Origin of the sequence: Geofilum rubicundum JCM 15548, from assembly GCF_000974365.1 — a bacterium.
GTDB lineage: Bacteria > Bacteroidota > Bacteroidia > Bacteroidales > Marinilabiliaceae > Geofilum > Geofilum rubicundum.
On the sequence record NZ_BAZW01000001.1, the window covers coordinates 230,686 to 286,253 of the forward strand.

General features: G+C 45.6%; 59 protein-coding genes, 2 tRNA genes and 4 pseudogenes (2 of these 65 only partly in view). 38 read left to right on the forward strand and 27 right to left on the reverse strand.

Annotated elements, in window-relative coordinates; genetic code table 11:
- Nucleotides 1-134, reverse strand: a pseudogene (locus tag JCM15548_RS26670) (type IX secretion system plug protein) (it extends 1,224 nt beyond the left edge of the window).
- A gap of 84 nt (nt 135-218) precedes the next feature.
- Here JCM15548_RS26670 and JCM15548_RS22460 point away from each other — a divergent pair.
- From JCM15548_RS22460 to JCM15548_RS00945, 10 genes and pseudogenes are all read left to right on the forward strand, one after another.
- Nucleotides 219-1,006 (forward strand): annotated as a pseudogene (locus tag JCM15548_RS22460) (hypothetical protein).
- The gene (locus tag JCM15548_RS22465) at nt 931-1,284 is read left to right on the forward strand and encodes a hypothetical protein (protein ID WP_227625275.1); all 354 of its coding nucleotides are present in this window, start codon (nt 931-933) and stop codon (nt 1,282-1,284) included. The pseudogene JCM15548_RS22460 and the gene JCM15548_RS22465 overlap by 76 nt, the downstream one beginning before the upstream one ends.
- Nucleotides 1,281-1,562 (forward strand): hypothetical protein, encoded by a 282-nt coding sequence (locus JCM15548_RS22470; RefSeq protein WP_227625276.1) that lies wholly within the window; start codon nt 1,281-1,283, stop codon nt 1,560-1,562. Before JCM15548_RS22465 ends, JCM15548_RS22470 begins: the two co-directional genes overlap by 4 nt.
- A gap of 77 nt (nt 1,563-1,639) precedes the next feature.
- A complete protein-coding gene (locus JCM15548_RS00920; protein ID WP_062122034.1) occupies nt 1,640-2,794 on the forward strand; it encodes an NADH:ubiquinone reductase (Na(+)-transporting) subunit B in 1,155 nt (384 codons plus the stop codon).
- A 16-nt stretch (nt 2,795-2,810) separates the two neighbouring features.
- Entirely contained in the window at nt 2,811-3,527 is a 717-nt protein-coding gene (gene nqrC, locus JCM15548_RS00925; RefSeq protein WP_062122035.1) for an NADH:ubiquinone reductase (Na(+)-transporting) subunit C, read from the forward strand.
- Between the two features lie 31 nt (nt 3,528-3,558).
- Entirely contained in the window at nt 3,559-4,182 is a 624-nt protein-coding gene (locus JCM15548_RS00930; protein WP_227625277.1) for an NADH:ubiquinone reductase (Na(+)-transporting) subunit D, read from the forward strand.
- A gap of 19 nt (nt 4,183-4,201) precedes the next feature.
- A complete protein-coding gene (nqrE, locus tag JCM15548_RS00935; protein ID WP_062122037.1) occupies nt 4,202-4,816 on the forward strand; it encodes an NADH:ubiquinone reductase (Na(+)-transporting) subunit E in 615 nt (204 codons plus the stop codon).
- A 205-nt stretch (nt 4,817-5,021) separates the two neighbouring features.
- Entirely contained in the window at nt 5,022-6,101 is a 1,080-nt protein-coding gene (gene nqrF, locus JCM15548_RS00940; protein ID WP_262486836.1) for an NADH:ubiquinone reductase (Na(+)-transporting) subunit F, read from the forward strand.
- Nucleotides 6,102-6,485: 384 nt separating this feature from the next.
- Nucleotides 6,486-6,776, forward strand: coding sequence for an FAD:protein FMN transferase (locus JCM15548_RS22475; protein WP_227625278.1), 291 nt, complete (start codon nt 6,486-6,488; stop codon nt 6,774-6,776).
- Nucleotides 6,777-6,820: 44 nt separating this feature from the next.
- Complete coding sequence (locus tag JCM15548_RS00945) at nt 6,821-7,498, forward strand: FAD:protein FMN transferase (protein WP_262486837.1); 678 nt, start codon at nt 6,821-6,823, stop codon at nt 7,496-7,498.
- A gap of 74 nt (nt 7,499-7,572) precedes the next feature.
- On the opposite strand, the gene JCM15548_RS21405 is transcribed toward JCM15548_RS00945, so the two are convergent.
- The 3 genes from JCM15548_RS21405 to JCM15548_RS00950 form a co-directional block, all read right to left on the reverse strand.
- A complete protein-coding gene (locus JCM15548_RS21405) occupies nt 7,573-7,752 on the reverse strand; it encodes a hypothetical protein (protein ID WP_157482297.1) in 180 nt (59 codons plus the stop codon).
- Between the two features lie 115 nt (nt 7,753-7,867).
- Complete coding sequence (locus tag JCM15548_RS26045) at nt 7,868-8,047, reverse strand: hypothetical protein (RefSeq protein WP_369403655.1); 180 nt, start codon at nt 8,045-8,047, stop codon at nt 7,868-7,870.
- Entirely contained in the window at nt 8,040-9,320 is a 1,281-nt protein-coding gene (locus tag JCM15548_RS00950) for a sodium:solute symporter (protein WP_369403656.1), read from the reverse strand. The genes JCM15548_RS26045 and JCM15548_RS00950 overlap by 8 nt, the downstream gene beginning before the upstream one ends.
- A gap of 334 nt (nt 9,321-9,654) precedes the next feature.
- Here JCM15548_RS00950 and recR point away from each other — a divergent pair, with 334 nt between their 5' ends.
- From recR to JCM15548_RS22480, 7 genes are all read left to right on the forward strand, one after another.
- Nucleotides 9,655-10,275, forward strand: a complete 621-nt coding sequence (recR, locus tag JCM15548_RS00955) for a recombination mediator RecR (protein WP_062122038.1) — start codon at nt 9,655-9,657, stop codon at nt 10,273-10,275.
- Between the two features lie 76 nt (nt 10,276-10,351).
- Nucleotides 10,352-10,819 (forward strand): hypothetical protein, encoded by a 468-nt coding sequence (locus JCM15548_RS00960; RefSeq protein WP_062122039.1) that lies wholly within the window; start codon nt 10,352-10,354, stop codon nt 10,817-10,819.
- Nucleotides 10,820-10,833: 14 nt separating this feature from the next.
- Entirely contained in the window at nt 10,834-11,283 is a 450-nt protein-coding gene (locus JCM15548_RS00965; protein WP_062122040.1) for a BT0820 family HAD-type phosphatase, read from the forward strand.
- Between the two features lie 21 nt (nt 11,284-11,304).
- Nucleotides 11,305-11,883, forward strand: coding sequence for a LemA family protein (locus tag JCM15548_RS00970; RefSeq protein ID WP_062122041.1), 579 nt, complete (start codon nt 11,305-11,307; stop codon nt 11,881-11,883).
- A gap of 13 nt (nt 11,884-11,896) precedes the next feature.
- Nucleotides 11,897-12,331: a TPM domain-containing protein gene (locus JCM15548_RS00975; protein ID WP_062122042.1), complete on the forward strand. Its 435-nt coding sequence runs from the start codon at nt 11,897-11,899 to the stop codon at nt 12,329-12,331.
- A 111-nt stretch (nt 12,332-12,442) separates the two neighbouring features.
- Nucleotides 12,443-13,105: a TPM domain-containing protein gene (locus JCM15548_RS00980; protein WP_227625279.1), complete on the forward strand. Its 663-nt coding sequence runs from the start codon at nt 12,443-12,445 to the stop codon at nt 13,103-13,105.
- Nucleotides 13,102-13,242 carry a hypothetical protein gene (locus JCM15548_RS22480; protein ID WP_227625280.1) on the forward strand — a complete coding sequence of 47 codons (141 nt, stop codon included), beginning with the start codon at nt 13,102-13,104 and terminating at the stop codon, nt 13,240-13,242. The genes JCM15548_RS00980 and JCM15548_RS22480 overlap by 4 nt, the downstream gene beginning before the upstream one ends.
- 94 nt (nt 13,243-13,336) lie before the next feature.
- Here JCM15548_RS22480 and JCM15548_RS00985 read toward each other — a convergent pair whose 3' ends face one another.
- The 4 genes from JCM15548_RS00985 to JCM15548_RS01000 form a co-directional block, all read right to left on the reverse strand.
- A complete protein-coding gene (locus tag JCM15548_RS00985) occupies nt 13,337-14,089 on the reverse strand; it encodes a zinc ribbon domain-containing protein (RefSeq protein ID WP_062122043.1) in 753 nt (250 codons plus the stop codon).
- 80 nt (nt 14,090-14,169) lie between these two features.
- A complete protein-coding gene (locus JCM15548_RS00990; protein ID WP_227625281.1) occupies nt 14,170-15,198 on the reverse strand; it encodes a Nif3-like dinuclear metal center hexameric protein in 1,029 nt (342 codons plus the stop codon).
- 61 nt (nt 15,199-15,259) lie between these two features.
- On the reverse strand, nt 15,260-15,595 hold the full coding sequence (locus tag JCM15548_RS00995; RefSeq protein WP_062122044.1) for a MerR family transcriptional regulator: 336 nt from the start codon (nt 15,593-15,595) through the stop codon (nt 15,260-15,262).
- Nucleotides 15,596-15,715: 120 nt separating this feature from the next.
- Nucleotides 15,716-16,687, reverse strand: coding sequence for a M23 family metallopeptidase (locus JCM15548_RS01000; RefSeq protein WP_062122045.1), 972 nt, complete (start codon nt 16,685-16,687; stop codon nt 15,716-15,718).
- Between the two features lie 278 nt (nt 16,688-16,965).
- On the opposite strand from JCM15548_RS01000, the gene alaS reads away from it, so the two are divergent.
- Complete coding sequence (alaS, locus tag JCM15548_RS01005; RefSeq protein WP_227625282.1) at nt 16,966-19,623, forward strand: alanine--tRNA ligase; 2,658 nt, start codon at nt 16,966-16,968, stop codon at nt 19,621-19,623.
- A 50-nt stretch (nt 19,624-19,673) separates the two neighbouring features.
- Here alaS and JCM15548_RS01010 read toward each other — a convergent pair whose 3' ends face one another.
- Complete coding sequence (locus tag JCM15548_RS01010; RefSeq protein ID WP_062122047.1) at nt 19,674-20,768, reverse strand: CapA family protein; 1,095 nt, start codon at nt 20,766-20,768, stop codon at nt 19,674-19,676.
- Between the two features lie 161 nt (nt 20,769-20,929).
- Here JCM15548_RS01010 and JCM15548_RS01015 point away from each other — a divergent pair, with 161 nt between their 5' ends.
- Nucleotides 20,930-22,747, forward strand: a complete 1,818-nt coding sequence (locus JCM15548_RS01015; RefSeq protein ID WP_062122048.1) for an AMP-dependent synthetase/ligase — start codon at nt 20,930-20,932, stop codon at nt 22,745-22,747.
- Between the two features lie 124 nt (nt 22,748-22,871).
- A complete protein-coding gene (locus JCM15548_RS01020) occupies nt 22,872-23,063 on the forward strand; it encodes a cold-shock protein (RefSeq protein WP_062122049.1) in 192 nt (63 codons plus the stop codon).
- Between the two features lie 245 nt (nt 23,064-23,308).
- Here JCM15548_RS01020 and JCM15548_RS01025 read toward each other — a convergent pair whose 3' ends face one another.
- From JCM15548_RS01025 to porU, 5 genes are read right to left on the reverse strand one after another with little or no spacing between them, the layout of a single operon-like run.
- Nucleotides 23,309-23,638, reverse strand: a complete 330-nt coding sequence (locus JCM15548_RS01025; protein WP_062122050.1) for a thioredoxin family protein — start codon at nt 23,636-23,638, stop codon at nt 23,309-23,311.
- 3 nt (nt 23,639-23,641) lie between these two features.
- Nucleotides 23,642-24,121 (reverse strand): 2-C-methyl-D-erythritol 2,4-cyclodiphosphate synthase, encoded by a 480-nt coding sequence (gene ispF, locus JCM15548_RS01030; protein ID WP_062122051.1) that lies wholly within the window; start codon nt 24,119-24,121, stop codon nt 23,642-23,644.
- A 35-nt stretch (nt 24,122-24,156) separates the two neighbouring features.
- Nucleotides 24,157-25,140: a type IX secretion system outer membrane channel protein PorV gene (gene porV / locus JCM15548_RS01035; protein WP_227625283.1), complete on the reverse strand. Its 984-nt coding sequence runs from the start codon at nt 25,138-25,140 to the stop codon at nt 24,157-24,159.
- Nucleotides 25,104-25,304 carry a hypothetical protein gene (locus JCM15548_RS22485; protein WP_227625284.1) on the reverse strand — a complete coding sequence of 67 codons (201 nt, stop codon included), beginning with the start codon at nt 25,302-25,304 and terminating at the stop codon, nt 25,104-25,106. Before JCM15548_RS22485 ends, porV begins: the two co-directional genes overlap by 37 nt.
- Before the next feature lie 45 nt (nt 25,305-25,349).
- A complete protein-coding gene (porU, locus tag JCM15548_RS01040; RefSeq protein ID WP_062122052.1) occupies nt 25,350-29,099 on the reverse strand; it encodes a type IX secretion system sortase PorU in 3,750 nt (1,249 codons plus the stop codon).
- Between the two features lie 610 nt (nt 29,100-29,709).
- Here porU and gldJ point away from each other — a divergent pair.
- Together gldJ and JCM15548_RS01050 are read left to right on the forward strand one after the other, a co-directional pair.
- On the forward strand, nt 29,710-31,191 hold the full coding sequence (gene gldJ, locus JCM15548_RS01045; protein WP_062122053.1) for a gliding motility lipoprotein GldJ: 1,482 nt from the start codon (nt 29,710-29,712) through the stop codon (nt 31,189-31,191).
- A 106-nt stretch (nt 31,192-31,297) separates the two neighbouring features.
- Nucleotides 31,298-32,596 (forward strand): UDP-N-acetylmuramoyl-tripeptide--D-alanyl-D-alanine ligase, encoded by a 1,299-nt coding sequence (locus JCM15548_RS01050; RefSeq protein WP_157482299.1) that lies wholly within the window; start codon nt 31,298-31,300, stop codon nt 32,594-32,596.
- 4 nt (nt 32,597-32,600) lie between these two features.
- Here JCM15548_RS01050 and JCM15548_RS22490 read toward each other — a convergent pair whose 3' ends face one another.
- From JCM15548_RS22490 to JCM15548_RS01070, 7 genes and pseudogenes are all read right to left on the reverse strand, one after another.
- The gene (locus tag JCM15548_RS22490; protein WP_227625285.1) at nt 32,601-33,098 is read right to left on the reverse strand and encodes a glycosyltransferase family 2 protein; all 498 of its coding nucleotides are present in this window, start codon (nt 33,096-33,098) and stop codon (nt 32,601-32,603) included.
- Complete coding sequence (locus tag JCM15548_RS22495; protein ID WP_227625286.1) at nt 33,095-33,328, reverse strand: hypothetical protein; 234 nt, start codon at nt 33,326-33,328, stop codon at nt 33,095-33,097. The genes JCM15548_RS22490 and JCM15548_RS22495 overlap by 4 nt, the downstream gene beginning before the upstream one ends.
- A gap of 8 nt (nt 33,329-33,336) precedes the next feature.
- Complete coding sequence (locus JCM15548_RS22500; RefSeq protein ID WP_227625287.1) at nt 33,337-33,636, reverse strand: glycosyltransferase family 2 protein; 300 nt, start codon at nt 33,634-33,636, stop codon at nt 33,337-33,339.
- Nucleotides 33,633-33,773: an LpxL/LpxP family acyltransferase gene (locus tag JCM15548_RS25925; protein ID WP_305047367.1), complete on the reverse strand. Its 141-nt coding sequence runs from the start codon at nt 33,771-33,773 to the stop codon at nt 33,633-33,635. Before JCM15548_RS25925 ends, JCM15548_RS22500 begins: the two co-directional genes overlap by 4 nt.
- Nucleotides 33,746-34,537, reverse strand: a complete 792-nt coding sequence (locus JCM15548_RS01060; protein ID WP_262486838.1) for a lysophospholipid acyltransferase family protein — start codon at nt 34,535-34,537, stop codon at nt 33,746-33,748. The genes JCM15548_RS25925 and JCM15548_RS01060 overlap by 28 nt, the downstream gene beginning before the upstream one ends.
- 2 nt (nt 34,538-34,539) lie before the next feature.
- Nucleotides 34,540-35,331, reverse strand: a pseudogene (locus tag JCM15548_RS01065) (inositol monophosphatase family protein).
- A 119-nt stretch (nt 35,332-35,450) separates the two neighbouring features.
- Nucleotides 35,451-36,791: a PhoH family protein gene (locus JCM15548_RS01070; RefSeq protein WP_062122054.1), complete on the reverse strand. Its 1,341-nt coding sequence runs from the start codon at nt 36,789-36,791 to the stop codon at nt 35,451-35,453.
- A gap of 86 nt (nt 36,792-36,877) precedes the next feature.
- Here JCM15548_RS01070 and JCM15548_RS01075 point away from each other — a divergent pair, with 86 nt between their 5' ends.
- From JCM15548_RS01075 to JCM15548_RS01090, 4 genes are all read left to right on the forward strand, one after another.
- Complete coding sequence (locus JCM15548_RS01075; protein WP_227625289.1) at nt 36,878-38,191, forward strand: bifunctional folylpolyglutamate synthase/dihydrofolate synthase; 1,314 nt, start codon at nt 36,878-36,880, stop codon at nt 38,189-38,191.
- Between the two features lie 69 nt (nt 38,192-38,260).
- Nucleotides 38,261-38,335: transfer RNA gene (locus JCM15548_RS01080), tRNA-Val, on the forward strand.
- Between the two features lie 38 nt (nt 38,336-38,373).
- A tRNA-Val gene (locus JCM15548_RS01085) sits at nt 38,374-38,448 on the forward strand.
- A 169-nt stretch (nt 38,449-38,617) separates the two neighbouring features.
- Nucleotides 38,618-39,295, forward strand: a complete 678-nt coding sequence (locus JCM15548_RS01090; protein WP_062122055.1) for a redox-sensing transcriptional repressor Rex — start codon at nt 38,618-38,620, stop codon at nt 39,293-39,295.
- Here the strand turns inward: JCM15548_RS01090 and JCM15548_RS01095 are convergent.
- The 5 genes and pseudogenes from JCM15548_RS01095 to JCM15548_RS01100 all read right to left on the reverse strand — a co-directional run bounded on the left by JCM15548_RS01095 (nt 39,292) and on the right by JCM15548_RS01100 (nt 42,017).
- Nucleotides 39,292-40,203: a sensor histidine kinase gene (locus JCM15548_RS01095; RefSeq protein WP_227625290.1), complete on the reverse strand. Its 912-nt coding sequence runs from the start codon at nt 40,201-40,203 to the stop codon at nt 39,292-39,294. The two genes, JCM15548_RS01090 and JCM15548_RS01095, sit on opposite strands and share 4 nt — an antisense overlap.
- Nucleotides 40,200-40,652 carry a hypothetical protein gene (locus JCM15548_RS22510; RefSeq protein WP_227625291.1) on the reverse strand — a complete coding sequence of 151 codons (453 nt, stop codon included), beginning with the start codon at nt 40,650-40,652 and terminating at the stop codon, nt 40,200-40,202. Before JCM15548_RS22510 ends, JCM15548_RS01095 begins: the two co-directional genes overlap by 4 nt.
- On the reverse strand, nt 40,642-40,863 hold the full coding sequence (locus JCM15548_RS22515; RefSeq protein ID WP_227625292.1) for a helix-turn-helix domain-containing protein: 222 nt from the start codon (nt 40,861-40,863) through the stop codon (nt 40,642-40,644). Before JCM15548_RS22515 ends, JCM15548_RS22510 begins: the two co-directional genes overlap by 11 nt.
- A gap of 3 nt (nt 40,864-40,866) precedes the next feature.
- Nucleotides 40,867-41,019: pseudogene (locus JCM15548_RS26675) on the reverse strand (AAA-type ATPase lid domain-containing protein); the annotation flags it as partial.
- Nucleotides 40,992-42,017 (reverse strand): sigma-54-dependent transcriptional regulator, encoded by a 1,026-nt coding sequence (locus tag JCM15548_RS01100; protein ID WP_227625293.1) that lies wholly within the window; start codon nt 42,015-42,017, stop codon nt 40,992-40,994. The pseudogene JCM15548_RS26675 and the gene JCM15548_RS01100, both read right to left, overlap by 28 nt.
- 321 nt (nt 42,018-42,338) lie before the next feature.
- Between JCM15548_RS01100 and JCM15548_RS01105 the strand changes: the two genes are divergently transcribed.
- The 11 genes from JCM15548_RS01105 to JCM15548_RS01145 all read left to right on the forward strand — a co-directional run bounded on the left by JCM15548_RS01105 (nt 42,339) and on the right by JCM15548_RS01145 (nt 52,464).
- On the forward strand, nt 42,339-43,022 hold the full coding sequence (locus JCM15548_RS01105; protein ID WP_062122109.1) for an ABC transporter ATP-binding protein: 684 nt from the start codon (nt 42,339-42,341) through the stop codon (nt 43,020-43,022).
- Nucleotides 43,023-43,045: 23 nt separating this feature from the next.
- A complete protein-coding gene (locus tag JCM15548_RS01110; RefSeq protein WP_062122056.1) occupies nt 43,046-45,481 on the forward strand; it encodes an ABC transporter permease in 2,436 nt (811 codons plus the stop codon).
- Nucleotides 45,482-45,577: 96 nt separating this feature from the next.
- On the forward strand, nt 45,578-45,868 hold the full coding sequence (locus JCM15548_RS22520) for a hypothetical protein (protein WP_227625294.1): 291 nt from the start codon (nt 45,578-45,580) through the stop codon (nt 45,866-45,868).
- Entirely contained in the window at nt 45,865-48,612 is a 2,748-nt protein-coding gene (gene secDF, locus JCM15548_RS01115) for a protein translocase subunit SecDF (RefSeq protein ID WP_227625295.1), read from the forward strand. The genes JCM15548_RS22520 and secDF overlap by 4 nt, the downstream gene beginning before the upstream one ends.
- Nucleotides 48,613-48,787: 175 nt before the next feature.
- Entirely contained in the window at nt 48,788-49,249 is a 462-nt protein-coding gene (locus JCM15548_RS20855) for a twin-arginine translocase TatA/TatE family subunit (RefSeq protein ID WP_083984903.1), read from the forward strand.
- Nucleotides 49,250-49,271: 22 nt separating this feature from the next.
- Complete coding sequence (locus JCM15548_RS01125; RefSeq protein ID WP_062122057.1) at nt 49,272-50,207, forward strand: calcium/sodium antiporter; 936 nt, start codon at nt 49,272-49,274, stop codon at nt 50,205-50,207.
- Nucleotides 50,208-50,291: 84 nt separating this feature from the next.
- Nucleotides 50,292-50,954, forward strand: a complete 663-nt coding sequence (locus tag JCM15548_RS01130) for an ABC transporter ATP-binding protein (RefSeq protein WP_062122058.1) — start codon at nt 50,292-50,294, stop codon at nt 50,952-50,954.
- Nucleotides 50,926-51,807: a TIGR02757 family protein gene (locus JCM15548_RS01135; protein ID WP_227625296.1), complete on the forward strand. Its 882-nt coding sequence runs from the start codon at nt 50,926-50,928 to the stop codon at nt 51,805-51,807. Before JCM15548_RS01130 ends, JCM15548_RS01135 begins: the two co-directional genes overlap by 29 nt.
- Complete coding sequence (locus JCM15548_RS22525) at nt 51,804-52,076, forward strand: hypothetical protein (RefSeq protein WP_062122059.1); 273 nt, start codon at nt 51,804-51,806, stop codon at nt 52,074-52,076. The genes JCM15548_RS01135 and JCM15548_RS22525 overlap by 4 nt, the downstream gene beginning before the upstream one ends.
- Complete coding sequence (locus JCM15548_RS26050) at nt 51,986-52,261, forward strand: hypothetical protein (RefSeq protein WP_369403662.1); 276 nt, start codon at nt 51,986-51,988, stop codon at nt 52,259-52,261. The genes JCM15548_RS22525 and JCM15548_RS26050 overlap by 91 nt, the downstream gene beginning before the upstream one ends.
- Nucleotides 52,201-52,464 carry a hypothetical protein gene (locus tag JCM15548_RS01145; protein WP_062122060.1) on the forward strand — a complete coding sequence of 88 codons (264 nt, stop codon included), beginning with the start codon at nt 52,201-52,203 and terminating at the stop codon, nt 52,462-52,464. Before JCM15548_RS26050 ends, JCM15548_RS01145 begins: the two co-directional genes overlap by 61 nt.
- Before the next feature lie 148 nt (nt 52,465-52,612).
- Here the strand turns inward: JCM15548_RS01145 and JCM15548_RS22190 are convergent, their stop codons facing one another.
- Nucleotides 52,613-52,783, reverse strand: a complete 171-nt coding sequence (locus JCM15548_RS22190; RefSeq protein ID WP_173427634.1) for a hypothetical protein — start codon at nt 52,781-52,783, stop codon at nt 52,613-52,615.
- Nucleotides 52,784-53,042: 259 nt separating this feature from the next.
- Between JCM15548_RS22190 and mutS the strand changes: the two genes are divergently transcribed.
- Nucleotides 53,043-55,568: the 5' portion of a DNA mismatch repair protein MutS gene (gene mutS, locus JCM15548_RS01150; RefSeq protein WP_227625297.1), read on the forward strand. 54 nt of this gene lie beyond the right edge of the window; 2,526 of the gene's 2,580 nt are visible here — the first part of the coding sequence; its start codon is at nt 53,043-53,045; its stop codon lies beyond the right edge, outside the window.

Consider the following 55,568-nt stretch of genomic DNA (forward strand, 5'->3'; position numbering starts at 1 on the left):
AGGCTTGAAATGTTAAAAATAGCAAAAAGAAACAGGGCCCATATCCCATTATTTAAAGATAAATTTCTGTAATGGTTCAATTTGAACCGTTTAGAGAGATTTAGGACTTTTTTGTATAAATTATTTGTGCTCATAATGAAATGGTTTCTACACTACAATAATATGGAAAACATATTATTTTATGTAATTTTGGCATCAAATTCAAATATAATTCAAGTATGTCTGAGGTGATAAAAATAAAGAAGGGGCTGGATATCCCGCTGGCGGGAAAGGCCGAAACGGTTTTCGGACAAACTCAATTGCCTGGTTTATTTGCTGTTAAGCCTATCGACTTTCATGGAATTACGCCCAAAGTGGTCGTAAAGGAAGGTGAAGCGGTAAAAATTGGGACGGTACTTTTCTACGACAAGTATCATCCCGAGGTTAAGTTTGTTTCACCGGTGAGTGGTACGCTTAAAACGGTTAACCGGGGCGAGCGTCGTCGCATTCTTGAGGTGATTGTTGAGAATGACGGAAAAGATGAATACATCGATTTTGGGAAAGCAGACCCTGCCTCCTTAGATCGGGACGCCATCGTTAATCGCCTTTTGGAAAGTGGTGCATGGCCCTATTTGCGCCAACGGCCTTATGATGTTATTGCCAATTCGCAAGAAACACCTAAGGCCATTTTTATTTCCGGATTTGACTCAGCGCCTCTGGCGCCGGATATGGATTTTGTATTAACGGGACAGGAAGCGGCTTTCAAGACGGGTATTGAAGTATTGAAAAAGCTGGCTCCGGAGGTTCATCTCGGCGTTAGTAACGATTCTGCCTCTAAGTTGTATAATAGTCTCGAAGGCGTTCAGCTACACACCTTTTCAGGGCCCCACCGGCCGGGAATGTAGGCATTCAGATTCACCACATTGCCCCCATTAATAAGGGAGAAAAAGTGTGGGTGATTCAGCTCAGGAGATCGTCTCCATCGGTTTATTGTTCTCACAGGGAAAGCATGATTTTTCCCGTGTGATTGCGGTGACCGGGTCAGAGGTGTTGAAGCCGGGCTATCTTCGCTATCGTTTAGGGGCTTCCGTTTCAGAAATTGTGGCCCAGGGATTAACAGAGGGAGATTTGCGCATCATCTCGGGCAATGTGCTCACGGGCGACCAGGTGGGATCAGACGGATATCTGGGATTTTATCATTCTCAGGTTACCGTAATTCCGGAAGGTGCCGAACATGAATTTTTGGGATGGGCCTGCCCGGGTTTGGAAAATTCAGTGTTTCCCGCACTTTCTTTAGCTGGATGAACAAGAACAAGCTATATAAACTCAATGCCAATATGCATGGGGGTGAGCGCGCCATTGTGATGTCGGGCAAATTTGAGAAGGTGCTGCCGATGGATCTTTTGCCTGAATTTTTAATTAAGGCTATTTTGGTTGACGATATTGATAAAATGGAGCAATTGGGCATCTATGAGGTGGTTGAAGAGGATATAGCTTTGTGTGAATTTGTGGATACTTCAAAAATGGAGCTACAGTCGATTCTGCGCAAGGGTATTGATCTGATGATAAAAGAACTGGGCTGATGTTGCAGCCGGCTCAGGCCGGCGCATGCTCATATAGAAGGACAAGTTAAAATCAAAGACAATCAAAATAATTTCTAATGAAGGCATTAAGAAAATTACTGGATAATATCAAACCCCATGTCTCGAAGGGGGGGAGGTTTGAAATGCTTCATTCAACTTATGATGCATTCGAAACCTTGTTGTTTGTCCCCGATAAAACCAATCAAAACGGGGTGCATGTTCGGGATGCCATTGATATGAAGCGGACCATGATCATGGTAGTGCTGGCCTTGGTACCCGCTTTGTTGTTTGGTATCTGGAACGCCGGTTATCAGCATTTTATGGTTTTGGGTCAGGAAGTTGGTTTCTGGGAGCAGGTTTTACACGGTGCGCTGAAGGTCGTGCCCATTATTGTGGTTTCCTATGGTACAGGTCTGGCCATTGAATTTGCCTTTGCGCAGATGCGCGGTCATGAGGTGAATGAAGGATTTTTGGTGTCCGGTATGCTGATTCCTTTAATATTGCCGGTGGATATTCCGCTTTGGATGGTGGCTGTAGCTACTGCATTTGCGGTTATTATTGGTAAGGAAGTGTTTGGCGGTACAGGAATGAATATCTGGAACCCGGCACTCTTGGCCAGGGCTTTTCTCTTCTTTGCCTATCCGGCAGATATGTCAGGTGACCTGGTATGGATATCCGGATTGTCGGGCATGGAAGGATTGGATGCCACTACCGGGGCTACGGCTTTGGCAGCAGCTGTTCAGGGAAATATTGAACAGTTTTCGCTTTGGGAAAGCTTTTTGGGGACCATCCCCGGTTCCATCGGTGAAACTTCTACACTGGCCATTCTTATTGGCGGGTTGATGCTTATTTTTACAGGTGTTGGCAGCTGGAAGGTTATGGTGTCCGTTTTTGCCGGTGGTTATTTAATGGGTCTGGTGTTTAATATGTTTGGGCTAAACAGCATGATGCAGGTAGATGCCCTTCACCATCTAACACTGGGCGGATTTGCTTTTGGTGCTGTATTTATGGCTACTGATCCGGTATCGGCTACCCGTACAGAAGCCGGTAAATGGATCTATGGCTTTTTGATAGGTGTTTTTGCCATACTGATTCGGGTGTTTAACCCGGCATACCCAGAGGGCATGATGCTGGCGATTCTGTTAATGAATACTTTTGCGCCCCTGATCGACCATTTTGTGGTGGACGCCCATATCAAAAGGAGACTAAATAGAGCAGTTGTTAAAGCATAAGAAAAAAGATATTACAATGGACAAACAAGGTAATTTGTACACTTTCATTTATGCCGCTGTAATGGTGATAATTGTTGCTTCGACACTGGCTTTGGTGTCGCAGGGACTTAAACCACGTCAGGTGCGTAATGAAATGGTGGCTAAAAAAACGGATATTCTTCAGTCTGTTAATATTGCTTCTACCAGCAAGGATGCGGAGGCTAAATATGAAGAGATTATTGGAGAGGCCAGTTATATCGTCAATTTTCAGGGTGAAAAAGTCGATGGGGTTGCCTTCGATGTGGACCTGGCCAAGGAGGTTCGTAAACCTCTTGAGGAACGCTTGTACCCGGTTTATGAAGCCCGTTTAGAGAGTGGAGAACTAAAATATGTTCTACAATTCAGGGGCAATGGACTTTGGGGACCTCTATGGGGGTATGTTTCGCTGAATGATGATGGTGAAACCATTTATGGAGCCACTTTTGGTCATAAGAGTGAAACACCCGGACTGGGGGCTGAAATAGCCAATGACGGTTTTCAGGCACAGTTTAAAGGTAAAGAGATTTTTAATTCTAACGGAGAGCTTGTTAGCGTGGCTGTTGTAAAAGGCGGTGCACCGGATGATGCCAAGTCGGCTGTGGATGCTGTTTCAGGAGGAACCATTACCAGTGAGGGACTCCAAAACATGCTGAGTTCCTTTTTCGAAGGTTACGAGCAATTCTTAAAAAAAATAGAAAGGGAGCGTCATGAGTAGTGAAAAAGAACCTTTATTTTCAGCTAAAAATATGAAGCTGATAACTGCACCGCTTGGTTCGCAGAACCCGATTCCTGTTCAGGTATTGGGTATCTGTTCGGCACTGGCGGTGACAGCCAAACTGGAGCCTTCCATTGTGATGGCTCTCTCAGTGGTGTTCGTATTGGTGTTTGCCAATCTCATTGTGTCTTTGATCCGGAATAGTATTCCGTCGCGGATCCGAATCATCGTTCAGCTGGTTATTGTGGCGGCCTTGGTTATTCTCGTAGATCAGATTCTTAAGGCCTACGCCTATGACGTGAGTCAGCAGTTGTCTGTGTTTGTGGGACTGATTATTACCAACTGTATTATCATGGGACGTCTGGAGGCTTTTGCTTTGGGCAATAAACCATGGCCTTCTATTTTGGACGGTATTGGTAATGCGGCCGGATACGGATTGATTCTGATCATCGTGGGTTTTGTGCGTGAACTGTTTGGTTCCGGTACTTTGTCCTTTCCCGGTATAGGAACCCTGAATGTGATTCCTGCAGCCTTCTACGAATGGGGGTATGTGAACAATGGTTTCATGATTTTACCACCCATGGCCTTGATTGTGGTCGGTATCATTATCTGGGTTCAACGTTCAAGAGATAAATCATTGGTAGAATCCAACTAATCTTATAAGAAATTAAGAAATGGAATATATTAATATATTTGTCAAGTCGATCTTTATTGATAACATGGTTTTTGCCTACTTCCTGGGAATGTGTTCCTATCTGGCAGTATCAAAAACGGTCAAGACTTCTTTCGGACTTGGTATGGCAGTTGTTTTTGTACTGGGTATTACTGTGCCGGTGAACTATTTGCTCGAGAATTATGTGTTGCAGGAAGGCGCTTTGTCCTGGCTGGGCGCCGGATTTGAAGAAGTCGACCTGAGTTTCCTGAGTTTTATCCTCTTTATTGCCGTGATTGCATCCATGGTGCAGCTGGTGGAGATGATCGTTGAAAAATTTTCTCCGACGCTTTACACCTCGCTGGGTATTTTCCTGCCGCTGATCGCTGTTAACTGTGCCATTCTTGGTGGTTCTTTGTTTATGCAGGAACGGGCTTATGCCAATATCGGAGAAGCAACGGTTTTTGGCCTGGGTTCCGGTGTAGGTTGGTTGTTGGCCATTGTGGGTATTGCCGCCATTCGTGAAAAAATCAGGTATTCCAATGTGCCTCCTGCTTTGCGTGGACTGGGTATTACTTTTATTGTGACCGGGCTTATGGGCATTGCTTTCATGAGCTTCATGGGAATTAAACTGTAACCGTATCTGAAAAAATATTTATAATGAACGTTATTCTTGCTATACAAGGTTCTGTCATTGCCTCCAGTATTGTTGTTTTCCTTCTGCTGGTGCTTCTTTTGGTGTCTGTGCTGCTCTACGCCAAAAAGAAACTGACACCTTCCGGAACCGTCACCCTCGATATTAATGAAGGTGAAAAGAAATTGACAGTAGAGCGGGGCAAACATTGCTGTCTGCCCTCGGTAGTAATAAAATTTTCCTCCCATCCGCTTGTGGTGGAGGTGGTACCTGTGCCATGTGCCGTTGTCAGGTACACGATGGTGCTGGATCCATTTTGCCGACGGAAACGGGTTATTTTACCCGTAAGGAACAGAGCTCCGATTGGCGTCTGGCCTGTCAGGTGAAGGTTCGGGAAGATATTCAGATGGAAATCCCCCAGGAAATTTTGGGGATTCAGAAATGGGAGTGTACCGTTTCTTCCAACCACAACGTGGCGACTTTTATAAAGGAATTTGTAGTGAAGTTGCCAGAGGGCGAAACACTGGACTTTAAATCGGGTGGTTATATTCAGATTGATGTGCCTAAAATTGATGTGGACTTCAAGGACATGGATGTGGATGAGAAGTTCCGGGATGAATGGGTGAAATTCAAGATGTTTGACCTTAAGATGAAAAATCCGGAACCGACTTTCCGAGCCTATTCCATGGCCAGTCACCCTGCTGAGAACAACATTATCATGTTGAATATTCGTATTGCCACCCCGCCTTTCGATCGGGTCAATGGTGGATTTATGAATGTGAATCCGGGCGTGTGTTCTTCTTTTATCTTTTCACGGAAGCCGGGTGATAAGGTGACCATCTCCGGACCTTATGGGGAGTTCTTTCTGAAAGAGACCGAGCGGGAAATGATGTTCATTGGTGGTGGAGCCGGTATGGCGCCGATGCGCTCTCATTTGTTTCATCTGTTCCATACCCTGAAAACCGGACGCAAAGTGACTTTCTGGTATGGTGCCCGTTCCAAAAAAGAGATTTTCTACGAGGAGCATTTCCGCGCCATTGAAAAGGAGTTTCCTAACTTTACGTTTTCGATTGCGCTTTCTGAACCGCTTCCTGAAGATAATTGGGAGGGACCGGTTGGGTTTATTCACCAGGTGATTTACGATCGCTACCTGATTAAACATGAGGAGCCTGAGGATATTGAATTCTATATCTGCGGACCCCCGATGATGAATTCCGCTGTCACCAAGATGCTCTACGATTTAGGTGTACCCGATGAAATGGTGGCCTTTGACGATTTTGGGTCGTAGGTTGTTAGGTTGTTAGGTCGTTAGGTCGATAGGTTGAGAGGTCGATAGGTCAATAGGTTGATAGGTCAATAGGTTGAGAGGTTGAGAGGTTGATAGGTCGATAGGTTGATAGGTTGATAGGTCAATGGGTTGAGAGGTAAATGGGGGCTTATGTGGATGGGTGGAAATAGATCCTTGATAGCCGGTAAGTTTTGTTTGTGCAACCATTGATTGTATGCCTCTTAAAGTCAAAGATTTACGAGCTGTTTACGAGTCGTTGGCGAGCTATTGGCAGATAAAAATAAATAAACATTTCACAATGAACAGATAACCTTCTTCAGGCGATGAACGGGTGTCTGTTCATTGTTGTTTTTGGTCGCAAGGTTTTCATTAAATATTTATAGGATGAGAGAAGCTTTTTTGAAGGGCCGCTGGGGATTATATTTCTTTTTAGGCCTTTTATTGGTTTTGGGGGGATGCCAGCCTCCCTTAAAGTATGTTGTGAATGAGGGCTTGGTTTTCGGCACCAGTTACCGAATGGTGTACGAGGGGCGGGAAGATCATCATTTGGCCATTAAAGAGGTGCTGAACGACTTTAACAGCTCTCTCTCGACCTATGACAGCCTCTCGGTTATCAGTCGCATCAACAATAACGATTCAACGGTGCGGGCCGACGCTATATCAAGCAATTACTAAGGACCGGTCGGCGGATCACCCATGAAACGGATGGGGCCTTTGATATGACGGTGGGACCTTTGGTAAATGCCTGGGGTTTTGGTTTTCAAAACCGTTCAGATATATCGGATGAATTGATCGACCGGCTTTTGTTGCTGGTAGGGATGGATCAAGTTTGGCTGGAAGGTGAACGCGTGCTTAAAAAGCAACCGGGTGTAATGCTGGATGGGGCTGCCATTGCCAAAGGTTACGGCGTTGATGTAGTGGCTGACTTTTTGGCCCAAAAGGGCATTACCAATTATTTGGTTGAAATTGGCGGTGAAGTGGTGACGGCCGGTATTAATTCAAGGGGAATTGCCTGGCGGATTGGCATCGATAAGCCGGTAGATGATACCACAGCATCACAAAGGGAGTTTCAAATGATTATTGAGGTTTCGGGCAGGGCTTTGGCGACAAGTGGTAATTACCGCAATTTTTATATGGAAGATGGAAAGAAGTATGCCCATACCATTGACCCGAGAACGGGGTATCCGGTGGAACACTCTTTACTGAGTGCATCCATTATTGCCCCCAGTTGTATGGAGGCTGATGCCTACGCAACGGCTTGCATGGTGATGGGTCTGGAGGCTTCCAAGGATTTGATAAATCGTTTGCCTGATGTTGAAGCCTGCTTTATTTACCATACAGATGTTGGTGATGAGGTGTTTTTAACGGAAGGCTTTGAGACGATGGTGGTGGAATAGATCTTCCTTTGGCATAAAAAAATGGTTGCCCTTTTTGAAAAAGGCAACCATTTTATTGGATAGCAGTGTGTTTCTTAATCTGTGCTTGCACATGAAGACGCTTGCGTACCACAACCGCAGCCTTCTCCTGAACCACCTCCGCTACAGGTTGTCAGTTGACTGCCTTTTTTGAAGAAAGTCTTTACTGCCAAACCTAAAAACGCCAGACATAAGAAAAAGATAGATAATGCGAGAATAATTAAAAACTGTGTCATAATGCGTTTCCTTTTTAACTGAGCAATCAATCATACCTTAAGAAGCTGCTTAAGCTTAATTTTAATCAGCTTCCGTTGACAAAGATAAGTTCTGTTCAAACAGGATGCAAATATCCTAAATGGTTTTTTCCTGTTTTTTTCGCATCAGCCATAACATGAAGAAGGTGATGGCCCCGTTGAGCATGAGTTTTTCATAGCCCAGATGGAAGCCGAACCAATTATTGGCGTTGAAATCCAGAAGTCCTGTCACTAAGGGGGGGATAATGGCTACAAAGGGTACCAATTGGTCATGCACCTGATATTTGGTGAATAGCCCAAAGGCATAGAGACCCAGTAAGTCCGTAAGTATATCCTGCCAGGGTGTAAATGGTGTCTATGATGCTGTCCTGGTTTAAAATTCTAAAGACCAATATGACCAGCGCCGTGAGGACGGTAAAACCGATATGGGTAAGGACGCGGGTCCTCTTCGCTTTGGTTTCTGACATTTTATCAATTTCCATAATGTCCAGTGAAAAAGAGGTGGTCAGCGAGGTCAGTGCAGAATCGGCACTCGAATAGGCAGCGGCTACCAATCCCAAAATAAATAAGATGCCCACGATGGGGGGGAGGTAGCCACCCATGGCCAGCATGGGGTAGAGATCGTCGGCCCGCTCGGGGGCGACGATGCCGTTTTGCGCAATGAAGGAAAACAGCAGAACACCCAGACTCATAAAAAGGATGTTCACGGGCAAAAAGGCGATGCCGTACCAGTACATGTTTTTTTGCGCATCCTTCAGATTTTTGCAAGAGAGGTTCTTTTGCATCATGTCCTGGTCAAGACCGGTCATTACGATGGTAATAAATGCACCTGAGAAAAACTGCTTCACAAAATGGCGGGAAGATCCCCAGTCGTCCCACACAAAAACACGCGATAAATCGCTTTCGATGATGGTTTGAGCCATGCCTTTCAGGCCCAGATTCATGGATGCTCCAATATAGTAAATGGTGATGCCCACGGCGGATAGCATCAATAGGGTTTGTAAAGTGTCCGTCCAAATAATGGTTTTGATACCTCCCCTGAAGGTGTACAACCAGATGAGCGAAATAGCGATGATCACTGTCTGGTAAAAGGGGACACCCAGGGCATCAAAAATGGCCAGTTGCAGAACGCTGGCCATGAGATACAGTCGGGCAGCCGACCCCACTGTGCGGGAAGCTAAAAACAGCAAGGAACCTGATTTGTAGCTAAAGTAGCCAAAGCGTTGGTTCAGGTAACTATAGATGGAGGTGAGGTTGAGCCGGTAGTAGAGCGGTAAAAGGATGTTGGCAATCACTATATAGCCCAGCACAAAACCCCCAACCATTTGCAGATAGGTGAATTGTTGCGTTTGTACCCAGCCGGGAACGGAGATGAAAGTGACGCCAGAGAGGGATGAACCAATCATGCCAATAGACACGATGTACCAGGGTGAGCGTCTGTTTCCAAGGAAAAAGGTGGCGTTGTCCGACTTCCGGCCGGTTGTCCAGGCAATTAATAGCAATATCAGGAAGTAGCCGCCTATGATGGAGCCGATTAATAAAGGGGTCATCTTTTTTTTGACAAAGAAAAGCTTTTTAAGTTTTTCAACCAAAAGGTGTTTTATCCACGAATTCCACGAATTTTAAATTTTATTAAGTTGATCTTTATTTTTCAATTGGTTAAACCGGTCTGCAATTGACTTCGTCAATCTTCGAATCTTTGCGCGCCCCGTTCCCATTCATTATGATTTTGTGAAGTCAAAAAGCGGAATGGCCGACCGCGCGAAATTAGTAGACTCCTTTAATTTTCCATTTTGGCAGTCACCGCTTTTGAGTCGTGCGCTACTTATCAGAAGCGTTCTTTTTTTACTACCTTTGTGGTTCATTTAACGTCTTGTTTTGGTCATGAATACATCGCAATATCCTTCCGTTCTTCTTGAAAATGCGGTCAATGAGTTGGCCCGTTTGCCTGGCATTGGCCGAAAAACGGCCATGCGGCTCGCCCTGTTTGTGCTTAAAGAGGACAAGGCGGATGTGCTGCGGTTTGCCGATACCATCAAGATTTTACGGGAGGAAATTCAGTATTGTAAAAGTTGTTTTAATATTTCTGATGCTGAAGTTTGTGACATTTGTGCCAGTCCGAAGCGCGACCATTCTTTGGTGTGTGTGGTTGAAAGTATCCGGGATGTAATGGCCATAGAAAACACGCAGCAATTTAAAGGCATCTACCACGTTTTGGGAGGGGTGATTTCCCCCATGGAAGGCATCGGACCAGATGATTTAACCATTCAGCCATTGGTAGAAAGGGTTAAGGCTGGTGAAATCAAGGAGGTGGTTTTTGCTTTAAGTGCTACCATGGAAGGCGATACAACCAATTTTTATATTTACAGGAAGATTTCAGAGGATGCAGTGAATGTGACCACCATAGCCCGGGGGGTGGCCATTGGGGATGAGTTGGAGTATGCCGATGAAGTGACGCTGGGACGTTCTTTGGTGAACCGACTGCCCTTTGAAAAATCGCTCTAATGCCTTCCAATAAGTCGTTTCGCCTGCATAGAAGGCCGTCCGTCATACATCAGAAAAAATTTAATAAAAATAAAAAATGAAGGATAAAAGTGTACAGGCCCTGCAATTAATTTACTGGGCCATATTTGCCGCCATGGTGCTTTTCACCATTGTGGCCGTTGCTTTAGCTCCCCGCTTTGCGGGAGTTGCTGCCCTGGCACCGCATCAAATAGAAACGCTCAAGTCGGTGATCATCCTATTGGCACTGGCAGGAATACCCTCGGGTTTTGTATTTCACAACCGTAAAGTCAGGCGCATTCCTGCGGATATGGATTGGAAAGGTAAGATGAAACTTTATAGAAATAGTTTTATCTTTAAAGTGGCTTTGCTCGAGTCACTGGCCTTATTGTCACTCATTGGCTTTTTGCTTTCGGTCAATATGTCATTTTTATACATCACCTTACTGTTGCTGGTGGCCTATTTGCTGAATGTTCCTACCAAAGAAAAGATTGCTCTTGAGCTGGATCCACTGGGGTCAATGGATGAATTTAAAGAGGAAGAATAAAACCAATATTGATTATGATTATTGCTGTAGATTTTGATGGCACTATTGTTGAGCATCGCTATCCGTCCATTGGTAAAGAAAAATTCTTTGCCTTTGAAACGCTCAGGGCGCTTCAGAAGGACGGTCACCAGTTGGTTTTGTGGACCTACAGAGATGGGCATTTGTTGGAGGAAGCTGTGGAATATTGCCGCAGTAAAGGTGTGGAATTTTATGCCGTTAATAGTAGTTATCCCAATGAAGAGTTGGAACCGGGTCAAAGTAGAAAAATACATGCAGATTTGTTCATCGATGACCGCATTGTCTTTGGATTCCCTGGTTGGGGCGAGATTTATCAAAGCATCAATCCGGACGCTTCCTCTCATGGGGCCATGGATTACCAAAAGCAGTATGAAAGGGCTCAAAGCAAGTCTCTAAACGGATTATGGAGTCGATTCTTGATTTGGACCGGTCTGAAAGAGAAATAAGTCATTTAAATTAATTCAAATATGAAGCGGTTAAGATTTTTTATTCTGGCACTTATGGCCGTGCCATTTCTGGGTAGCTGTGGCTACAATACCATGGTCGAACTCAATGAGGGCGTGGATGCCCAATGGGCACAAGTCGAGAATGTCTATCAGCGCAGAGCTGATTTGATTCCCAATTTGGTGAATACGGTTAAAGGGTATGCAGCCCATGAGCAGGAAACTTTGGAGGGAGTTATTGAGGCCAGGAGTAAGGCCACCGGAATTAATTTGAATACCGATAATATGGATGCGGCTTCTTTGCAACAGTTCCAGCAGGCCCAGGAGGGGTTAAGCTCTGCTTTGTCGCGCCTGATGGTGGTCGTGGAACGTTATCCTGACCTTAAAGCCAATCAGAATTTTCTGGACTTGCAGGCCCAATTGGAGGGGACAGAGAACCGGATAGCGACAGAGCGAATGCGATTCAATGAAGAAACCCGGAAGTACAATACTTACATCACCAAGTTTCCGCAACGATTTATTGCATCGATGTTTGATTTTGAACGAAAACCCTATTTTGAAGCGGATCAGGGTGCCCAAACAGCACCGGAAGTAACGTTTTAAATAATATTTTTTTATGGCTGCTAAATTGTTTACAGAACAGGAAAAGGAAAGCATTGTCAAAGCTGTTAAAACGGCTGAATTGAATACCTCAGGCGAAATTCGTGTGCATGTGGAACGCACTTGTCCGGAAGATGTATTGGATCGGGCGGCCTTTGTCTTTGAGAAACTTAAAATGCATCAAACCGAACTCCGGAATGGCGTGTTGTTTTATTTGACGGTGGACGACCATCAAATGGCTGTTTTGGGGGATGCCGGTATCAATGCGAAGGTTCCTGAGGGTTTTTGGGATGAAATAAAGGAAACCATGCTGGGTCTTTTCAAGCAGGGGGATTTGGCCGGGGGGCTGGAGAAAGGTATTCTGATGGCCGGTGAACAGTTAAAAGCGTTTTTCCCCCATCAATCGGATGATGTGAATGAGTTGTCCGACGAGATATCATTTGGTAAATAGTTTTTGACGCTTTAGCTGCGCTCCCCGATTTTTCGGGATTAAAAGATTTTCAATTCTTGCCAAAGACTGAAGGATCAATTTTTTTCTTATTGACAAAATAAAGAAATTAAAATGATGAAAATTACAAGTGCCTTTATATTTGTTTTGTTTTGCTGGATGGAAGTGGCGGGAAATCCCTTTCCTGAGAAGCCCAATCCTCCCCGGTTGGTGAATGATTTTGCCGGGGTTTTGAATGCAGAAGCCCGGGAACAACTGGAAGCCCACTTGGTGGGTTTTGCCCGGGAGACAAGTACGCAAATTGTGATTGTAACGGTGTCTGACCTGGAGGGTTACGAGGTGGCTGACTACACGGTTCGTCTGGGACACGACTGGGGGGTTGGACAGGCGGCGGACGACAATGGTTTGGTTATATTGGTTAAGCCGCGTTACAACAATGAAAAGGGGCAAGCCTATCTGGCGCCCGGTTATGGTCTCGAAGGGGCTGTGCCGGATGCAACGGCGCGGCGTATTGTTGACAATGAAATGATCCCCCACTTTAGAAATGACGATTATTATTCGGGCTTATTGGCCGCCGTGAATGTGGTCATGGAGCTCACCCGTGGGGAGTATACGGCGGATGCATATTTGAACCGGACCGGGAGTGAGCAATCTACTTTTGGTGCCGTGTTTGTGCTTGTATTTGCGATTATTATGATTACCGTTTTTTCTAAATCAAAGCGGGCCCGGGAATCATCTATCGGACACAGCTTGCCTTTCTGGGCCATGATGGCATGATGGGCTCTGGATCCAGACGTCATAGCGGGCACTTCGGGAGTTTTTCTTCCGGAAGTGGTTCCTTTGGCGGTGGGGGTGGTTTCGGTGGATTTGGTGGTGGCGGCTTTGGTGGCGGGGGCGCCGGAGGTAGCTGGTAGCTGAATCCTGATGTCAGTGATTTAGGCAAAGCCTATAAAAAAAGCGCAGATTTCTCTGCGCTTTTTTGTTGCTGTAAAATCTTTGTTCTTCAGATTAAAGTTGATCGTCCACTAATACACGACCACAATATTCACAAACAATAATCTTCTTTCTAAGCTGAATGTCTAACTGGCGCTGAGGCGGAATTTTGTTGAAGCATCCACCACAGGCATCACGGGCTACCGTAACAACGGCCAGACCATTGCGGGCATTTTTGCGGATGCGCTTAAAGGCCGTCAAAAGGCGGTCATCAATTCGGGCTTCAATCTCTTTGATTTTGTCCTTCATGCGATCCTCTTCCGTTTGGGTTTCTGAAACGATCTCATCCAACTCGGCTTTTTTCGCGCTCAGGTCGCCCCGGCGCTCCTCGATTTGTTTTTTGGATGTTTCCATCACTTCTGACTTGCTCTTCATTTCAGCCGTGAACTCCCGGATACGCTTCTCGCAAAGTTCAATTTCCAGTGTCTGGAATTCAATTTCTTTGGTGAGGGAATCGTATTCACGATTGTTACGGACATTGGACTGCTGGGCTTCATATTTTTTTATGAGCAGGCCGGCCTCCTTAATTTCATTCTTTTTGCTGAGAATGTCGTCGTTGAGTTTCTTTATTTCTGCTTCCAGATTGGTTAAACGGGTGTCCAATCCTTCTATTTCATCTTCCAGATCCTGAACTTCCAGGGGCAATTCGCCTCTTAGCGTCCGGATCTTGTCAATTTCAGAAACTACCTTTTGCAGGTCATATAGGGCACGAAGTCTGTCTTCAACAGTTACTTCATTGGTGCTTGCTTTGGAATCCATTGTTGCCATTCTGCTATAAATATTTAATTGGATTGCTATTCACATTTGATAAACGGACTGCAAAATTAGGGAATTTTTTTGTAAGTAGCTTAAAAAAAAAGTTCTTTAGTGAATTGTTCACTCTCATAATGCCCGATATCCGCTATTATAATTTTATTTTCACCCTCAAAAAACTGATGGTACTTAAAATCCCCGGTCACAAATACGTCTGCCTGTTGCCGGATGGCCTGTTTTAACAGAAAACTGCCACTGCCACCACAAACCGCAATTTTTTGAACCTTACTTTTGGTGGTTGTTGTGTAACGCACGCATCCGGTATGGGTGTTGTTTTTTAATTGCTGTAAAAAAGGCTGCACTTCCATGGGCTGCGGTAAGTCTCCAATAACGCCAAAGCCCGCCTGGTCCCATTGGTTTTGAAGGGCAAAAAGGTCATAGGCCGGCTCCTCATATGGATGGGCGGTTTTCAGGGTCTGAATGACCTTGTTTTGAAGATGCTGGGGCAGGACGGTTTCAATGCGTACCTCTGGTTCGGTATGCATGCGGCCTTTTTGTCCGACAAAGGGACGGGTGCTTTCACCCCCCCTGAAAGTGCCTTCTCCCTGGATGTTGTAACTGCACTGATCGTAATCGCCTATCTGGCCGGCCCCTGCATTAAAGAGTGCTTCCCGTACCTGTTGGGCTTGCTGGTGTGGCACAAAAGTGACCAGTTTTATCAGAAGTTGACTTCTGGGCTCTAATATCCTTTGATTCATCAGGCCGATTTTGTCGGCTAAAACCGAGCTGACACCTCCTCTTACGCTGTCAAGGTTGGTATGAGCGGCATAGATGGCCAGGTCGTTTTTGACGGCAGCTATGAGAATTCTTTCTGCTGCTGATTGCCCGGTGAGCCTTTTAAATCCGGATAAGGTGAGCGGATGGTGTGCCATTATTAAATTGCACTGTTGGGCGATGGCTTCTTCAATAACCGCTTCCGTGACGTCCAGTGTTATCAGGATCCCTTTGATCACCATGGCAGTTTGCCCTGTTTGCAAACCGCTGTTATCATAACTTTCCTGCAGGGAAGGTGGTGCAAGGGATTCTATTTCTGAAATGATTTCATGAAGTTGAAGCGTGGCCATGTCCCTTTTATAAATGGTTGTTCTAAAAAGAATAGATCGTTAGGTCGATAGGTTATTTGGTTTACATACTCTCTTTAATCTCAACAAGTGTTTCCCTGATTTCTTTGAGCCGTTTGATCACCTCGAAATTTTCGATGGTATCTTTCCGGTTTTCCTTCAGTTTTTTTTCCGCCCCTTTTAATGTCATGCCTTTTTCCTTGACCAAATGATAGATGAGATGGAAGTTGTCGATGTCCTGTGGGGTAAAAAGCCGGTTTCCTTTTTTGTTTTTATGGGGCTTTATGATATCAAACTCCTTCTCCCAAAACCGAATGAGGGAAGTGTTCACATCAAACATTTTGGACACTTCGCCGATGGTGTAATAGAGTTTCTCTATTTTTGGCTCTTTGTATGGCATAAGGCAAACATGTTAGAAGATCGTTAATACAATTTTAGCCTTTTTTTTTGATGCACACAAATCCGGCCGTATAGCAAAGTGCCAAAAAGGTACGGAAAGATAAGAAAAAATGTTCGCAGGTTAATCAAATGTCCGGTTACTGTTGGATGATATGCGAATCATCTCTTCGTATTGTTCGGTGGTTAAATCCTGGAAGAAGTAGTGCGCGGGATCTACGGCCCGGTTTTTTATTCTGACTTCATAGTGCAGGTGAGGAGCCGTTGATTTTCCGGTGTCGCCGACATATCCGATGACATCACCCCTTTGGACTTTTTGTCCGACTTTAACATTGAAATCATGCATGTGGGCGTAAAGGGTTTCATAGCCAAACCCATGATCGATGACAACGTTTTTACCATAGCCAATGGCTGATGTCCTGACCGATTTAACAACCCCGTCGCCGGTCGCGTATATTTCTGTGCCGGTAGGCGCCGAAAAGTCGAGTCCCTCATGAAATCTCCTGGTTTTGTAAATCGGGTCAATGCGCCAACCCCAACCGGAAGCGGTGCGACGTAAATCTTTGTTGGAGACCGGTTGTATGGCCGGGATGCAGCGGAGCATTTCTTCTTTGCGCAGGGTTAAATCAATGATTTCATCAAAGGATTTGGATTGCACGTAGAGTTGCTTCATGATGCCATCCAGTTTTTTCGCGGTGTTCACCACCAGTTTGGCATTGTCGAGGTCCTCCAGATAGCGGTAACGGTTGACACCGCCAAAACCGGCTCTTCGAATGGAGTTGGGGATGGAATCCGCCTGAAAAATAACCCGGTAAACATTTTCATCGCGCTGCTGTATGTCGTCCAAAACCAGTTGTACCTGTTGCAATTTGTTGGACATGATCTCGTATTGCGAAACCAGTCGGGAATTTTCTCTTTCCAGTTTTATTTCTCTCGGGCTGTCAATCAGGTAAACGTATCCAAAAAAGAAGACAAATCCCATTAAAGCGCTGAACAAAGTATAGGTGAAAATCCGGGACAGATAAAACCGCAGACCGGTTTCAATTCTATCGTAACTAAGTGTTTCGGGATTATATCTGTATTTGACTTTTGACATACGGTAATAAATTTGACGCTAAAATAGAAAAAAATGTTATTAACATGCAAAAATCACCTGATTAATCTATTTTTGCACATCAATTTTGTGATAAAAAGAGACGGCCATAGTTAATGTGCGAATGTTTTTGCATTTTTGTTATCATCAGCCACTCGCTTTAGGTGAATGTCACTTGCATAAAGAGCAATTGTGTAAACCGATCATACACAACACATCCGTGTTGATCATTTTACGCATTTGTTGTTTGAAAGTTTCGTTCTTTTGATAAACAATAAAATTTGGATAGAGATTTATATATGACAGCTTCTGAAATTAGAAAGAGTTTTCTGGATTTTTTTGAGTCCAAACAACACCGGATTGTGGCTTCTGCTCCCATGGTGATTAAGGATGATCCTACATTGATGTTTACCAATGCAGGGATGAACCAATTTAAAGATGTGTTTTTGGGGAACGGAAAACCTTTAGCCAATCGGGTGGCCAATACCCAAAAGTGTCTTCGGGTATCGGGTAAGCACAACGATTTGGAAGAGGTGGGGCATGACTCCTATCACCATACCATGTTCGAGATGCTGGGCAACTGGTCCTTTGGCGACTACTTTAAAGAGGAAGCCATAAACTGGGCCTGGGAATACCTGGTGCATGTGCTCAAAATAGATAAAGATTGTATTTATGCCTCCATTTTTGAAGGCGATGCTGCCGATGGTGTGGCCCGTGATACGGAAGCTTATGATTTGTGGCGGACGCATTTGCCTGCCCATCGTATTATCAATGGGAATAAAAAGGATAATTTTTGGGAAATGGGGGAATCGGGGCCCTGTGGCCCTTGTTCCGAGGTGCATGTCGACTTGCGGGATGCTGCCGAAAAAGCTGCAGTGCCCGGTGAGACACTGGTGAACAAGGATCATCCGGAGGTGATTGAGATCTGGAATCTGGTTTTTATACAATACAACCGCTTAGCGGATGGTTCGCTGGTGTCGCTTCCCCATCGCCACGTGGATACCGGTATGGGGTTTGAGCGTCTTTGCCGGGTGATTCAGCAAAAGAAGTCCAATTACGACACCGATGTGTTTCAACCCATTATTCTAAAAATATCGGAGCTGACGGGCGTCAGGTATGGTGCTGCTGAATCATCAGACATTGCCATGCGGGTGGTGGCCGATCATTTTCGAACCATTGCTTTTGCTATTTGTGACGGACAGCTTCCTTCCAATAATAAGGCGGGCTATGTGATTCGACGAATTTTACGAAGAGCGGTACGGTATTCCTATACCTTTCTGGATAAGAAGGAGCCTTTTATGGGGCAATTGATGGATGCCCTGAGGAGCACCATGGATGCGGCGTTTCCGGAGCTGGCTGCACGGCAGGATTTGATTCAGAAGGTGGTGCGGGAAGAGGAGGAGTCTTTTCTTCGGACATTGGCCACCGGTATTGTTTTACTGGACAAGATCATTCAGGAAACGAAATCGGGAGAATATCAGGTGGTTGAAGGTCGTCTGGCTTTTGAATTGTATGATACTTTTGGTTTTCCGCTGGACTTAACGGAATTGATTTTGAAGGAAAACGGGCTGGTGGTGAACCGAAAAGAATTTGAGCAGGAGATGGCGGCTCAAAAAGCCCGTGCCCGGAATGCTGCAGCTGTTGAAACGGACGACTGGGTGGTTTTGCAGGAAGATGATAAGGAAGAGTTCATTGGATATGATTTCCTCGAGGCGGATGTGCAATTGGTCAAGTACCGCAAGGTCAAGGCCAAAAACAGTGAACTTTTTCAATTGGTTTTTAATGTGACCCCGTTTTATGCGGAGGGGGGTGGACAGGTGGGTGACAGCGGATATATTGAAGCCGGCAGAAAAAAATACGCCATTATTGATACCAAGCGGGAGAACAACCTGATTATTCACCTGAGTCGCCAACTCCCCGAGGATTTGGCTGCCACCTTTAAAGCGGTGGTAGATGGGGATAAAAGAAGAATGGTGGCCAGCCACCACACGGCCACTCATTTGTTGCACAAGGCATTGAGAAGTGTTTTGGGGGATCATGTGGAGCAAAAGGGTTCTTTGGTGCATCCGGATTATTTGCGATTTGACTTTTCGCATTTTCAGAAGTTGACCGATGAAGAAATTCGTGCTGTGGAACATGCGGTGAACCGGGAAATCAGAATGAATCTGCCGGTGAATGAACACCGGGAGTTGCCGATTTCCAAAGCCAAAGAGATGGGGGCCATGGCACTTTTTGGTGAAAAGTACGGGGATGTGGTCCGGGCCATACGTTTTGGTGAATCGGTGGAGCTTTGCGGCGGTACGCATGTTTTGGCTACCGGACAAATTGGACTTTTCAGAATAATTAGTGAAGCTTCCGTGGCTGCAGGCATTCGTCGGATAGAAGCCGTGGTGGCCGATAAGGCTGAAGCGCTTTTTGATGCACAAACAGATCTCCTCAAGGAGCTGGGACAAATGTTCAGGAACCAGAGCAGTTTGCGCAAAAACGTGGAAGGTTTGCTGAATGAGAACAGCGCACTGGCCAAGCAAATGGATACCTTGCGCCAAAGTGTGATGCAAATAGAAAAACGCAGTATCAGTGATGCGGCGAAAACGGTCAAGGGGGTTGTGCTTATGCAGGCGGTGGTTAAACCGTCTTTAGTCGGAAATATGAAGGATTTGGCCTTTCAGCTGCGTGGAGAGTGTGACCATGAGATGGTGGCCGTTCTGGGAGGAGATGTGGATGGCAAGGCCCAGCTTTCGGTTATTGTTTCTGATTCCCTGGCAGAGGCCGGCGTGTTGAACGCTGTGGAGATCATCAGAGCCGTATCTCCCGCCATTCAGGGTGGTGGTGGCGGTCAGAAGTTTTTTGCGACGGCCGGTGGCAAAAATCCTTCCGGTCTCCAGAAGGCGATTGATGCGGCGCTGGTTCTCATAGAGGAGGCCCTTCAGGAAAAATAGTTCATGGGGAATGCCTTGAATAAAAAAGCCGGCTCAGCCGGCTTTTTTTGTTACAATAAGGGCCATTCTTCCCTGGCTTCCGGAATGTTGGTGTTGTTTTTCATCACTTCCCTTGCCTTTAGAAGGTAGCTGTTCATGCCCTCCCAGCCATGGGGCACAAAGTCGGGAACCCCCTGCTGAGAATATATGGAGGCAGGTAGAATATAATATTTTTTCTTTCCAGCCTCTATAGGGGTGTGCACCCAGGTCAACATGTGCTCGGCTTTGGTAATGCGGGTGGTGTCAGCCGCTTTGGAAAGTTCAATACGCACCATGGCACCGCCGTCGGTATAGGCTTTGCGTTGATTGGAGACAAAATTACCCAGGGAATAAACCACCAATTGCTCTTTTCCTTCCGCATTGACCGTGAGGTGCATGGGCTGAACCACATGCGGGTGAGAGCCAATGATGATGTCGGCTCCCTGGTCAAACAGAAAGGCAGCGGTCTCTTGCTGCATGAGGTCGGGTACGGTTTGGTACTCCTTACCCCAATGAATAAATACGATGATTTTATCAGGGTTCAGTGCTTGGGCCTTATGGATGTGTTCCGTGATTTCTGACTTATTAATGTGGTTGACAAGGTTGGGCTGTTGAACACGGATGCCATTGGTGCCATAGGTATAGTTCAACAGGGCCAGACGGATCCCTTCAATATGGATGAGTTTAGGGTTGTGCAGATGGAAATCTGCACTGTCCTTGAAGGTGCCTGTGCGCACAAAATAAAGCTCTTCCAGGATGTCGATGGTACGCTCCATTCCGCGTCGGCCTTTGTCGTACGAATGGTTGTTGGCGGTCACCAATGTATTGACCCCTGCTTCTTTCAGGGCCTGGCCCAGTTCGTCCGGAGAGGTGAAGGCCGGATATCCGGCATACGGCGGGCCGGCCAGGGTGACCTCCAGATTGCCGGTCACGATATGGGCCGATCGAAAGGTGGGTTCAATATACCGGAAACAGGAACTGTAGTCATAGGAATCATCCGCTTGTCGGGCACTTTCTATTTGTGCCCCATGGCCCATAATGTCCCCAAAAAACAGCAAGGAAACGTCCTGGGGCCGCAAGTGGCCAGAACCGGCAAAGAGAATAAATATTAAGAGTACGGTACGCATATCATGGTTTTAAAGATAAGAGGTCATACGGATTTTTCCCGGTTTTGTTGTCTGTTTAAAAAATTTTGTCTTTTTTCACACGCTTTTTTATCTTTAGTGTAAATGGTAGAAAGGTGAGCAGAAGGAAGGGATAATCAGTAAATATAATATAATTTGCGCGTATGACTATTGAAAGGACTTTTGATTTGCTTGAGAATCTGAGGCAGAATCATAACAGGCCGGATGTGTTGGTGGCCAAGCGGGAGGGACAATGGATCAAATTCAGTGCAGAGGATTACAGTCGCACGGCCAAACGGTTTAGTTATGGCCTGATGTCCAAAGGATTTAAAAAAGGCGATAAGATTGCAACCATATCGAATAACCGGCCTGAATGGAACATGGTGGATATGGGCATGTCGATGTTGGGGGTGGTGCATGTGCCCATTTACCCCACTTTGGGGGAAGAAGAATTCAAATACATCCTTCAGCATTCGGATGCCCGAATGCTCCTGGTCTCGGATAAAGCACTGTATAACAAGTTAAAGCCCATTGTGGATGAACTCGAGAATTTGACGTTTATCTTCACCTTTAATTTTTATGAGGATATACCCCATTGGGGAGAAATCACCAGAATTGGTGAAAATGCCCGGGTTAAGTGCAAGGATGAATTGAAGGCCATACGCGATCAGATCAGTCCGGATGACCTGGTGTCCATTATTTATACCTCGGGAACCACCGGCATGCCCAAAGGGGTGATGCTGAGTCACCGGAACTTTATAAGCAATGTGATGGCGACATCCAGTCTTTATCCTTTGAATCCGGGCGATCGTATTTTAAGTTTTTTGCCACTTTGTCATGTTTTTGAAAGAATGGTGAATTACCTCTTTCAGTATAAAGGGTGCAGTGTTCATTACGCAGAAAGCATTGGTACGCTTTCGCAAAATATGGTAGAAATTCAGGCGAATGCTTTCGCAACGGTTCCAAGGGTTATTGAGCGTATCTATGACCGCATTGTCTCTAAGGGGGAAGATTTAACCGGACTGAAGCGCCTTATTTTCTTTCAGGCGTTGAAGTTGGGTGAAAAGTACCGGGTAAATGGGAAACATCATTTTTGGTACGGCTTTAGATTGAAATTGGCGCGTAAACTGGTCTTCTCCAAATGGCAGAAGGCCTTTGGAGGTCAACTAAGATTCGTGGTGTCCGGAGGAGCTGCATTGCAGCCTCGTTTAAGCCGCCTGTTTTTTGCTGCGGGTATTCCCTTGCTCGAAGGGTACGGCCTCACCGAAACTTCTCCTGTAATTGCCGTGAACCACTTAAGTAAGCCTGATAGCCTCTATATTGGCACAGTTGGCCCCGTATTAAACAATGTGGAAGTGAAAATTGATGAGGACGGGGAGATTTTGGTAAAAGGCCCCAATGTCATGCTGGGCTATTACAAGGCCCCCGAAGCGACAGAAGAAGTGATTGATAAGGACGGATGGTTTCATACGGGGGATATAGGCCGGTTCGTAAAAGACAAATTTCTTAAGATAACGGATCGAAAAAAGGAGATGTTTAAAACATCCAGTGGTAAATACATTGCTCCTCAAATGATTGAGAACATGCTTAAGGAGTCTTTTTTTATTGAGCAGGTGATGGTGGTGGGTGAAAATGAAAAGTTTGCCAGTGCTCTGTTACTGCCTAATTTTGAATACCTGCACGGGTGGGCCCACGACCACAGGATTCATTTTCGCGATAACCGGGAGTTAATTACGCTTCCCAAAGTGTTGAAGAAGTTTCAGAAAGAGGTAGATACTTACAACAGACAGTTGGGAAAACATGAGCAGATAAAGCGCTTTAGGCTGGTTTTTGAAGATTGGACTGCAAATACCGGTGAACTTTCACCTACATTGAAGTTGCGAAGACGTACACTTTATAAGAAATATGCCCATGTGTTAAGGGAGATTTATGCCTACTCTGAAGGCGAAGAGAACAGGGGGAAACATAAATTTGAGGAATAGAATTAAGGGGGATAGCATTGTTTTTCAGGATGTTTTTAAAGGCGGGTTATTTTTTTAAGATTTTTTATTGCTTTCTTGAAAATTATTTTACCTTTGAAGTATCTAATTATTTTATTACAAAGTTATGAACAAAGGAATCGTAAAATTTTTTAATGACACCAAAGGATTCGGTTTTATTAAAGATGAAGAATCAGGAGAAGAATACTTCGTACATGTGTCTGGTTTGGTAGACAAAATCAGAGAAAACGATGAAGTAACGTATGACCTTCAGGAAGGCAGAAAAGGTCTTAACGCGGTAAATGTTAAACTGGCTTAGTTATAATCAATTATAACTTCCGAGATTTAAAGAGCTGTTTCCAATGGAGATGGCTCTTTTTTGATGGTGTAAAAGAGTGTTTTTCTGACGAGCATAACGCCGTATTTGTCGGTTTATAACTATTTTTGATAATAAAGCGACAAAGACAAGGCTTGCGAAGTCAGAAAAGACGGAGTTTAACTTGTATAAATGAGTATTTTTCTGACGAGCATAACGCCGTATTTGTCGGTTTATTTCAAAAAATATTAGTCGAAAAAGAGGTGGTAAGGCCGCGACAAGGCTCCTTCCAATTCCTGAAGCCCGATGTTGCGACTGAAACGGTAGGTTTCTTTTCCTTCAAACCAAACAATGATGGTGGGGACCGCAAAAACCGACTGAGAGGCTGCTATTTCAGGGGCGTTTTTGGTATCGCAGTAGAGGGCTTTTATTTTGGGAAATTGGTCGGCCAGTAATGCTTCGACCTTTGGTTTCAGAACCTTGCAAACGTTGCACTGCTCGTGCGAGAAATAGGCCAGCACGGCGGCTTCCTGCCGGATGATGGCTTCAAACCTTTCCGTTGATGCTACGTTTTCCATGATTCAAACTTTGTAAATGAGTACCGTTGCGTAGGCGGATATGCCCTCTCCCGTGCCGACAAAGCCCATTTTTTCGGTGGTGGTGGCTTTAATGGATATTTGTGAGAGGTCCAGTTTCATGACCCCTGACAGGGCGGTCTGCATGTTTGGGATGAAGGGGTTTATTTTGGGCAATTGGAGGCAGATGGTGCTGTCAATGTTGCCGACTTCATAAGCATGACTGCGTAACAAGGCCATGGTTTTTTCCAAAAGGATTTTGCTGTCAATGCCTTTCAGCGAAGGGTCTGTATCGGGAAAGTGGTAGCCAATATCCCTTAAATTGGCCGCCCCCAAAAGGGCGTCGCAAATGGCATGAATCAAAACGTCCCCGTCAGAATGGCCCACAGAACCTTTTTCGAAGGGAATCTCAATACCCCCTACCCATAAACGGTAACCAGAAGCGAGTTGGTGGACATCATAGCCCATGCCAACCCGCCAATTCATATCTTTTGTCATTCAATACAATCAATAAAGGATAATTAATCCAGGTCAATGCCTAAGGTGAAGCGAATGGTATTGGCCAGTGGATTGTTTTGGACCACCGGAATGATGTAAGAAGCATCCAGCGTCATCATGTTGAATTTTAATCCCAGACCGGCTGTGAAATGCTTTCGGTTACCTTTGTTTTCATGTTCATGAAAATACCCGGCCCTTAACGCAAATTGACCATCGTACCAGTATTCGGCTCCCAATGCATAGCTGATTTCCTGCAGCTCTTCTTCCATGCCCCCCGGGGCATCTGAAAAAGAACGGAACATGGCTTTGGTCACCGACATGTCCTGATATTCTCTGGCATAATCATCGGCTGTGCCATCTTCCGGTGAAAATCCGGGTGTTGGTACCAGCAGTTTGTTCAAGTCCAGATTGAAACTGACTTTGTTATAGGCGTCCAGTTCTGAGTCGAGCGAAACGCCCAGACGCATATTGGTGGGGATGAACTGGTTGTTGACACCATCGTAGGATATCTTGTTACCTATATTGGAAACATTGATACCAGCAGCCAGCTGCGAGCTTTCTCCCATGATATTGGTGGGTGTGCGAAAATAAAAGGCCAAATCGGCGGCAAAGGAATTCCCGGGATTCATATCTTCCTGCATGGTATTAAGGTCCGAACGAATGTACCGGAAGGCCACGGAGCCGGAAAACCGTTCGGAAAGCAAACGGCTGTAGGCCAAATCTAAGGCGAATTCATTGGGCTTAACCTGAAAGCCAGTCTCTTCGGCAGTCGTTCGGTAGGTAATTTCACCCAAGGTGAAATAGCGAACAGAGGCGCTCAACACCTGCATCTCATCCAAACGCATAAAACCGGTGAGGTAATACATATTGATATCGTTCACCAATTTACGCAGCCAGGGGGTGTAGGACATGGAGGCGCCCATGTCGTATTCGATGAAGGCAAATTTGGCCGGGTTCCAGTGCTGAGAATTCATGTCGGGAGTAGAAGCCACACCGGCATTACCCATGGCACCCGCCTTGAATCGGGTGTTATGCCTATGAAAGGCACCGCTGTGTTGATAATATTGACCTGTCCGCTCAATTCTGAATAATCCACCTGACCGAAACTGCCTGTTGAAAAAGTTAGGAATAGAATCATTATCGCAGAGAACTGCTTCAAAAATAACTTCATGAGTTTTTTATTAGTTGGTGATACAATCGTTTTATTGTTTCTGTTTTAAGGTCTTACCATTATTTTTTGAACCATCTGTGTTTCTTTGCCATTGTTGGCTTTGATCTGGAAACGAATGAAATAGATGCCGGATGATCCTATGCCAAGGCTTTGCAAAGATAAGGGAATCGGTTGAACAAAATTACCTTCGGCCACTGTTTCCATTTTTTGTTGGCCCAGCGTGGCCCCGCCCGAAGAAATGGCTTCAGCTACGATGGATAAAGCCACTGCGGGATCATCCGTTTGAAAAGAGAAGTAGCCGGTTGAGTTGCCGGTAATGGGATTGGGATACCATTTGAAGTCGCGAATGGACAAATCGGTCCCCGTGCCCACTACGAAATGTGAAAACTCGGTAGAGGAGTTGTTGAAGGTGTCCCATGCTTTTACGGTAATATCGTATCGGCCCGGTTCCAGCTGCGGCATTTGAAAAATGACCATGCCTTCCCTGAAATCATCGGGCTTGGCCTCGAAGTATTCATTCAAAACGATGGGGTTGTTTGTGTTGTCATTGATAATAAGGGTGATGTCGTGTCCAATACCATTGCCAGAGGTGTTGATGCCGGATTCGTCAAAAATGGACGCGTACAATAAGGGTCTTGCGCCTGTTAAATCTCCGGCCTTAAAATCGGGATGATTGAGGTAGAGATTTATTTCGGGACCTTGTGTGTCTTCCGTCGCATTCATATCAAATCCCCCTACAATGAAATCTTTAAAGGACCCGAAGGCTTCACCTGACGATTCGGAACGGGCGTAGTAGCTGATTTTTCCGGGGGCATAGTTGTACCGGATGTCATAGGGTACCATGAATTCCAGTTCAAACGCTCCATTACTAACCGTAGCGGTACCCTTAAAAAGAATGTTGGCGTATTGGCTGTACTGGAAGGGGGTGGCAGTGGCATTTCCCAGAGTGGATAGTTCCAGTAATTTATCGTATACCACCACGTCTATCTCGCCATTAAAGGTGTCCATTTTTAAGCCATTGTTGTCAATGATCTCTCCCTGAATGTGAGGTTTGGAGAGCGCCCTGAGGGTATCGGATTCTTGTTCCACCGGCTTGTGGTTGATGGCAGTGGTTTTTACGCCGGCGTGGGGGTAAATCATTTTAAGCGCAGGGTCACCCAACAGAGAGAAGTTGAGTTTGTTCACACTGCTTCCGGCGTTGTTTTTGGTGTTCATGATGATGTTTCCAAGGGAGGATCTTTCTCCCTGCTCGTTGGTTTCAAAAACCCGGTTGAAGAAGGAATTGTTAAGCTGGAAGTTGAGACTTGAATACACCACCCTTGTCGTTGTCAACAAGGCGATGCCTCCTCCTTTACTATTTAGAAAGAGCTTTTCTCCGGCGGATACCTCTACGGGGTGGTCATACCTGCTAAATTCACAGGTCGCAGTGACAAACAGGGGGAGCTTCCGGTTGTTGGTCCAGTTGCTTACCGAGGTGGCTGTAATGACTTGCTCAGCTGTTAAGCTGTTGGTGCTTCCATGCCCCACATAATTAAACAGCAAGGTGCCTTCACTGACGGTTCGCTCGACCAGGTCTTCTGCCTCCGGTGAGCGATCTCCCGAAGTGCTGCTGGTTTTAGGATAACTGTCTAGGTAGATTTTCCGGGTGTTAAAGGGGTAATTGGTTTCTACCTTCTCGGCCAAAAAATCCGCATCCCTCATGTGGATGTTGTAGTCGCCATCATCGGCCAGAAATGTAATTAATTTCCGCCAGTCTCCCGTATCCTGGTTTTCCAGGTAGCGGCGCACTTTTTCGACAGCAACGGTGGCCTGTTCCTTATTTCTGACGGGGAAACGACCTATGCCAATATCCAGACGGTCATATCTGTCATCAGCTCCCTCCGATGCATCCAGAAAGCCAAAATAGTCGTCCGTCACATAACTGTTGGTAACATGGATGGAGTTTTCTGATTGGTAGGTGATGATAAGTGATTTTCTCCTGGGATCTTCGGTCCGTGAATCGTAGGATCCATGGCCAAACAATAACAGATAGCGCGGGATTTGGTCACTGTTGGTCCCGTTTTTTTCGTAGAGCATGCGCATGAAAGATCGAATGGCGGTCGGGTCGGTATGTCCCCATGAAAACTCGTTGTAGATCTGCTCCGGCGATACAATGACGCTGTTGAGGTTGTTGTGCGTTTGGTGAAGACCGGCCAGTTCCTGAGCCTGGGGCCAGAATTCTTCGGGGGCTACAATGACATAGTGGGCCTGGTCGATGGCATGAAGGTTTTGATTGGTGAGTGTTTCGACCCTGCTGGGAACCGGGAAGGATCCCTCCGGATTAAAGGCCACATATTCTCGTATTTCCTGCGTTTTTGCTTTAAATGTAAGGGCATTGTTTGCATAGTTGACCTGTGCCCTTTTGGGGTTTGTCAGATTGGTGACGTCCCATACCACTGTTGTTTCTTTTGCGTTGGCAAGAGTGAATTGGGTGATTTGATCGGCACCAACCGATCGTGAATCCCGAAAATGAAGTTCATGACCGCTCAATTTCAGGGAGTTTCTGCTGTTAATGGTCAGGTAGTCGAGCCAGCCTTTGGAATTGGAGTCCTGATCCATATAGCGCACTTTTATTTCCAGATCGTTGCCGTCCATTAAAAAGCTGCTGTATCCCGATTGCTCCTGGGCATAAAAACTTTCGTAGCTGCCCATATTCACGGGTGGAACATTCAGGGTCAGGGAGGGGGAACTTTGGTTATTGACCAGAAACCGGAAAGTATTGACAGTGGCAGATCTGCCAGCAACTGCGGCAAATAGGCTAACAGGGGATGATTGATCTCGGTCGGGCGACGGAAACGAAAAGGTATGTTCTGGAGTGCCGGACTGAAAAGATTCGCCGAACCATTTTCTTCCGGATTTGATCAGGTTTTCCTTCTCGTTTTCATGGTAAGCCCGGAAATCATATTGGTAGACGTTTTGGGTAGCTTCCTGAGTGACGGTTTCCAATGGCTCAATGTTATTTGTTGAGCCCTGTGAGTCGGTTATAAAATAATAGGCCTGATTGGACCATATATGGATTTGGTGTAAAAACAGGGACTTGTCCGCATTCCAGTGCCAGGAGGCGGGACCGTGACCATAGAAGTAAACGGCGTTGTTGTGGTGCCAGACGCCTACCTGCGGAAGGTCGTCGTGCCTGGATGCAGCATTCTCTCTCGGAACCATTTGGCCACCATACCCGAAAACGGAAACATTGGATGGCTGACTGAAACCCCATGATTGTAAGGTTGAATAGGGGATTTTATAAATGCCTGTTTGGGAGATGGCTATTTTTGTCCACTGACCCGAAGAGAGGACGGATTGATCGGTATAGTTGGCACTGCTGGTTGATTTTTTTGGGTTGGTCTGGTAACTGACCTTTAAACTGACCTCCTTTATTCTTTCGCTTACACCCTCCTTTTTTCTTATCGGACTTAATGCGATTTCCAGAATGTTGCGTTTTTGTATGACGGTCAATGCATGTGAAAGGATGGGTTGAGAACTTATTCTTTCATCAGATTGAAAAAGCGGATACGCCTCCCAGGTCGCCTCCTCAATGGCCACTTCTATGCTGCCTGGTATAACATTGGCTGGCAAAGGGGTGCTGAAAAGATGCACGGGAAGTCCGTTTTTCCAATACCCTTCACCTTCGAAAGGCAGCATGGTCGAAGATTCCTTTTCAGTCCAACGGATGGAATGGGTCACACGGACGGAATCTTTTTGGGCATGAACCGCATTCAAGCAGAAAAGAATTACAATAAGGGCATATAATTTACGCATCAATCTACACTTTAAGTTCTTTCTATTAAACGGAAAAACGGGGCTCCGGTTTTGATTTGTCGATGAAAACTTTTCCCCATTTTGCCAAACGGGGGATGAACCATTGATTCAGCCACAAATTTAATGCAAATTATTTATCTGACGGTCCTTTGTTTCATTTGGCTGATTTTTCAAAGCCGCCTTTAATGATATTTTATTTTTAAACGCAGGTAAGAAAGAAAAATTGTTAGACCATTCGTTAATGACTGGTTAATGGGTGCCGAACCATACATACAATGGGAATGTTTATTTCTGAAAGTTGAGTGACCTGTTTTTATTGGATTGGAAATAAGCAGTTTAATAAATTGGCGGAGCATTATTAAAAAAAACGATCCATTCATGTACCAAAAATAAAATCATTGCGTTTAAACAAGCAGTGATGGGCAATTTTGTGTGGTCGTTCGACAGCTATTTATTATTCACAAAAAAAGTGAGTAGAAAGGAGAAATTGCTATAACCTTTTTTTATTTTTGCAGTATAAAGCAAAAGACTGAGGGTTGAACCAGCAGTCAAAATATCAGTTTATTCGTTTAGTTTTAACCGAGCAATTCAGAATTCAAGAACATAAGCTATGAGATTTAAATCCAGTTTGTTACTAATCACTTTGGCAGCAGCAATGGTGCTGGGTTCTTGTGGAAACAGCAAGAAGAGTGTTTCTTCCACTACCGGATGGGCTTACAACAGTCCCGATCACGGTGGTTTTGAGTACCGCGCAGGATACGAACAGGAAACCGGACCTGGTCTGGTTTTTATCGAGGGTGGTACTTTCATTATGGGACAGGTTGAAGAAGATGTCATGCGTGAATGGAACAATGTGCCCCGACGTGTGACGGTGCCTTCCTTTTACATGGATGAAAGTGAAGTCCGCAACGTGGACTACCGCGAATACCTTTATTGGATCAACCGGGTTTTTGCCGATTATCCGGAGGTTTATCGTAAAGCCTTGCCAGACACTTTAGTATGGCGTCGTCCAATGGCCTACAATGAGCCTTTGGTGGAGAATTATTTTCGTCACCCTGCCTACAGTGAATATCCTGTAGTTGGCGTTAATTGGTTGCAGGCCAATGATTTCTGTTCCTGGCGTACCGACCGCGTGAATGAGTTAATTCTTGTGGACGCCGGCGTTTTGGAATTGGATGTGAACCAGCAAAATGAAAATAATTTTGATACCGAAGCCTACCTCTTAGGGCAGTATGATGGTATAGAGGGGCGTCGTCCGATGCGTGATTTGGATCCCAATAAAGACACCCGTCGGGTGAGGGCTGATGATGGCATGCTTTTGCCACGTTACCGACTGCCGACTGAAGCCGAGTGGGAATATGCAGCCCTGGGCCTGGTTGGGAACTCTTATGAGGAACGTTTGACCAACCGTCGTATTTATCCATGGGACGGACATATTGTTCGAAATGCCAGTAAAGATGAACGGGGTAATATGATGGCCAACTTCGTACGCGGATCAGGTGATTATATGGGTATGGCCGGGTCTTTAAACGATGGCGGCGATGTAACGGTGCCGGTTAAGTCATACTATCCCAATGATTATGGCTTGTATTGCATGGCCGGGAACGTTAATGAGTGGGTAGCCGATGTTTACCGTCCCCTTTCGTTTGCTGACACAGAGGAGTTTAGTCCTTTCCGTGGGAATGTTTTTGAGACCAAAGTCCTGGATGAAGAGGGAATGGTTGTAGACAAAGATGAGTTTGGAGAAATTCGCTACCGCGAAGAGACAGATGAGGATATTTTAGACAGACCCAATTATCGGTCAGCCGATAATCGTAATTTCAGAGATGGCGATGCTGTATCCAATATTGCTTCTGGTGAAGGATGGACAGAAGCTGATACCAATACAGGAACCATGTACGCAGGAAGCACCGGTCCCATGGGCAGCTTGATTTCAGACCGTTCAAGGGTATATAAAGGTGGCGGTTGGAGAGACAGAGCCTTTTGGTTGAGTCCCGGAAACCGTCGTTACCTGGATGAGCGCGAAGCGCGTGATGATTTAGGTTTCAGATGTGCGATGACACGTGTAGGTCCTCCTCAGGCTGCAAGATAATGTGGGAACGAGAGTAAAAATTTAAAAAAAGCCGGTTGTAAACCGGCTTTTTTTATGCATTTTTGTGTGTGGCAGGACCAATGAGGAAAAAGTAATATTGAGTGTGATGGAACAAATATATCAGCAGTACTTATTGAGTAGAAAGGTGACCACCGACAGTCGCAACTGTCCCCCGGGGTCCATTTATTTTTCTTTAAAAGGGGAGCGCTTTGATGGCAATGAGTTTGCCCTTGAAGCACTTTCTAAAGGTTGTGAAATGGCTGTTGTGGATGATGTTCGCCTGAAAAATGAAAAGGGATGTATTTGGGTGTCTGATGCTCTGGAGGCTTTGCAGTCCCTGGCACGTCACCACCGGCAAGCCTCAGGCGTTAAGGTGATTGGTATAACAGGGTCCAACGGAAAGACAACCACCAAAGAGTTGATGGCACAGGTTTTATCCAGGAAGTATAAAGTTTGGTTTACTCAGGGGAATTTAAATAACCACATCGGTGTGCCTTTAACCCTTTTGTCAATGCCTGAAGCCACTGAAATGGTCGTTTTGGAAATGGGGGCGAATCATCAGGGTGAAATTGCCCGCTTATGTGAAATCGGTCGCCCCGATTTCGGGTTAATTACCAATGTGGGAAAAGCACACATCGAGGGGTTTGGCTCTTTTGAAGGGATTAAAATCGGAAAGGGGGAGTTGTATCGCTTTCTTAAGCGGGAGGGGCGACCTGTGTTTATTAACCGGGAGAATGCCCATCTTAAGGAGATGCTGGGGACCGGGTTTGAGGATGCTTTTCAATATGGAACCGGGGATGCCTGTGATGTAAAGGGGAGTGGTGCGCGTGTCAACCCTTTTCTGAGTTTTTTTTGGCAAAGAAAGGGAGTCAGCGAACCCTTTGAACAACAGACGCAGTTAACGGGTATATATAATTTGGAAAATGCGCTGGCAGCTATTGCAGTGGGCATATTCTTCGGCGTTTCTGACGCGGATATTCATGCGGCTATTGCCGCTTATCAGCCGGCCAACCAGCGTTCTCAAGTGGTTAAAACCGGGACGAATAAGATCATTATGGATGCCTACAATGCCAATCCTTCCAGCATGGCGGTGGCTCTGGAGAATTTCAGATCGATTCCGGCCGAAAAACGGGTGGTCGTTTTAGGTGGAATGAAGGAGTTGGGAATAGAAAGTTCGGCGGAGCATCAAATATTGATGGATCAACTTAAAGCAATGGCTCCGGATCTTGCTTTTTTAGTGGGGCCTGAGTTTAAAGAGTTGGTTCCGAAGACAAAGGGGTATTTTTGGTTTGAGTCCGGTGAAGCGCTCATTCGTCATTTAACATCCCATCCGGTAGAGAATGCCCTGGTTCTGGTAAAAGGAAGTCGGGCCAATCAACTTGAAAAGGCTTTGTCTGTTTTGTAAGAGGTTACACAGTTCGTCGTGGATTAAAGCGGAGCTGTGAAAACCGGGTTTTTCCTTTGGCAAAGAAATCCCACACGACTGATCCTTGATAGGTTTCAGGGTGTTCTTTTTGAACCACCAAGGGCATTAATCGTTTTCGTTTCAGATAGTATCTTCTTAATTGGAGGAAAAACTGTCTGTGGGCGCGTGAAACGGCCAGGGCGTTTTTCCATTCTTTATTTGCTGCAAAGTTGAGCAGGGCCAGAAAGTCGAGCAGAAAACGAAAGGCAATGGTTAAATAAGCCCCATGGCCTGGCTGGTTTTTCAGGATGAGAAACAGATTGTTTCTGAAGTTCAGATAAGTTTTATGGGGGTTTTGATAACTCAGGGTGCCTCCGCCCATGTGAAATATTTGACTTTCCGGCACATAGAGAATTTGGTGCCCCTGGTTTTTGACCCGCCAGCACCAATCGATTTCTTCCATATGGGCAAAAAAATCGGTGTCGAGTCCGCCGGATGTCACAAACAAACGGGTTCTGACGACCAAAGCAGCCCCGCTGCCCCAGAAAATGGAACCGGGTTGGTGATATTGCCCGCTGTCTTCTTCGGCCTGACTGAACAGGCGCCCTCTGCAAAAAGGGTATCCAAATTGATCAATGAAGCCTCCGGCAGCGCTGCATATTCAAAAAAGTCGGGTTGACTGTAATCTTTGATGGTTGGTACACAGGCAGCCGCCTGTGGGTTTTGTTCCATGGCGGCTATCAGGGGAGGCAACCAATTGGGGCAGGGGCAGCATCTGAGTTGAGTAATACGGACAAGTCGCTATTAATTAAAGATAAAGCCTTATTGTATCCACCGGCAAAACCCAGGTTTTGGCCCAATTCAATGACCCGGACTTCCGGATGGTTGGCTTTTATCCATGCCACGGAATGGTCAGTAGAGCCATTGTCGGCCACAACCACCTGAACGTCCGGACCCTCTGAGTTTTTTACCACTATGGGTAAGAATTGTTGAATGAGGGCACAGGTGTTCCAGTTGAGAATAACGACCGATATCTTCATTGGGGATTGTTTTTGTATAGATGTTGGTATTTCCACCTTTTGTGTGACCAAAGCCAGTACTCCGGTTGCTCAATGATTTGCTGTTCCAGCAGCCGGACCTGCCACTCGGTTATGGCAAATTCCGGAGCGGTTGCCACGTCGCTTCATAGGGGATGAAGGTGATTTGGTAGTGGCCCCTTTTGCGTTTTTCCATTTTCCAGTAAACGATTTTGGCTTTGGCCAGTTTGGCCATTTTTTCAGGTCCCAGAATGATGGGGGTGTTTTGATTTAAGAAGGTGGTCCAATAGTGCAATTCATGCTTGGACGGACTTTGGTCGGAGATGAGTCCCAGAATAAATCGTTGTTGACGGCGTTTGTATTGGATGATTTCCCTTGCTGTGGCTTTTAAGGGGATGTTTCGGGATCCGAAAATCCCTCTCAGTCTAAGCATGAAGCGATCGAAATACACATTTTTTAGCGGCCGGTAAACGGATAGTCCTGCGGCATCCAGGGAAAGACTGGTAACCGGTATCCATTCCCAATTGCCATAATGGCCCAACACGGCAACAATATCGTGCCCTTCTTTCAGGAGGGATTGGAGTATTTCCAGATTGACCAGTTTTACACGCTTTTTAATCTTTTGGGCTGAGACGTGTTGCAGGACCAGAGTTTCCACAAAGAGGTCGCAAAAATGCCGATAAAAGCGCAGACGTATTTTCTGTATGTCCTTGTCGCTTTTTTCCGGAAAGGAATTTTTCAGATTGCCGGTGATGACTTTTCGCCGGTAGCCGATGGCTGCCACAATGAGGAAAAATAGATCGGATACGCCATAGAGCAACCATAAAGGCAACCATCCCACTAACCATAAAAAGGGATAGCCCATATAAAAGCCGATGGCATTACGGAGGGAGGATTTGGCCATGGCTATTTTAAAAACTTACTGACCTTGGTAAGGAATTCATCAAAAACCAGGCTGTTGGACGCAATGATTTCCCGACCATACAGGTAGTTGTTGCCTCCGTGAAAATCGCTGATTTTTCCGCCTGCTTCCTGAATTATCAAAGCCCCGGCTGCCACATCCCAGGGTTTCAGGTCATATTCATAAAAAGCATCCATCGCCCACACGCGACATAAGCCAGATCAGCAGCTGCAGAGCCTAATCGGCGCATGCCGTGACTGTTTTCATGAAAAATGGAGCGACTCAATAAACTGATCCATTAAACTGAAATTGGTATAGGGAAACCCGGTGGCAATGAGGCTGTCGGCAATGGCAGGCCGGTTCGATACAGCGATTTTCTCCTGATTGAGAAAGGCCCCTCCGTTTTTCCAGGCGTAAAAGCATTCATCCAGACCGGCTTCATAAACCACACCTACGACCATCTCTTCATTTTCCATCAGGGCTATGCTAATGCACCAGGGATATAGTCCGTGAATAAAATTGGTGGTGCCATCAATCGGGTCGATGATCCAGTTGTGCGTGGCGCCCTTTTTATCGGAGGTGTTTTCTTCAGCAATAAAGCCCGAATCGGGCAGTAGTTGCGACAAAGCAGTAATTAGCCTGGCTTCTGTGTCTTTGTCAAATTGGGTGACAAAATCGTTTTTGCCCTTGCTCTCCGCTTCAGGCGTTTGTTGGTTGCGAAGTGCTTTTAGGTTTCTGCCGGTTTCCTGGCTCAATTCCGCGACTTTAAGGCAGATGTCTTTATAATCCATACTCATTTTGAACTTGTTTTTTGGCCATGATAGAAACACAAATATAGGAAAAAGGAATCAATGGGGGAGGAAGAAACAGGGCCGGTATGCCAACCGGCCCTGTTGATATTTCTGTTTTTTGTTTTTTACAGCAGATTGGAGGCCAGCTCAGCCAGATAGCTGCGTTCTCCTTTAATCAGATTCACATGGGCAAAGATGTCCTGTCCTTTCATTTTGTCCGTGAGATAGGCCAATCCATTCGATTGCATATCCAAATACGGAGAATCGATTTGGTGGACATCTCCTGTAAAAATGATCTTAGTCCCTTCTCCTGCCCGGGTAATGATGGTTTTTACCTCGTGCGGGGTGAGGTTTTGTGCTTCATCCACTATAAAGAAGGCGTCTGAAAGGCTGCGGCCCCGGATGTAGGCCAAAGGAGTAATGAGCAGTTCATCGCGTTTCTGCATATCTTCTATAACGTTGATTTCTTTGCTTTGAGCGCCAAATCGGTTTTTTATAACGGATAGATTGTCAAACAAAGGCAACATATAGGGGCCGATTTTTTCTTTGACATCGCCCGGCAAAAAGCCAATGTCGCGGTTGGATAACGGAACAATGGGGCGGGCCAACAATATCTGCTTATACATTTTGTTCTGCTGAAGGGCCGCAGCCAGCGCCAAAAGTGTTTTGCCGGTTCCGGCTTTACCTGATAAAGACACCAGTTTGATGTCGGGATTTAAGAGCGCATTGAGAGAAAAGGTTTGTTCCGCATTGCGCGGCTCAATGCCAAAGGCGGTGTGTTTTTCCACCCTTCGGATGGTATCGGTGAAGTGGTCACACCAAATCAGCACACTTTGGTTGTTGTTGCGCAGAATAAAATACTGGTTGGCCGGTGTATCCGCCGGATTCATGGGGAACTTGGCACGCGGTATGGCGCCGGTTTTATAGAGCAGGTCAATCACCTCCGGATCAAAATCATCGAAGGTCTCTACCCCTTTGTACAATATTTCAATGTTTTTGACTTTGTCGTTTTCATAGTCCTCGGTTTTCAGGCCAAGTGATTTGGCTTTCATTCTGAGGTTGATGTCTTTTGATATCAGGATGACCGTACGCTCTTTAAATTTTTCGTGAATGAAAAGCGCAATGGACAGAATGCGGTGATCCGGTGTTTTGTCAGAAAACGATTCTTCCATCACGGTTGGGAAAGGTTTGCCGGTGGCAATAAACAGCCGGCCTTTGTCTTTACCTAGGGGTACGCCTTCAGAGAAGAGTTGTTCCCCGGCCAGTTTGTCCATAATGCGGACAAATTCGCGTGCCTGAAAATTGATTTGATCGCTCCCCTTTTTAAACTTGTCCAATTCTTCGAGGACCGTAATCGGCAGGATGAGGTCGTTGTCCTCAAAGTTATCGAGGCATTTGTGGTCGTGGAGTATGACATTGGTGTCGAGAATGAAGATTTTTGCTGTGCTTTTTTTTCTGGCGGTCATAGATGTAGGTTTTAAGTGTTTATTAAGGTTAATGCCAAGCATATTTATCATTTAAATATATTAATTATCCGGCTTATTTCTCATTTTTGCACGGAAATAAGTTGCAGGAAATTATGACCTATTCAGAAGCGATCGATTTTTTATTTACCCGTTTACCCATGTATCAACGAAGCGGTTCGGCTGCTTATAAGGATAATCTGGACAATACCTGGCGGTTGGATGAGTGGTTTGGGCATCCGCACAGAGCTTTTAAAAGTATTCATGTGGCCGGAACAAATGGGAAAGGGTCCGTGTCGCACATGCTGGCTTCTGTGTTACAGTCGGCCGGATACCGGACAGGCCTCTACACTTCTCCGCATCTGGTCGATTTCAGAGAGCGCATTCGGATAGACGGTGGGATGATTCCACAAGAGAAGGTGGTTGATTTTGTGATGCAAAATCAAGCGGTGATCACAGAAATAGCACCCTCTTTTTTTGAGATGACCGTGGCTATGGCCTTTGATTATTTTTCCCGTGAAAGGGTGGAGGTGGCAGTGATTGAGACCGGCCTGGGCGGCCGATTGGATTCTACCAATATTGTGGACCCTGTTTTAAGTATCATTACCAATATTGGTCTGGATCATACGGCTTTGCTGGGCCCCACTTTGCCATTGATTGCTGCTGAAAAGGCGGGTATTATTAAAAAGGACACACCCGTAGTGATAGGCAGGCGCCAGCAGGAAACACGACCGGTTTTTGAGGAAAAAGCCCGGGCAATGAAAGCCCCTCTCTTGATGGCAGATGAAGCGCTTTCGGTCCTTTTGATGAATCAGGGTGCCCATGCTCTTTCGGTGCGGGTTTTGAAAAATGGTCATGTTTTTATGGATGATTTGGTGCTGCCTTTGCCGGGAAACTATCAACTTGAAAATCTGCGGACCGTTTTGGCATCCGTGGAAGAATTGGTAAGGCAGGGATTTGAAATCAGCGAGATGCATCTGAGATCCGGGATGGCCGGAGTTGTCGCCAATACGGGGCTCCGGGGCAGGTGGCAGATTTTGTCATCACAGCCTCTAACCATATGCGATACAGGCCATAATGAAGATGGTATGCGGATGATTGTTGAGCAGATTAAAGCCCTGGAATTTAATTGCTTGCATTTTGTTTTGGGGATGGTCAGCGACAAAGAGGTCGACCCGATTTTGGCCTTATTGCCGACGCATGCCCGGTACTATTTTACCAGGGCCAATATCCCACGTAGTCTGGACCCCGAATTATTACAAAAAAAGGCCCTTGTTCATGGTTTATCCGGCCAAATATTTGCCAATGTGCCGGAGGCCTGGCGGGCCGCACAAAAAAATGCCGGAGATAATGATTTGATATTCATAGGGGGAAGCACTTTTGTAGTGGCAGAGGTGGTTTAATTGTGAGAAAATATTTGGCTGTTGTCCAAAACTCTTCTATATTTGCATCGCTTTTGAGAAAAGCAATCAGGGCGCTTAGCTCAGTTGGTTCAGAGCATCTGGTTTACACCCAGAGGGTCAGCGGTTCGAATCCGTTAGCGCCCACCTGATAAGAGAATAGACAATAATTGCCGAAGTATTAAGGGCGCTTAGCTCAGTTGGTTCAGAGCATCTGGTTTACACCCAGAGGGTCAGCGGTTCGAATCCGTTAGCGCCCACCTTAACGAAAGACCACCGCTGGTGGTCTTTTTTTTTAGCTCTATGTCATATCAGTTTTAAACTGAGAAAAATACCTCAAGAAGTTGGACAATGTAATTAAAGAATGGTTTCTTTAATTAAAATTCTTATTATTTTTGTGTTAATTGGTTATTAAACCCAACAGAAAACATGGAGGCAGGTAACAACATTAAAAAGAAAAGTACGCTTGTTCCGGAGCCGGCCCTGCGTCGGATGCCGTGTTATTTGGCTTACCTTAAACTGGAACACCATAAAGGGAGCCAGTATGTCTCTTCTACATTGATTGCCCGTGATAATGGGGTGGATCCAACGCAGGTGACCAAGGATTTGTCCTACACCGGCATTACAGGTAAGACCCGTGTCGGCTATGAAGTGGAGCCCCTGATCAATGCTTTGGAAGATTTTCTGGGGTTCCGGGTTATGGATGAAGCCTACTTGTTTGGTGCGGGTAGTCTGGGTACGGCTTTACTACACGATCACGGATTGGTGCAATATGGCTTAAAAATTGTTTCTGCTTTTGATGTGAATCCACCGGTAATCGGACACTCCATTGGTGGCGTTTCCATAGCCCATGTGGATGAGTTTCTGAAGAAGCAGGAACATGGTACACGTATTGGTATTTTAACCGTTCCGGCTGCCAACGCTCAGGAAGTGGCGCATATGATGATTGCCAATGGTATAAAAGCCATCTGGAACTTTACCCCCGTTCGCATAGCCGTACCCGAGGGCATTGTTGTACAAAACACCTCTCTGTATGCGCATCTGGCTGTGATGTTCAATCGTTTGAATAGTTTGGAGGCCCCTGCTCCGGCCGAAGATGCAGACTAGAAAGTCAGAACAAATTTGGTTTCCTTTTCAGCTTCTGAGAAGGCATTGATGTTGCCATCATGCAGTCTGAGAATTTGTCGGGACAAGCTCAGTCCAATGCCGGATCCCTGTGGTTTTGTAGAAAAGAAAGGGATAAATATTTTATCCAATACTTCCGGCAGAATACCCGGACCATTGTCGGTCACCTGAATGGTGATCTTCCCTCTTTTATTTAAGAATGCTTTTAAGCTTATGACACCTTTGGTGCGGTTTTCAAGGGCGTGAATGGCATTTTTGATCAGGTTAATCAGCACCTGCTCGATCAACTGTTCGTCGGCCGATAATTCCAGAGAGGCCGGTTCAACAGAAACTTCACAGCGAATGTTTTTGGCATCCATTTCACTCTGGTGCAATTCGCAAACATTCTTAAGTAGGCGAATGACCGGGAAGATGGTAAAATTCGGGGTGGGGATGCGTGTAAGATTGCGATAGGTATTGACAAAATGGATGAGTCCCTCTGTCCGTTTATGGATCGTTTTTAAGGCACTGCTAATCTCCTGTAAATCTTCCATTTCATGATGGCAACCCTCTTTTTCATTCAGCGACGAAACAATGTCATCCATCAGCAGATTTACCGTGGAAGATAAAGACGAAATGGGGGTTATGGAATTCATTATTTCATGGGTCAACACGCGAATCAGTTTTTGCCACGATTCCATCTCTTTTTCATCCAATTCATGCTGAATGTTTTTTATGGAAACCAGCATGATGTTGCGGTTATGAATTTTGAATTCAGTGCCATAAATGGATAGCTGCAGCAAATCGTCTTTCTCTCTTATTTTAACCAACACATTTTCGCCATGTTTGATGGTCAGTAATTTTTGAACAAGGTCCGGACTATATTCGGTAAGCACCTGGACATTGTTCATGTTCCTGATTTGAAAAGCTTTTTGGTGGCATTGTTGATCAGTTCCACGGATCCGTCCCGCTGGTAGGCTATTAATGCAATGCCGATGTGCTGAATGACCGTCTGTAGATAATGGTAGCTTTCCTCCTTTTCCGCCCGCACCGTCTGGAAGTCCTGGATGACCTCATTGAGCGTTGTTTTTAGTTTGTTGAGAGACGAGTCGGTGCTTTCCACCTGAAAGGTGCGGGAGAAGTCCGAATAGCGAATGGATTGCACAAAACTGTTAAGCAAGCGGTTGGTTTTGTCCACATGCTTTACCAGTAATATGATTTGAACCAGGGCCAAAGCCGCCAGAAGCACCATCGTAAAGGCCAGCTGTGTGTTGACCAGCAAATAAACAAAGACAAACAGCGTGGTTGTCAAAAGAAGGATTCTGACAATAAGATTGAATCGAAAACTGTTAAAGGCCATGTTTTTCAAGTCTTCTGTAGAGAGATGTTCTGGTAAGGCCTAGTTCAGAGGCCGCCTTTGATACATTGCCCCGGTTATTTTTCAATACCTTTTCAATAATGATTCTTTCCACTTCATCCAGATTGTAAGTGTCCAGGTCAAAGCCATCGTTCATTTGTCCCTGGGCGCTCAACTGAAAATCGTGCTCTGAAAGCGTAGAGCTGTCGCTCATGATGATGGTTCTTTCAATGACATGCTGAAATTCTCTGACGTTTCCCGGCCATGGGTAGGTCGTTAGTTTTTTGATAACCGAAGGACTCAGTTTTGATACCTGGCTGTTGTATTTTTTTGCATAAATCTTCAGAAAGTGTTGGGCCAGTAAGGGTATGTCTTCACGGTCTTTCCCGCAAGAGGAATGTCAATTTCTACGGTGTTGATGCGGTACAGAAGGTCTTGTCTGAACCCGCCTTCGGCAGCCATTTGCTTAATGCCCATATTGGTGGCACTTATCAGACGTATGTCAATAGGGGTGGGTTTGTTGGCCCCTACCCGTGTGACTTCCCGTCGCTCAAGAACGGTCAACAGTTTGGCTTGTAAGGGTAGGGAGAGATTGCCAATTTCATCCAGAAACAGGGTGCCACCGGAGGCGAGCTCAAAGCGTCCCGGACGATCGGCTTTGGCATCTGTAAAAGCCCCTTTCATGTGTCCAAATAATTCGCTTTCAAACAGCGATTCACTGAGTGCACCCAAATCCACACTGATAAAGGTTTCGTCTTTGCGCAGCGAATAGCGGTGCAGAGCGCGGGCTACCAATTCTTTCCCGGTCCCGTTTTCTCCCAGAATCAGTACATTGGCATCGGTTCCGGCTACTTTTTGAATGGTTTTGAAGACCCTTTGCATGCCGGGGCTAACACCAATGAAATCGGCAAAAGGCTGATCCATTATGGTATTGATCTCCTTTTGTCTTTCGCGCAAACTGGATACTTCCTTTTGAGATTTTTTTAATTTCATGGCCGACCAAATAGTGGCCAACAACTTTTCGTTTTGCCAGGGTTTAATGATAAAATCGGTGGCACCGGCCTTGATGGCTCTGACCGATTTTTCAACATCGCCATAGGCGGTTATAAAGAGGACAATCGCCCCGGGATCAATCTCCAGAATTTTATCCAACCAGTTAAAACCTTCCTTTCCACTGATGGCATCCTTATTAAAATTCATGTCCAACAGAATGACATCAAAATCTTCTTCGGACATATGTTGAGGTATACGTTCGGGATTGGTTTCTGTCCGGATGACCTCAAAGTGTGGTTTTAATAGCATCTTTAATGCAAAAAGGATGTCCGCATTGTCATCCACTGCCAGAATTCGTCCATTTTTTTCCGCCATAATTCGGTCTCTTTTTTTCAAATTTACAAAAAAATATAGTTTTTTTGACAAAATACTGTTCGATGACGTACAGTGTTTTATAATGGGCTATAAACCAGAGCTGTGTGTTGGGTGGCATGGTTTCTGATTTCAATTTAGGCATAAATCAGGCCGTAAATGATTATTATGCCTGCCCGATGGAGTGGTATTTGTTCTTAAGGTATTGATAATCGTCCGGATATATTTATTTTTGAAAATGAATGCGAACAAGGGAAAGGCCCTAAGTTGATGAAAAATATGTCCGGAAACGGACATAAGGTGTACGATTTTGAACATTTTCATATGATTCATACCAGGAATTTAGTAAAAGGCTACAGGAGTCATGAGGTGGAAACACCGGTGCTTATCAACGTCAATATTGATATTGGCGATGGGGAATATGTGGCCATAGCAGGTCCTTCAGGAAGCGGAAAATCTACACTCTTTAATATTTTGGGCCTGCTGGAACAGCCGGACCAGGGAGAATTGTTTTTCAGAGGGAGAGAGGTAAGCGTATTAAGTGACAGATACCGGATTAAGCTTAGACGCGGACATATCGGATACGTATTCAGGCAGTTTAATTTGGTGGATGAATTAACGGTGGCCGAAAATGTTGAACTGCCCTTGCTGTATATGAGTTTATCGCGTAAACAGAGAAAGGAGATGGTTATGGAATCCTTGTTCCGCTTTAAACTGGATCATATTCGCAAAAGTTTTCCCAGGCAACTGACCGGACTCCAGCAACAGGTGACAGCCCTGGCCAGAGCCACGGTTTTTAATCCATCTTTATTGCTGGCGGACGAACCTACCGGGAATTTAAATTCCACTGGCGGGAATGAGATTCTGGAATTATTGTCTGCTGTCAATGAAACCGGGACCACGGTGGTGATTTTTACCAACTCCATGCAGGATGCCCAAAAAACACAACGGATTATTCAGTTGTTTGATGGTCATGTGGTGACGGATATGGGGCAGAAAGGAAATTGAGAAGAATGTAACGGATAAAGCTCATGCGATTTTTGAATTTCATTAAAACATTTTTCAGGACCATTCTTTTACACAGTGGTTTCTCTTTACTGACGCTTTTGGGATTGTCCATAGGGATCGCCATGAGTTTGTTGGTGTTGATATATGTTTACTATGAAGCCAATTATGATCGTCACTGGGAGAATTCAGAAAGCATATACCGGGTGTATTCTTATGGTGAAATCGGTGAAGATAAAATACGAAGTGCCGTAACACCACTCCCCTTAAGTGATGTTTTAAGGGAGCAGGAAGGGGTGGCGACTGCTACACGGCTGGTACCCGGTAATCGTAAATTGGTATCCAGCGACTATCTTAAATCCCTGGAATCTTATTTCTTTTATGCCGATACGGATTTTTTTGACATTTTTGAGATGCCCTTTCTTCTGGGAGAGCCGGAGAATGCTTTGAAGGATAGTAATTCGGTGGTCATCACTTTTTCTGCTGCCCAAAGGTTATTTGGGCAGCGCAATCCCCTTGGGGAGAAGCTGACACTGGAAAATGGTCTGGAATACATAGTTACGGCCATGGTGGAGGACGTTCCGGCCAATTCTCATATGAGATTTGATTTTATTGGAAACTGGCTTCAGGTTGAAAACCGGATGCGTAAGGATCGTACCTTGCCGCAGGCCGGTATGTTGGACAACTGGTTATACCTTAACTCCTACACCTATTTCAAATCCAGGGATACGGCGGCTCCTTCTGAGGTGCTCCATCAGTTGTCCATAGACGCCGTTCAAAAGGTAGATGCACAAATTGTAGCCTCTTTCAAGGAGGCAGACCAGTCTCCCGGACGCATCTACTTAAATTTTGGCATTCAGCCCATTCATGACATCCATCTGTATTCTCAGGTCGATAATGAGATGGGGCCGGTGGCCAATCCGGACTATATTGCCTTCTTTACAGCCATTGCTTTTTTTATTTTGCTTATAACGGCCATCAATTTTATGAATCTGACGACAGCCAAAGCCTCCCGAAGGTTTAAGGAGGTGGCGGTCAGGAAGTATTTTGGAGCCGGTCGTCGTTTTTTGGTTTATCAGTTTCTGACAGAGGCCGTGGTGTATTCTTTCGTTGCCTTGTTTGTGGCCCTGGTGTTGGTGGAATTGTTACTGCCTGGTTTTAACACTGTGTTTGGCATTGGAATGACCTCTACCGGATTTATTCAGCAGCCCGATACTATTTGGATATTGGTTATCACCATGCTGCTGGGTGTTTTATCAGGGAGTTATCCGGCACTGTTTTTTAGCGGACTAAAGCCGCATCTGGCCATTAATGGGGTGATGAAAGTGAAGAAATGGGGGGTTGTTATGCGGGGACTGCTTGTCTCCTTTCAGGTGATTCTTTCCATAAGTTTGATTGTTTTAAGTCTGGGGATGTATGGGCAATGGCGATTTTTGGAAGATGCCCCCCATGGTTTTGATGATCAGGATGCGGTGGTTTTGGAATGGGGATCCATGGATCGTGAAGGATTGCGGAATGTCAAGTCTGAGCTGAAATCCAGCGAGCATGTAAATGCCATAGGAATGGCTGAGTATGCACCCGGGGATGATCCCAGTGTTATTTCTTTCAGGTCTTCCGGTGATAGTTCACAGGTGGTTTTATTGGCCGTCAATTATGTGGATTCCGGATATTTTGATGCGATGGATGTGACGTTTGTTAAAGGCGGGGTTTGGGAGGCTGAAACCGATTCAGATAAGGCCCAGGTGGTTATCAATGCTGCGGCAGCCCGGTTTCTGGGTTACGATAAAAATGAACAACTGACACTGGAATTGGTGGGGGGGCGCAGTACCGAGGAACCGTACATGTATACTGTGGCCGGGGTTATAGAGGATCTCGCTTTTGCCGGGGTTAAGGAAGCGGTGCGCCCCATGATATTTCTCCAGGAATCTGCTTCCAACAGGGCTGAACACCTTATCGTTGGTTTTAATTCCGGAACCTTGGAAAAGGGCGTTGAAGAATTAAACAGGGTTTGGAAGAATGAGGTCCCCGATCGGGCCATTAAATTAAAATACTTGTCAGAAATAAAAGCTGATTTTTATTCTGAAGAGAGAAGGTTTGCCAACATCGCTACCATGTTTTCCCTGCTGGCCCTTGTATTAACCATATTTGGGAAAATTGGCATGGCGGCCTTTGTGGTTCAATATCATCAAAAACATATTTTTATCCGCTCCTTAATGGCGGCTCCCTTTATCCATTTGCTGGAATATGGTTTGCGCGGATATTGGGTGTACATTCTTTTTGGGATGGCGGTGGGCTTGCCTGTATCCTCTTTCTTACTCCATGTGTGGTTGTCAGGCTTTGAACTGGCCTATGTTCCTGACTGGACCACCTATCTCTTACCGATCCTTGTTTTGTGCCTCACATCTGCATTGGTGGCATATTTTGCAGGAGGGCGGGAAATTAAAAAGGAAGCTTATTCTTAGTGCCTGTCAGATAGGATTTAGAAAAAAAATCAATATATTTGCGCGATTGTGAAAACCATCGAAATAAAGATTTTGAATAGATAAAAGAATAATCAAATGCAAAACAAAGGAGCGATCAGACTATTTGCCATCCTTTTGGCACTAGTGAGTTTATACCAGTTGATTTTTACCTATTACACCCATAAGGTAGAAAATCGTGCCACTGAGTATGCGGAAATGCGTGCCGGATCAGAAGCTGCACCCGAAGAAATTCGTCAGTATGAAGTGCAGTATCTGGATTCCATGGCCCATGAGCCGGTGTATAATTTTTTTGGGTTGAGAAAGTATACTTACATGGATTGTAAGAACCGGGAGATCAATTTTGGTCTTGACCTGAAGGGGGGATGAACCTTATTCTGGAAGTGAAAGTTTCTGATATTGTAGAGGCGCTTTCCAACTACAACCAGGATGAGAATTTTCAGAGCGCACTTGCATTGGCAGAGGAGCGTGAAAAGACTTCTACCCGTGATTTTGTAAGTCTCTTTGGTGAAGCATTTGAAGAAGTGGCTCCCAATGGCAGTCTCGCTGCTGTTTTTAATACCGTAGAGTTACGCGAGAAAGTGATGTACGATTCTTCCAACGAGGAAGTATTGGATGTTTTGCGGGAAGAGTCACGATCGGCCATTGATAATGCCTTCAATATTATTCGTACACGTATCGACCGCTTTGGAGTGGTTCAGCCCAATGTTCAGCGTTTGCAGAAAGATGGTCAGGTACTGATTGAGCTTCCGGGCGTTACCGAACCGGAGCGTGTCAGAAATCTTTTGAAAGGTTCTGCCAGCCTCGAGTTCTGGGAAACCTATAACAATGAAGAGGTCTTTAATTCATTGGCCCAGGCCAACGAAATTATTACCCGCATTGAACAAGGTCAAAGGCCTGCTGAAGCAGCTTCTGAAGTTTCTGAAGCGGCCGAAGAAATTGCTGAAACAGCAGAAGCGGCTCTGGAAGAAGATGATTTGGGATTACTGGATGAAATTGAAGGAGACACGGCCGATGTAGCGGATGAGGATACACGTTCCTTATTTACCTTGTTGCAACCCTCTGGCAGGGCAGAAGGTCCCGTAGTTGGGATCGCTGCCGGAAGACATATGGCACAAATTGATGCCTGGTTGGAAAGGGATCAGGTACGCGCTGTGTTACCACGTGACTTGCGTTTAAAATGGACGGTTAAGCCCATTCCTGCTGAAAATTTACAGTATTATGGTGTCCCGGAAACACGTGAGAGTTATTACGAGTTAGTTGCCATTAGGTCGACCAGTCACGATGGCCGCCCTCCTTTGGAAGGAGACGCTATCTCCAATGCCAGTGACCGTGTCAGTCAAAATGGATCCTTCGAGATTGAAATGTCGATGAGTAGTGAGGGGGCAAAGACCTGGGCCCGACTGACCAAAGCCAATGTGGGTAAATCCATCGCCATTGTGTTGGATGGTTATGTATATAGTTTTCCCACTGTTCAGAATGAAATAAGGGGAGGACAGAGCTCCATCACCGGAGATTTTAGTCCCGAAGAGGCGAAAGATTTGGCTACCATTCTTAATTCAGGTAAGTTGCCGGCTCCTGCGCGCATTGTTGAAGATACCGTTGTAGGTCCTTCTTTGGGGCAGGAGGCTGTAGATGCCGGTTTACGTTCATTTATCTGGGCATTTGTCGTCGTCCTTCTTTATATGATCATATACTATGGCATGAAAGCCGGTATTGTGGCTGATATCGCCCTTATTTCGAATATGTTCTTTGTAATGGGTGTGCTGGCGGCCTTCAATGCCGTTTTAACCTTGCCTGGTATTGCCGGTATTGTTTTAACCATTGGTATGTCGGTGGATGCCAACGTACTTATTTATGAAAGGATAAGGGAGGAATTGCGTGCCGGAAAGGGCTTGCGATTGGCAATCTCTGACGGTTATAAAAATGCCTTCTCGGCCATTATTGATGCCAACGTTACCACCTTTTTGACCGGTTTGATTCTGTTCCTGTTCGGAACAGGACCTATTAAAGGTTTTGCCACTACCCTGATGATTGGTATTGCCACTTCCTTCTTTTCGGCCATATTTATTACCCGTCTTATTTATGAAGCATTACTGAATTCTAAAGTGGATATTACTTTCGGATCTAAATGGACCGAGAAGTTATTTACCAATTTAAGAATCGGATTCCTGGAGAAGCGCAAAACATTTTTCATTGTTTCTTTGGTCTTTATCGTGGTAGCTATTGGTTCATTGGCCACGCGTGGTCTGAAGCAAGGTATTGACTTTACCGGAGGACGTACCTATGTGGTGCGTTTTGAAGAACCGGTGAACGCCACGGATGTATTTGCTTCCATGTCAGAGGCCTTTGAAGGGGCCAACACCGAGGTGAAGACTTTTGGAACAGCCAATCAGATTCGAATTGCGACCAACTATTTGGTGGATGATACGGAAGATGCCGCTGATGCCATGGTGGAAGATGCCCTTTTCGAGGGTATTCAACCCTTCTTGCCTGAAGGTACCACCAAAGATACTTATTTGTCAGATTATCAAATGAGTTCTCAGAAGGTGGGGCCAACTGTGGCCACCGATATCCGGAACAAAGCCGGTTATGCCTTATTTTTCTCGTTATTGGTTATTTTCCTTTACATACTGATTCGTTTCCAGACATGGCAATTGGGATTAGGTGCCATTGGCGCCGTGATTCATGATGTTCTGGTGGTTTTGGGGATTTTCTCACTTCTGTATAGTATTATGCCATTCGCCATGGAAATTGACCAGGCATTTATTGCTGCCATACTTACAGTTATTGGATATTCGATCAACGATACCGTGGTGGTCTTTGACCGTATTCGTGAATACCGCGTGTTATATCCGAAACGGAAGACCATTGAAGTATTTAACCTGGCCATTAATTCAACGATTAGCCGTACCATAAATACCTCTATGACGACCTTGGTGGTGTTGCTGGTGATTTTCATCTTTGGTAGTGAAGTCATTCGTGGGTTTGTGTTTGCGTTGATCGTTGGTGTATTTGTAGGTACCTACTCATCCATCTTCATCGCCTCTCCCATTGCCTTTAACTTTATGAAGAAGAAGGAAGCATTGAGCGATGCTAAGTCCGGAAAATAGTTTTTAATAGAATATAATTAGTATTTCACAAAGGGGTTGTCTGCAAAGACAATCCCTTTGTTTTTTGAGACATCAGGGATGTTAACGGAACTTCCGATGATATTTTATCTATTTAAATGGCTCGTTTGAAAATTAATCCCGTCGGCTTTTATATCTTTGCGTAAAAGTGGATAATATGGTGCTTTTTCTTTTTGGTATTTCAATGGGCGAGATTGTGCTCTTGTTCCTGGTGGTTTTGATGCTGTTCGGATCCAAAAAAATTCCCGATTTGGCCAGAGGATTGGGTCGGGGTATGAATGAATTTCGTAGAGCCGCAGATGATATTAAACGTGAGTTTTCACAAAGTGCAGAGGAGATTCGTGAAGACTTGTCAGAAATGGAGAACAATATCCGTCAAAACAGTCATGAAATTCGGGATATGGCCAAAGATGTCTATCAGGAAGCAGATGATGTGACCTCCGAAGCTGTTGCGGATGTCTATAAATTGGATCAACCGGAAGTTTCTTTTGAGGATGAGGATTTGTCTTCGGACAAATCCCCGGACCCCACAACTACAGAGAAGGCCGATGCTGATTCAGAGGATGCCGAAAGCTCCTCGCAGAAAGATCTGAAAAAGGGTTCTGATACGCCTGATTAATTTTAAAAATAAGAAATTTTTAATGGCAATTGTTTGGTTGATAGCTGGTTTTATTCTTCTTTTTTTCAGTGGAGACTGGCTCGTTAAAGGTAGCGTAGCACTATCGCGACATTTTAAGATTAGCACACTGGTCATTGGCCTCACGGTGGTGGCCTTTGGTACTTCTGCCCCTGAGCTGTTTGTCAGCGTAAAAGCGGCGTTTAACGGGGTTCCGGATTTGGCCATAGGCAATGTGGTGGGTTCCAATATTGCGAACATCGGACTGATTTTGGGCCTGGTGGCCATGATTATGCCTATCCCAACGCGCAACCGCACCGTTTGGTTTGATTGGACCATCATGATAGTCGCCACCGTTTTATTAATGTTTTTCGCCTACAATGGCACCATTGGTTTTTTGGAGGGCATTGTGTTTCTGGTTTCTTTGGGATTATACCTTATCTGGTCTGTTTTTAAGGCCCGCAGAAAGTCGCAAAGTAGTGAGGAGGTCTTTTTATCAGCCGATATTTCCATCTGGAAAGCCCTTTTTTGGGTGCTGGTTTCTGTGGTAGGGCTTTACTATGGTGCGGAGTGGTTGGTTAGGGGGGCCACTACTTTGGCGCTGAGTTGGGGCGTTAGTGATCGTATTATAGGTATTTCTGTGGTGGCTTTTGGTACGAGTGTGCCTGAGCTGGCTACTTCCATGATGGCGCTCTACAGAAAAGAGAATGATATTTCGGTGGGCAACATCATTGGGTCCAATATTTTTAATATTTGGGCCGTGCTTGGGGTTACAGCTGTCATTAGTCCTTTACAGGTCAATGACAAGGAGATGCTGTCGCAGGATTTGTTGATAAGTATTGGGTTCGCGGTCTTGTTGCTATTGTTTATGCTGCCTTTGTCACGGGGCGTTTTATCCCGTTGGAAGGGGGCGATTCTGTTTCTGCTGTATATTCTGTATATTTATATTTTGTTTGCTTAGGGATTCTGATAAAAGGTAAACTGCAGTTTGGAAGTGGCCCACTGTAGTTTCGAAAGGATGAATGCCACTTGATATTTTGTAAAAATGGTTGAAGGTAAAGGCATACATAAATCTTTTGGAGATCTGGAAGTCCTTAAAGGGATTGATGTAACCATAGAGTCGGGCGAAATTGTTTCCATTTTAGGTGCCAGTGGTGCCGGAAAAACCACGCTCCTTCAAATTCTGGGGTCGCTGGATAAGCCTACTCAGGGTGAAGTTTATATGGATGGCAAAGCCATTCATAAACTCTCGGAAAACCAACTGGCGCGCTTCAGAAATAAACACATTGGTTTTGTTTTTCAGTTTCACCAGCTTTTGCCGGAATTTACGGCGATGGAAAATTGTTTGCTGCCTGCTTACATCGGAGGTGTTTCCAAACGGGAGGCCGATAAGAAGGCGACGGAGCTTTTGGGGTTTTTGGGCTTGTCTCACCGACTGGAACACAAGCCAGCTGAATTGAGTGGGGGAGAGAAACAGCGGGTGGCCGTAGCCAGAGCACTGATCAATGACCCTTTGGTAATTTTTGCCGATGAACCATCCGGGAATCTGGATTCCAAAAATCAGGAGGAGCTGATGGGCTTGTTTGTGTCTTTGCGCGATCAGTTTCACCAAACCTTTGTCATTGTGACCCACGATGAACATCTGGCCCTTAAGTCGGATCGAACCATACAGATGGTGGATGGGGTCATTGTTTCTAATGATTTATAGGGTGGTGGACAATCGGTTAAAGGATTTACTTGACGAAAAAGCAGCCCATTACAACCAAGCGTGGTTTATCGAAAAAGATCCGGTGTCTGTTCCGCACATGTTTTCGCGCAAGGAAGATTGTGAAATAAGCGGCTTTTTGACGGCTACCCTGGCGTGGGGACAAAGAGGCATGATTCTGAAGAAGGCGCGTTTGTTGATGGAATGGATGGATCTGCAACCCTATGCCTTTGTGACCGGTGCAGGGGATAGGGAGCTACAACAACTGTCGCAATTTGTTTACCGTACTTTTAATGGCATCGATTGTCAGTATTTTGTCAGTGCCCTTCGTGAAATTTATCTGCATCATGGCGGACTCGAAACCGTTTTTTCCAATGCTTTCCTAAAGGGGAATAGTGTATTTTCTGCCTTGTCCGCTTTCAGGGAATTGTTTTTATCCTTCCGACCGATGGACCGAACCGGAAAGCATGTGGCCAACGTAATGAAGGGTTCTTCGGGGAAGCGGCTCAATATGTTTTTGCGGTGGATGGTACGTAAGGATGGTGTGGTTGATTTGGGCTTATGGCCGCAGATGGATGCGGCGAAATTAATGATGCCACTGGATGTGCATGTGGGACGTGTGGCGCGAAATTTGGGGTTGCTCAATCGCCAACAGGATGACTGGAAGGCGGTGGAGGAATTGACCCTGCAATTGAGATCTTTCCGTCCTGAGGACCCTGTATTTTATGATTATGCCCTTTTTGGATGGGTGTTTTTGAAAAAGACCTGCCCAAATAGAGATCAAATTCATCAAGAATGGCCAACGCTTATTTTCAATTCAAACAGTTTAGCATTTTTCAGGATAGGTGTGCCATGAAGGTGGGGACCGATGGCGTGCTCCTGGGGGCCTGGACGCCGGTTGATGGGGCTCAAACGATTCTGGATGTGGGAAGTGGGACCGGTCTGCTTGCTTTAATGCTGGCACAAAGGGCGCCGGAAGCCTTATTACGGGTGTTGAGCTGGATTCGGATGCCTGCCTGCAATCCAGAGAGAATATTCAACGCTCACCCTGGCCCGGTCGGCTGGAAATGGTGGAGAGCGATTTCAGGCCGTTTTCTCAGCAGTCCCATCGACGCTTTGATTTGATCGTGAGCAATCCGCCCTATTTTATTGATTCTAAGCCTGCAGCTGTTGCGTCCCGAAGTGTGGCCCGACATACCTCTCATCTGAGCTATACGGACCTCATTGAGGCGTCCTGCGCCTGCTTGCGGTGGAGGGCCAATTTTCTGTTATTCTTCCGGCCCAAAATCACCTGCTCTTTTCACAGTTAGCCCTGGATAGGGGATTGTTTGAAGGGAGTCGTTTGCTGATTCATCCCACTCCCCATAAACCCGTTTCACGCATCCTGTCTGTTTGGGATTTAAAGGGGTACCGCGAAACCAAAGAAGAAAAGATGGTATTGGAAGTAAAGGGAAGACATCATTATTCGGCAGAATACTTGTCGCTCACACGTGACTTTTACCTAAAGGCCTGAAAAAGGCAGGAGCCGTCAAAACAGAAGGGATTAAACTTTTGTGGATTTGACGGCTACCTGCAGGGAGGATCTTGAATGTCGTTAAAAATGTTGTTCACCTATATGTGTTAAACCGGCGCTTTTGGGGTCGACAAGTATTTAGAATGTCTCAATCAAATATCCTGTTGAAAAGAATGTAAAGCGCCAGACCACCCACTAATAGCAGGGCTGCAATTATTAGAAACAGGTTACTGATCATGCTGGCGAAAGCATAAAAACCCAAAACAACAACGCCTGCGAGTATCAGGAACAGGCCCAAATATTTTAACAGTTCTTTCATAGGAATATGGTTTTGATGTTCATCATTTGTCCTAAAAGTACGAAGCAGTTATGATTTTTCAAACTTTTTATCGTTAAAAGTCCGTTCGGAGTAGATTGTTAAAGCAAAATTTTCTAATCTGTGATTTGGCTTTATCTTTGCATACCAGGGTGCTTTATCCATAAAATGGTCTTTTGGCTTTTGGAGGCAGAGGCTCCTTTCAATCCTATTATCCTTTTTAAAAATGGGTTCACAAGATACAATAGTGCAAACTCCCCTAATGAAGCAGTACTTCGGGATAAAGAATAAATATCCGGATGCCATATTGTTGTTCCGGGTGGGGGATTTTTACGAAACTTTTTCAAATGATGCCATTAAGGTGTCCGGTATTTTAGGAATTACACTCACCAAGCGGGCCAATGGTGCAGCGCAATCGGTTGAGCTGGCAGGGTTTCCTCATCACGCTTTGGATACTTATTTGCCTAAATTGGTTCGTGCCGGTGAAAGAGTGGCTGTATGCGATCAGTTGGAAGATCCCAAGGCTACCAAAAATATCGTCAAGAGAGGTGTTACCGAACTGGTAACACCAGGGGTGTCTATCAATGACAACATCCTGGAGCACCGGGAAAATAATTTTTTAGCCGCCGTGCATTTGGAAGCCAAGTACGGGGGTATTGCTTTTCTGGATCTTTCTACCGGGGAGTTTTTAACCGCGGAGGGTTCTTTTGAACATCTCGATAAATTGTTGTCCGGTTTTAAGCCCAAGGAAGTCTTGTATGAAAAGACCAAGCGCCAGCAGTTTCAGGAAATATTTGGTACGCGTCATTACAGCTACCCTCTGGAGGATTGGGTTTTTACCGAAGATTCGGCCAAAGACCGTTTGTTGAAGCATTTTGATACCAAATCCCTGAAAGGATTTGGTGTTCAAAACCTGAAGAGGGGCATTATCGCCTCAGGTGCCATTTTGCAGTACCTGGATTTGACGCAGCATCATCAGAATGCACATATCACCAGTCTGTCCCGAATAGAGGAAGAAAAATATGTGTGGCTCGATAAATTCACCATCCGAAATCTGGAGCTGTTTCAATCGGTGAATGAAGGGGGGCGATCGTTCATTGATGTGATAGACCGGTCGGTAACACCCATGGGAAGTCGCCTGCTGAAGCGCTGGATGTCGCTGCCTTTGAAAGATGTGCAGCCCATTAAGGAGCGCCAAACGGCGGTGGAATGTTTTTTCAGGGAGCCGGATTTAAAGGATGCCCTGGAAATGCATCTTCGTCCTGTAGGTGATTTAGAGCGTTTGGTATCAAAAGTGGCAGCAGGTCGCTTGTCGCCGCGCGAAATGATGCAGCTCCGAAATGCGCTGAATAATATTGGACCCATTAAGCATTACTGCGAGGAGGCCGATAATGAAGTGCTGAATCATTTGGGGGAGCAACTCAATGCCTGTCCGTCGATACACGACCGCATAGAGCGGGAAATAGAGCCGGATCCGCCGGCTCAATTGAGTAAAGGCGGGGTTATTCGCCCGGGTGTTTCCACGGAGTTGGATGAGTTACGTGAAATCGCTTTCTCCGGGAAGGATTATTTGAATAATTTGCAAAAGCGGGAGAGTGAACGGACGGGGATTTCCTCCTTAAAAATCGCCTTTAACAACGTTTTTGGCTATTACATAGAAGTACGCAATACGCACAAGGAAAAAGTGCCCGAAAACTGGATTCGCAAGCAGACCCTGGTTAGCGCAGAGCGGTACATCACCGAGGAACTGAAGGAGTATGAAACCAAAATTTTGGGCGCTGAAGAGCGTATTTTAAGCATTGAAACGGAGTTGTATCAGCAGTTGATGAGTGCGGTGGCGGCATTTATTCCAGCCATTCAGTTGAATGCGATGTTGTTGGCGCGACTGGATTGTCTGATTGGGTTCTCAGTGCTGGCCCGTGAGAATAATTATGTGCGACCGGTGGTGGACGACAGCGATGTGATCGATATCAAGTCGGGCCGCCACGTAGTGATAGAAAAGCAATTGCCTCCCGGAGAATCTTACATTCCCAATGATGTTTACCTGGATAACAGCAGTCAGCAGATCATCATCATAACAGGTCCCAACATGGCCGGTAAGAGTGCCTTGCTCAGGCAAACGGCCTTGATCGTATTATTGGCTCAGATGGGTAGTTTTGTGCCGGCAGAATCGGCCCGCATAGGCGTGGTGGATAAAATTTTCACACGGGTGGGAGCGTCGGACAATATCTCACAGGGAGAATCCACCTTTATGGTAGAGATGAATGAAGCGGCCAGCATTCTGAATAATATTTCGGACCGCAGTCTGGTCCTTTTTGATGAGCTGGGAAGGGGAACCAGTACCTATGATGGCATTTCCATTGCCTGGAGCATTGTGGAGTACATTCACGAAAATAAGAAGGGGCTGGCCAAAACCCTTTTTGCCACACATTACCATGAGTTGAATGAGATGGCCAAAAGCTACAAGCGCTGCAAAAATTATAATGTATCGGTTAAAGAGGTGGAGAATAAAGTGATTTTTCTGCGTAAACTGGTCGAAGGAGGCAGCAACCATAGTTTTGGTATTCATGTGGCGCGCATGGCCGGTATGCCAAAAAGTGTGGTTAAAAGGGCGGATGACATCCTCAAAGAACTCGAGGATACCCACCGTAAGGGGCAGCTTTCTAAGCCTGTTGGGGACCTGGCCCAACACCGGGAAGGTTTTCAGTTGAGCTTTTTTCAGTTGGACGATCCGGTTCTTAAGCAGATTCGCGATCGGATAGCCGGTTTGGACATCAATAATCTGACG

Bases quoted from the DNA above. Each gene is read 5' to 3' on its own strand.
- JCM15548_RS01090 (WP_062122055.1), top strand. From the start codon at position 38,618: ATGGAGGCAGGTAACAACATTAAAAAGAAAAGTACGCTTGTTCCGGAG.
- JCM15548_RS22495 (WP_227625286.1), bottom strand. From the start codon at position 33,328: ATGGAACAAAACCCACAGGCGGCTGCCTGTGTACCAACCATCAAAGAT.
- JCM15548_RS01110 (WP_062122056.1), top strand. From the start codon at position 43,046: ATGCGATTTTTGAATTTCATTAAAACATTTTTCAGGACCATTCTTTTA.
- JCM15548_RS00930 (WP_227625277.1), top strand. From the start codon at position 3,559: ATGAAGCTGATAACTGCACCGCTTGGTTCGCAGAACCCGATTCCTGTT.
- JCM15548_RS01060 (WP_262486838.1), bottom strand. From the start codon at position 34,537: ATGGCCAAATCCTCCCTCCGTAATGCCATCGGCTTTTATATGGGCTAT.
- JCM15548_RS22480 (WP_227625280.1), top strand. From the start codon at position 13,102: ATGATGGGCTCTGGATCCAGACGTCATAGCGGGCACTTCGGGAGTTTT.
- JCM15548_RS22500 (WP_227625287.1), bottom strand. From the start codon at position 33,636: ATGAAGATATCGGTCGTTATTCTCAACTGGAACACCTGTGCCCTCATT.
- nqrE (WP_062122037.1), top strand. From the start codon at position 4,202: ATGGAATATATTAATATATTTGTCAAGTCGATCTTTATTGATAACATG.
- JCM15548_RS22525 (WP_062122059.1), top strand. From the start codon at position 51,804: ATGAAGGTGGGGACCGATGGCGTGCTCCTGGGGGCCTGGACGCCGGTT.
- JCM15548_RS01050 (WP_157482299.1), top strand. From the start codon at position 31,298: ATGGAACAAATATATCAGCAGTACTTATTGAGTAGAAAGGTGACCACC.
- JCM15548_RS01130 (WP_062122058.1), top strand. From the start codon at position 50,292: ATGGTTGAAGGTAAAGGCATACATAAATCTTTTGGAGATCTGGAAGTC.
- JCM15548_RS21405 (WP_157482297.1), bottom strand. From the start codon at position 7,752: ATGACACAGTTTTTAATTATTCTCGCATTATCTATCTTTTTCTTATGT.
- JCM15548_RS00920 (WP_062122034.1), top strand. From the start codon at position 1,640: ATGAAGGCATTAAGAAAATTACTGGATAATATCAAACCCCATGTCTCG.
- JCM15548_RS01100 (WP_227625293.1), bottom strand. From the start codon at position 42,017: ATGGCGGAAAAAAATGGACGAATTCTGGCAGTGGATGACAATGCGGAC.
- JCM15548_RS00945 (WP_262486837.1), top strand. From the start codon at position 6,821: ATGACGGTGGGACCTTTGGTAAATGCCTGGGGTTTTGGTTTTCAAAAC.
- JCM15548_RS00990 (WP_227625281.1), bottom strand. From the start codon at position 15,198: ATGGCCACGCTTCAACTTCATGAAATCATTTCAGAAATAGAATCCCTT.
- nqrC (WP_062122035.1), top strand. From the start codon at position 2,811: ATGGACAAACAAGGTAATTTGTACACTTTCATTTATGCCGCTGTAATG.
- JCM15548_RS01135 (WP_227625296.1), top strand. From the start codon at position 50,926: ATGGGGTCATTGTTTCTAATGATTTATAGGGTGGTGGACAATCGGTTA.
- JCM15548_RS00980 (WP_227625279.1), top strand. From the start codon at position 12,443: ATGATGAAAATTACAAGTGCCTTTATATTTGTTTTGTTTTGCTGGATG.
- JCM15548_RS00965 (WP_062122040.1), top strand. From the start codon at position 10,834: ATGATTATTGCTGTAGATTTTGATGGCACTATTGTTGAGCATCGCTAT.
- JCM15548_RS22520 (WP_227625294.1), top strand. From the start codon at position 45,578: ATGCAAAACAAAGGAGCGATCAGACTATTTGCCATCCTTTTGGCACTA.
- JCM15548_RS01015 (WP_062122048.1), top strand. From the start codon at position 20,930: ATGACTATTGAAAGGACTTTTGATTTGCTTGAGAATCTGAGGCAGAAT.
- JCM15548_RS01000 (WP_062122045.1), bottom strand. From the start codon at position 16,687: ATGTCAAAAGTCAAATACAGATATAATCCCGAAACACTTAGTTACGAT.
- gldJ (WP_062122053.1), top strand. From the start codon at position 29,710: ATGAGATTTAAATCCAGTTTGTTACTAATCACTTTGGCAGCAGCAATG.
- recR (WP_062122038.1), top strand. From the start codon at position 9,655: ATGAATACATCGCAATATCCTTCCGTTCTTCTTGAAAATGCGGTCAAT.
- JCM15548_RS01070 (WP_062122054.1), bottom strand. From the start codon at position 36,791: ATGACCGCCAGAAAAAAAAGCACAGCAAAAATCTTCATTCTCGACACC.
- ispF (WP_062122051.1), bottom strand. From the start codon at position 24,121: ATGAATTGGCGGGTTGGCATGGGCTATGATGTCCACCAACTCGCTTCT.
- JCM15548_RS00975 (WP_062122042.1), top strand. From the start codon at position 11,897: ATGGCTGCTAAATTGTTTACAGAACAGGAAAAGGAAAGCATTGTCAAA.
- JCM15548_RS22190 (WP_173427634.1), bottom strand. From the start codon at position 52,783: ATGAAAGAACTGTTAAAATATTTGGGCCTGTTCCTGATACTCGCAGGC.
- JCM15548_RS01095 (WP_227625290.1), bottom strand. From the start codon at position 40,203: ATGAACAATGTCCAGGTGCTTACCGAATATAGTCCGGACCTTGTTCAA.
- JCM15548_RS00960 (WP_062122039.1), top strand. From the start codon at position 10,352: ATGAAGGATAAAAGTGTACAGGCCCTGCAATTAATTTACTGGGCCATA.
- JCM15548_RS00970 (WP_062122041.1), top strand. From the start codon at position 11,305: ATGAAGCGGTTAAGATTTTTTATTCTGGCACTTATGGCCGTGCCATTT.
- JCM15548_RS00985 (WP_062122043.1), bottom strand. From the start codon at position 14,089: ATGGCAACAATGGATTCCAAAGCAAGCACCAATGAAGTAACTGTTGAA.
- JCM15548_RS01010 (WP_062122047.1), bottom strand. From the start codon at position 20,768: ATGCGTACCGTACTCTTAATATTTATTCTCTTTGCCGGTTCTGGCCAC.
- JCM15548_RS22475 (WP_227625278.1), top strand. From the start codon at position 6,486: ATGAGAGAAGCTTTTTTGAAGGGCCGCTGGGGATTATATTTCTTTTTA.
- JCM15548_RS22515 (WP_227625292.1), bottom strand. From the start codon at position 40,863: ATGAGCGACAGCTCTACGCTTTCAGAGCACGATTTTCAGTTGAGCGCC.
- porV (WP_227625283.1), bottom strand. From the start codon at position 25,140: ATGGGTAATGCCGGTGTGGCTTCTACTCCCGACATGAATTCTCAGCAC.
- JCM15548_RS22485 (WP_227625284.1), bottom strand. From the start codon at position 25,304: ATGAAGTTATTTTTGAAGCAGTTCTCTGCGATAATGATTCTATTCCTA.
- porU (WP_062122052.1), bottom strand. From the start codon at position 29,099: ATGCGTAAATTATATGCCCTTATTGTAATTCTTTTCTGCTTGAATGCG.
- JCM15548_RS01125 (WP_062122057.1), top strand. From the start codon at position 49,272: ATGGCAATTGTTTGGTTGATAGCTGGTTTTATTCTTCTTTTTTTCAGT.
- JCM15548_RS01025 (WP_062122050.1), bottom strand. From the start codon at position 23,638: ATGGAAAACGTAGCATCAACGGAAAGGTTTGAAGCCATCATCCGGCAG.
- JCM15548_RS00950 (WP_369403656.1), bottom strand. From the start codon at position 9,320: ATGACCCCTTTATTAATCGGCTCCATCATAGGCGGCTACTTCCTGATA.
- secDF (WP_227625295.1), top strand. From the start codon at position 45,865: ATGAACCTTATTCTGGAAGTGAAAGTTTCTGATATTGTAGAGGCGCTT.
- JCM15548_RS22470 (WP_227625276.1), top strand. From the start codon at position 1,281: ATGAACAAGAACAAGCTATATAAACTCAATGCCAATATGCATGGGGGT.
- JCM15548_RS22510 (WP_227625291.1), bottom strand. From the start codon at position 40,652: ATGGCCTTTAACAGTTTTCGATTCAATCTTATTGTCAGAATCCTTCTT.
- JCM15548_RS01020 (WP_062122049.1), top strand. From the start codon at position 22,872: ATGAACAAAGGAATCGTAAAATTTTTTAATGACACCAAAGGATTCGGT.
- JCM15548_RS00995 (WP_062122044.1), bottom strand. From the start codon at position 15,595: ATGCCATACAAAGAGCCAAAAATAGAGAAACTCTATTACACCATCGGC.
- JCM15548_RS01105 (WP_062122109.1), top strand. From the start codon at position 42,339: ATGATTCATACCAGGAATTTAGTAAAAGGCTACAGGAGTCATGAGGTG.
- JCM15548_RS20855 (WP_083984903.1), top strand. From the start codon at position 48,788: ATGGTGCTTTTTCTTTTTGGTATTTCAATGGGCGAGATTGTGCTCTTG.